The sequence below is a fragment of the Luteimonas sp. A649 genome, assembly GCF_054072735.1.
Genome location: NZ_JBSVRQ010000001.1, coordinates 1911563 through 1969233 on the forward strand (window position 1 = coordinate 1911563; position 57671 = coordinate 1969233).

Below are 57671 nucleotides of genomic sequence, written 5' to 3' on the forward strand. Positions count from 1 at the left end.
GCCCCCGGCTGCCATGAGGACACTTTCCTGCGCAGGCGGGAGAGGCGTCGCATGGCCCTGTTCCGGGCGTTGCTTCGATCAGACGGCTTGCACTTCTTCCGGTTCCGACGGCTCCACCTCGGGCAGCAGTTCGATCGCCGTTGGCGTGGTGCGCAGCATCAGGTGGAAGACCGATGGCGTGTCGTTGTCACGCGGGCGCAGCAGGCGGCGACCGCCGGCCACCAGTGCGGCGAGGAACAACGTCGCGGCGAAGAAGGCCGGCAGCGCCTCGGGGCCGTAACGCGTCATGGCCACGCCGGCCAGCGCCGGGCCGAACGCCGATCCGACGCCGTTGAGCAGCAGCAGGCTGCTACCCGCCGCCAGCGTCTTCTCCGGTGGCAGGTGGTCGAGCAGGTGGGCCATGCAGATCGGATAGATCGCGAACGCCAGGCCGCCGAAGCAGAACCACAGCGCATAGAGCGGCAGCCCGGACTGGCCGGCGGGCAGCATCATGGCCAAGCCGACGGCCGTGGCCAGCACGCAGACCACGACCAGCGCCGTGCGGCGGTCGGTGCCATCCGATAGCCGGCCGATGGGCCACTGCAGCGCCGCGCCGCCCAGGATGGTCGCGCTGACCAGCAGCGCCACGCCGTCCAGGCCCAGTCCGAGCCGGCTCGCGAACACCGCCCCCAGTCCCCAGAAACTGCCCACTGCCATGCCCGCCAGCAGCGCGCCCAGGGCGGCGGCCGGGGCCACGCGGAACAGCTGTTTCAGCTCCAGCCGGGGCATGGGAGGCAGTTCGGGCTGCACCATGCGGCTGGCGGTCACCGGCAGCGCCGCCAGGCAGACCAGGATGGCGACCAGGTTGAACAGCACGAAGCCCGCCGCCGGCCACAGCCCGATCAGCCACTGGCCCGCCGCCAGCGCAAGCAGGCTCACCGCCATGTAGACCGCGAACACCTGGCTGCGCTGCTCCGGCGGCGCCTGCACGTTGAGCCAGCTCTCGATCACCGTGTACAGGCCGACCAGCGCGATGCCGGTCCCCAGCCGCAGCAGCGCCCAGGCCCAGGGCGAGACCAGGATCGGGTGCAGGAGCACGGTGGCCGCGCACAGGGCGGCGTAAAAGGCGAAGGCGCGGATGTGGCCGATGCGCTGGATCAGCCCGGGCGCGGCATAGGTGCCGAAGAAGAAACCCGCGAAATAGGCCGACATCACCAGGCCGAGCGTCTGGTCGTCGTAGCCCTCGATCCGCCCGCGCACCGCCAGCAGCGTGCCGAGCAGGCCGCTGCCCATCAGCAACAGGGCCACGCCCGCGAGCAGGGCGGCCAGCGGACGGACGGTGGCGATCATGCTGCGGGGGTGCGGGGAAGGGGGTGGGGCGTGCGGCGTATCGATGCCCTCATTCTAAACCCTGCGACGGACCCGCTAAAATGCGGGGTTTCCGCGCCCCTGCGCGGCTTCTCCTGGAGTTTCCATGCGCACCCACTTCTGCGGCCTGATCGACGAGTCCCTGCTCGGCCAGACCGTCACCCTCTGCGGCTGGGCCGACGTCGCCCGCGACCTCGGCGGCCTGTGCTTCATCGACCTGCGCGACCACCACGGCATCGTCCAGGTGGTGGCCGAGCCGTCGGACGTGGAGGGCAATGCCGGCGTGGTCGCCACCGCCGCGAAGGTGGGTTACGAGGACTGCCTGCGCGTGACCGGCACCGTGCGCCGCCGTGAATCGGTGAACGCGAAGATCGCGACCGGCCAGGTGGAAGTGGTCGCGACCGCGATTGAAGTGCTGAACAAGGCCGAGCCACTGCCGTTCCACCACCACGAGAATCCGGGCGAGGACATCCGCCTGAAGCACCGCTACCTGGACCTGCGCAGCCCGGAGATGCAGCGCCGCATGCGCACGCGCACGAAGCTGGTCGCCGCGCTGCGCCGCTGGCTGGACGCGCGCGACTTCCAGGACATCGAGACGCCGATCCTCACCAAGGCCACACCCGAGGGCGCGCGCGACTTCCTGGTGCCCGCGCGCATGCACGCCGGCGAGTTCTACGCGCTGCCGCAGTCGCCGCAGCTGTTCAAGCAGATCCTGATGGTGGCCGGCTTCGACCGCTACTACCAGGTCGCGCGCTGCTTCCGCGACGAGGCCCTGCGCGCCGATCGCCAGCTCGAGTTCACCCAGCTCGACATCGAGTTCGCCTGGGTGGACGAGAAGATCGTGCAGGACACGGTCGAGCAGATGATGCGCGACGTGTTCGGCGAGGTGATGGACGTCGAGCTCGGCGCCTTCCCGCGCATGACCTGGGCCGCGGCCATGCGCCGCTACGGTTCCGACAAGCCCGACCTGCGCATCGCGCTGGAACTGGTGGACGTCGACGCCCTGGTGCGCGACTCGGAGTTCAAGGTGTTCACCGACGTCGCCGGCGTCGACGGCATGCGCGTGTGCGCGCTGCGGATCCCCGGCGGCGCGGCGCTGTCGCGCAAGCAGATCGACGAATACGCCGCGCACGCCGCCAAGTACGGCGCCAAGGGCCTGGCCTACGCCAAGCTCGGCGAGGACGGCGCGGTGAACTCGCCGGTGGCGAAGTTCTTCGACGAAGCGGCGTTCGCCGCGCTGCTGGCGCACGTGGGCGCCGGCAAGGGCGACATCGTGTTCTTCGGTGCCGGCGCCTACAACACGGTCAGCGACTTCATGGGCGCGGTGCGCCTGAAGGCCGGCAAGGATTTCAACCTGGTCGACGCCGGCTGGAAGCCGCTCTGGGTCACCGACTTCCCGATGTTCGAATGGGACGACGAAGCCCAGCGCTACGTGGCCCTGCACCATCCCTTCACCGCGCCCGCGGTGGACGACGTCGACGACCTGCGCGCCAATGCCCGCACCGCCACCAGCCGCGGCTACGACATGGTGCTCAACGGCAACGAGATCGGCGGCGGTTCCATCCGCATCCACCGCCCGGCGATGCAGTCGGCGGTGTTCGAGCTGCTCGGGATCGGGGCGGAAGAGCAGGAGGCCAAGTTCGGCTTCCTGCTGGACGCGCTTCGCTACGGCGCCCCGCCGCACGGCGGCATCGCGTTTGGCATCGACCGCATCGCGGCGCTGATGGCAGGCACCGAATCCATCCGCGACGTCATCGCCTTCCCCAAGACCACCACCGCCCAGTGCCCGATGACCGGCGCGCCCTCGCCGATCGACGACGCGCAGCTGGCGGAGCTGCATATCGCGGTGCGCCCGAAGGCTGTCTAGTCCACCACCACCTGCCAGTCACCACCACCTGTGGGAGCGGCTACAGCCGCGATCGCGCTGGCGGCGCATCCCGACATCGCGGCTGTAGCCGCTCCTACAATGGCCCGCCCGCTTCTCCCGCATCACCGATCGCAGCTGTAGCTGCTCCCACAGGCAGGTACCCCGCAGGACATGACGCGATGACTCCGACCATCCGCCGTGCGACGCCCGCCGATGCCGGCGTCCTGTCGCGCCTGGCCGCGAAGACCTTCACGGAAACCTTCGGCCATCTCTACCCGCCCGAGGACCTGCAGGCCTTCCTCGACGAGGCCTACGCCGAAGACCGGCAGCGCGTGATCCTCTCGCACCCGGACTACGCCGTCTGGCTGCTGGAGGCCGCCGGCGAAGCCGTCGGCCACGCCGCCGCCGGGCCCTGCGGCCTGCCGCATCCCGATGTCGTCGCGGGCGATGGCGAACTCAAGCGCCTGTACCTGCTGGCCTCGCACCAGTCCGGCGGCTGGGGCGGCCGCATGTTCGACACCGCCATCGCGTGGCTGCAACGCGACGGCCCGCGCACCCTCTGGATCGGCGTCTGGTCGGGGAACTTCGGCGCCCAGCGCTTCTACGCGCGCCGCGGCTTCGAAGCGGTCGGCGAATACATCTTCCCCGTCGGCCGCGCCCGCGATCTCGAGTTCATTCTCCGCCGCCCGGCTGCGACGCCATCTGCCGCAGTTCCTCCCGCCTGTGGGAGCGGCTACAGCCGCGATCCCGACTCCGACGCCACCCCCGATGCCACCCGTTGAGCCACCACCGGCCGAGCGCAAAACAGCGCTGCCGACAGCCCACGGGGCCCTCCTCGTCCACGGCCTCTGGATGCCGCCGCTCGCGATGCGCCGCTTCGCATCACGGCTGCGGGCCGCCGGATACGACACCGACATCGTCGGCTACCGCAGCATCGTCGGCAGCACGGACGCAGCGGTGCGCCAGGTGCGCGACCGGCTACGCGACGGTCCCCCGACCCACGTCATCGGCCACAGCCTCGGCGGCCTCCTGGCCCTGGAGGCCCTGCGCGCCGAGCCGACGCTGCCGGTCACGCGCGTGGTCTGCCTCGGCACGCCCCTGTGCGGCAGCGCCGTGGCAAATACCCTGTCGCGCCACGCCCTGCTCGCCCTCTACCTCGGCCGCAGCGCCGCCCTGCTGCGCGCGGGCTGCACCACGCCCCCAGGCCACGTCGACGTCGCCATGATCGCCGGCAACCGCCCGCGCGGCCTCGGGGCCCTGGTGGCTCGCTTCGCCGGTCCGCACGACGGCACCGTATCGGTCGACGAAACACACGTCCCCTGGCTGTCCGACCACCTCGTGATCGACGCATCGCACAGCGGACTGCTCGTCTCCGCCGACGCCGCCCGGCAGGCGATCGGCTTCCTCCAGTACGGCCGCTTCCCACGCTGACGGAGCGTGTTTCGCTTTGGCTTTTCCCGGCGGCCTGCGTGAAAGCGCAGCAAGGCGGGCTGGTGGGTACGCAGTGGGCATAAAGACCACCACGTGGTCAGCCCACGGAGTACCCACCAGCCCGCCGCCCCGCGCGCCTACGGCGTCATCAGCGTCCAGCCCTGTCGAACGGGTAAAATCGGGCAGTCGCAATCAACTCAGGTAGCCAGGCATGGGCAGGGGTCCCTCCATCGAGTCCCGCAAGAACGCCGAAGATTCGCGTCGCGGGAAGATCTTCACCAAGCTGATCCGCGAGATCTCGGTCGCCGCGCGCGCCGGCGGTGGAGATCCCGGGGGCAACCCCCGCCTGCGCAGCGGCATCGACAAGGCACTTTCCGCGAACATGACCAAGGACGTCATCGAACGCGCCATCAAGAAAGCGACCGGCGAACTCGAAGGCATCGATTACGAAGAGATCCGCTACGAAGGCTATGCCCCCGGCGGCGTCGCTGTGATCGTCGACTGCCTGACCGACAACAAGGTCCGCACCGTGGCCGACGTGCGCCACGCCTTCGGCAAGTTCGGCGGCAACCTCGGCACCGACGGCTCTGTGGCCTTCATGTTCCGCAAGCAGGGCATCCTGCGCTTCGGCGCCGGTGCCGACGAGGATGCAGTGACCAACGCCGCGATCGAAGCCGGCGCCGACGATGTGGTGGTCTATCCCGATGACGGTGCGATCGACGTGCTGACCACACCGGAGGACTTCGCTGCCGTGCGCGACGCCATGGCCGCCGCCGGCGCACCGGCCGAGCACGCCGAGGTCACCATGCGCGCCGACAACGACGTGGCGGTGGACGGCGAGACCGCGCAGCAGGTGGTGAAATTGCTGGCCTGGCTGGAAGACATCGACGACGTGCAGGCTGTTTACTCCAACGCCGAGCTCGGCGACGACGCTTACGCGTAAGCTGGGCGACGTGACCAGGATCCTCGGCATCGACCCGGGCTCGCAGCGCACCGGCGTCGGCATCATCGACGTCGACGCCACGGGCCGCACCACGCACGTGTACCACGCGCCGCTGGACCTGCTTGCGGGAGCCGCGGCCATGCCCGGCGACCTGCCGCAGCGCCTGCGCCGGCTGCTTGACGGCCTGCGCGCGGTGCTCGACGAACACCGCCCGGACGAGGTCGCGATCGAACAGGTGTTCATGTCCAAGAACGCCGACTCCGCGCTCAAGCTCGGCCAGGCCCGCGGCGCGGCGATCTGCGCCGTGGTCATGCACGACCTGCCGGTGCACGAATACGCCGCGCGCCAGGTGAAGCTGGCGCTGGTCGGCAGCGGCGGCGCGGACAAGGCCCAGGTGCAGCACATGGTCGGCGCCATGCTCGGACTCAAGGGCCGGCTGCAGGCCGACGCCGCCGACGCCCTGGCGATCGCCATCACCCACGCCCACGTCCGCGCCAGCGCGCTGCGCCTGGGTGTCAATTCAAGAATGGCCTGGAGCCGCAGATGATCGGTCGCCTGAGGGGCCTGCTCGCGCACAAGTCGCCGCCGTGGCTCGTGCTTGACGTCAACGGCGTCGGCTACGAGCTGGAGGCGCCGATGAGCACCTTCTACGAGCTGCCGGTGCTGGGCAGGGAAATCACGCTGTTCACGCACTACGCGCAGAAGGAGGATTCGGTCTCCCTCTACGGCTTCGCGAGCGAGGCCGAGCGCCGCCTGTTCCGCGACGTGCAGCGGGTGACCGGGATCGGCGCCAAGATCGCGCTGGCGATCCTGTCGGGCGCCAGCGTGCAGGAGTTCGCCAGCCTGGTGCAGGCCGGCGACGTCACCGCGCTCACACGGATCCCCGGCATCGGCAAGAAGACCGCCGAGCGCATCGTGGTCGAACTGCGTGACCGCGCCGAAGCGATCATGGGTGGCGCGACGGCGCTGCCGAGCGCCGGCGTGCCCGCCGATCCGCTGTCGGAGGCGACCGTCGCCTTGCAGCAGCTCGGCTACAAGCCGGCGGAGGCCCAGCGCATGGCGCGCACGGCGCACGCCGAGGGCGATGCCGCCGAAACCATCATCCGAAAGGCGCTACAGTCCGCGCTTCGCTGAGACGGCGCAGTACGGAAAACCGATGTCCGCAGGTCGATCCAAGCACGCAGACGCATCGCAGGGCGGGCGTGGCCGAAGCTATGGCCATGGTCACGACCCCAGCGGCGGTGGCGGACAGTCCGGCACGGGCCACGGCAGGATCGGCCTGGCCGGCCTGGTGGTCGGCGCGATCGGCGTGGTCTTCGGCGACATCGGCACCAGCCCGCTGTACACGCTGCGCGAGGCCTTCAACCCGCACTACGGCCTGACCGCCAACCACGACACCGTGCTCGGCATCCTGTCGCTCATTTTCTGGGCGCTGACGGTGGTGGTGACCTTCAAGTACGTCACCATCATCATGCGCGCCGACAACGAAGGCGAGGGCGGCATCATGGCGCTGATGGCCCTGGCCCAGCGCAGCCTGAAGCCGGGCTCGAAGTCGGTGTACCTGGTCGGCATCCTCGGGGTCTTCGGTGCCTCGCTGTTCTTCGGCGACGGCGTGATCACGCCGGCGATCTCCGTGCTGTCCGCGGTCGAGGGCCTGGAGGTGGTCGCGCCGGGGCTCGACGACTGGATCGTTCCGATCACCGTGGTGGTGCTGGGTGTGTTGTTCGCGACCCAGCGCTTCGGCACCGAGAAGGTCGGGCGCGTGTTCGGGCCGATCACCATCCTCTGGTTCGTATCGCTCGCCGCGCTCGGCGTGCTCAACATCCTGCACGAGCCCGAGGTGCTGAAGGCGATCAACCCGCTCTGGGCGGCGCGCTTCTTCGTCGAGCACAGTTGGGGCGGGGTGTTCATCCTGGGCGCCGTGGTGCTGGCCGTGACCGGCGGTGAAGCCATCTACACCGACATGGGCCACTTCGGCGCGCGGCCGATCCGGCTGGGCTGGTACTGGTTCGTGCTGCCGGCGCTGATGCTGAACTACCTGGGGCAGGGCGCGCTGGTGCTCGAGGACCCGGCCGCGATCCGCAACCCCTTCTTCATCGGCGTGCCCGAATGGGGACGCTGGCCGATGGTAGTGCTGGCCACCGCGGCCACGGTCATCGCATCGCAAGCGGTGATCACCGGCGGCTTCTCGGTCGCGCGCCAGGCCATGCAGCTGGGCTACATCCCGCGCATGCGCATCAAGCACACCTCCAGCGAGACCATCGGCCAGATCTACATTCCGGCCATCAACTGGTCGATGGCGGTGATCGTGATCGCGCTGGTGCTGAGCTTCCGCAGCTCGTCCTCGCTGGCGGCGGCCTACGGCATCTCGGTGTCGATGACGATGCTGATCGACACCCTGCTGCTCGCGATCGTGGCCCGCGCGCTGTGGCCGAAGGCGCGGCGCTGGGTGCTGCCATGCTGCGTTGGCTTCGTGCTGATCGACCTGGCGTTCGTGGTCGCCAACGGCGCGAAGGTGCTGCAGGGTGCATGGTTCCCGCTGGTGCTGGGCATCGTGCTGTTCACGATGCTGCGGACGTGGCGGCGCGGAAAGGAGCTGCTGCGCGAAGGCGTCCAGGCGGGCGGCCTGCGCCTGGACACCTTCATCTCGGGCCTGCTGCTGGCGCCGCCGGCACGGGTGCCGGGCACCGCGATCTTCATGACGAGCGACCCGGGCGTGGTGCCACACGCGCTCATGCACAACCTCAAGCACAACAAGGTGCTGCACGAGCGCAACCTGTTCCTGACCGCGGAAACGCTGTCGGTGCCCTATGCCCCGCGCGAACGGCGGCTGGAGCTGCACGGCATCGGCGACGGCTTCTACCGGGTGACGGTGCGCTTCGGCTTCATGGAAATCCCGGACGTGCCGCTCGCGCTGATGCGCGGCTGCGACGTCGAGGGACTCGACATCGACCCGATGGACACCACGTATTTCGTCAGCCGCGAGACCGTGGTCGCGAGCCGCCACGTGGGCATGCCGGTGTGGCGCGACAAGCTGTTCGCGGTCATGCACCGCAACGCGGCGCCCGCAAACGCCTATTTCCGCATCCCGGGCAATCGCCTGGTTGAACTCGGGGCGCAGGTGGAGATCTAGCAGGCGCGCAGCACGGCGCTGTAGATCTCGCCATCGGGCTCTTGCGAAGGGGTGGCAAGCCGTGGCCGTGGCCCCATGTCATTGGCAACGACCGTCACGAGAGCGCCCATGATTCCGTACTCCCTGCTCGATCTCGCCCCCGTCTGCGAAGGCGATACGCCGGCGCAGGCCTTCGCCAACAGCCTCGACCTGGCGCGCCATGCCGAGCAGCTGGGCTATCGGCGCTTCTGGCTGGCCGAGCACCACAACATGCCCGGGATCGCCAGCGCGGCGACCGCGGTGCTGATCGGCCACATCGCCGGCGGCACCTCGACGATCCGGGTCGGCGCCGGCGGGGTGATGCTGCCCAACCACGCGCCGCTGCAGGTGGCCGAGCAGTTCGGAACGCTGGCATCGCTGTATCCCGGCCGCATCGACCTCGGCCTGGGCCGCGCGCCGGGCACCGACCAGGCCACGGTGCGCGCGCTGCGCCGCTATTACGACGGTGCCGATGCGTTCCCGCACGACGTCGGCGAGCTGCTCGGCTATTTCGCCCCCGTGCGTCCCGGGCAGAAGGTGCAGGCGGTGCCGGGCCCGGGCCTGGACGTGCCGGTGTGGCTGCTGGGATCGAGCCAGTTCAGCGCGCGCCTGGCGGCGGCGATGGGCCTGCCCTTCGCCTTCGCCTCGCATTTCGCGCCGGCGATGATGGAGCAGGCGCTGGCGCTGTACCGGCACGAGTTCCGGCCGTCGGAACGCCTTGCCGCGCCCTACGCGATGCTTGCCCTCAACGTGGTGGGTGCGGGCACCGACGCCGAGGCGCGGCGCCTGTTCACGACCATGCAACAGAGCTTCCTGCGCCTGCGCCGCGGCGACATCGGCCTGGTGCCGCCGCCGGTGGACGACATCGATGCCCATTGCACTCCGGCGGAGCGTGCGCCGGTGGACGCGGCCCTGGCCTGCTCGGTGGTCGGCGACGAAGCGACGCTGCGCGCCGGCATCGCGGACTTCATCGCGCGCCACCGTCCCGACGAGCTGATCCTCACCGCCAACATCTTCGACCACGAGGCGCGGCTGGCCTCGTTCGCGATGGCGGCGCGCGCCTGCGCGGCACAGGCGGACTGACTTCTGCAGCGATCGACGGGCGCGTTCGCGCTTGGCCTCGACTCGCCCTCACGTTACGCTACGCACAAGCAAGCCAGCCCTGCAGAAGGGGAGTTGACATGGCCTTGGAACGAGGCGAGTCGAGCAAGCGACGGGAGCTGTACCTGTTCCTGTTCATCACCGTGGTGCTGTTCCCGTTGCTGTCGGTGATGATCGTCGGCGGCTACGGGTTTGGCGTGTGGATCTGGCAGATGTTCAACGGCCCGCCAACCGCATGAGGCCGGGGAACGTCTTGGCCCCCATCGAGAACCGCTGCCCCGACCGCGGCCGCAGGGCCCTGCTGCACGGCCGCCTGCGCGCGCGCCCGTTGCTGCGTCCGCCGTGGGCGCTTGCCGAGTCCCTGTTCGTCGACGCCTGTACCGGCTGCAATGCCTGCGTGGCCGCGTGCGCGGAGTCGGTGCTGGTGGCCGGCGAGGGCGGGCTGCCCGAGTTCGACCCGGCCCGTGGCGAATGCACCTTTTGCGGCGACTGCGCATCTGCCTGCCGCGAATCGGCGTTCGGCTCGGTGACCGATGTGCCCTGGCTGCTTCGGGCCCGCGTCGGCGACGCCTGCCTCGCCGCGCGCGGCATCGTCTGTTCCAGCTGCCGCGACGCCTGCGGCGAGTCGGCGATCAGCTTCCCGCACACGCGCGCGGTCCCGGTACCGCAGGTGGATACGGACCGTTGCACCGGCTGCGGCGCCTGCGTGCAGGGCTGTCCCACGACCGCAATCAGCCTGGCGCCGCTTGCCGTGGAGATGTCCGTTGAAACCTGATGCAGCCCCCGAATGGCACCTGGCCAGCCTGGTCGTACGCCACCATCCCGAAGCGCTTCCCGCGCTCGCCGAGGCCGTCGCCAGCGCCGACGGCCTTGAACTCGCCCTGCAGGACGACACGCGCAGCGTGCTGGTGCAGGAAAGCGACGGCACCGCCGGCCTGATGGCCAACATCGACCTGCTGCAGGCCCTGCCCGGCGTGGTCACCGTGAACCTTGTCTACCACCACGTCGAGCGGTCGTCGCCGCCCGGCGATGCCCTTGCATCCGATCCACAGGAGTCCGCCGGATGAGCACCACACGCCGCGAGTTCATCCGCACCAGCGCCATCGCCAGCGCCGCCGTCGCCGCCGGACTGCCGGTGCCCGGCGGAGCCGCCGTCGAGACGCTGGCCGAGGGCGACAAGGGTCTCAAATGGAGCAAGGCGCCCTGTCGGTACTGCGGCACCGGCTGCGGCATCAACGTCGCCGTGCGCAACGGCCGCGTGGTCGCAACCCACGGCGACGTCAAGGCCGAGGTCAACCGCGGCCTCAACTGCGTCAAGGGCTACTTCCTGTCGAAGGTGATGTACGGCGCCGACCGCCTGACCACGCCGCTGCTGCGCAAGACCAACGGCGTCTACGACAAGGAAGGCGACTTCACCCCGGTCAGCTGGGACGAGGCCTTCGACGTGATGGAGGAGAAGTTCCGCGCCGTGCTCAAGGCCAAGGGCGGCGAGGGCATCGGCATGTTCGGCTCCGGCCAGTGGACGGTGTGGGAAGGGTATGCGGCCAACAAGCTGATGAAGGCCGGTTTCCGCAGCAACCACATCGATCCCAACGCGCGGCACTGCATGGCGTCCGCGGTCACGGGCTTCATGCGCACCTTCGGCATGGACGAGCCGATGGGCTGCTACGACGACATCGAGGCCGCCGACGCCTTCGTGCTCTGGGGCTCGAACATGGCCGAGATGCACCCGATCCTGTGGACCCGGGTGACCGACCGCCGGCTGTCGAACCCGCACGTCAAGGTGGCGGTGCTGTCGACCTACGAGCACCGCAGCTTCGACCTCGCCGACATCCCGATGGTGTTCAAGCCCCAGACCGACCTGGTGCTCCTGAACTACATCGCCAACCACATCATCCAGTCGGGCAAGGTCAACAAGGATTTCGTCGACAAGCACACCACCTTCAAGCGCGGCAACGACGACATCGGCTACGGCCTGCGCCCGGAGCATCCGCTGCAGATGGCGGCGAAGAACGCCGACGACGCCAATGGCGGCACGGTGATCGACTTCGACGAATTCGCGCGATTCGTCGCGCCGTACACGCTGGACAAGGCCGTGGAGATGAGCGGCGTCGAGCGCGGCTGGCTGGAGAAGCTGGCCGAGCTGTACGCCGACCCGAAGGTCAAGGTGATGTCGTTCTGGACCATGGGCTTCAACCAGCACACGCGCGGCACGTGGGCCAACAACATGGTCTACAACATCCACCTGCTGACGGGGAAGATCGCGACGCCCGGCAACAGCCCGTTTTCGCTGACCGGACAGCCCTCGGCCTGCGGCACCGCGCGCGAGGTCGGCACCTTCAGCCACCGGCTGCCGGCGGACATGGTGGTGACCAATCCCGAACACCGCGCGATGGCCGAGGACATCTGGAAGATCCCGCGCGGGATCATCAAGGAAAAGATCGGCTACCACGCGGTCGAACAGAACCGCGCGCTGAAGGACGGCCTGCTCAACGCCTACTGGGTGCAGGTCAACAACAACATGCAGGCCGGCGCCAACATCCTGGAAGAAGGCTGGCCGGGCTACCGCAATCCCGACAACTTCATCGTCGTGTCCGACGCCTATCCGACGGTCACCTGCCAGGCGGCGGACCTGGTCCTGCCCACGGCGATGTGGGTGGAGAAGGAGGGTGCCTACGGCAACGCCGAACGCCGCACGCATTTCTGGCACCAGCTGGTGGATGCGCCCGGCGAGGCGCGGTCCGACCTGTGGCAGCTGATGGAGTTCTCCAAGCGCTTCACCACCGACGAGTGCTGGCCGGAGGACATCCTGGCCGCCAACCCGGAGTTCCGCGGCAAGTCGCTGTACGACGTGCTGTACCGCAACGGCAAGGTCGACGCGTTCGGCGTGGACGAGATCGAGGAAGGCTATGCCAACGACGAGGCCGAGGCCTTCGGCTTCTATGTGCAGAAGGGCCTGTTCGAGGAGTACGCCGAGTTCGGCCGCGGCCACGCCCATGACCTGGCGCCCTTCGATCGCTACCACCAGGAACGCGGCCTGCGCTGGCCCGTCGTGGACGGCAAGGAAACCCGCTGGCGTTACCGCGAGGGCGCCGATCCCTACGTGAAGCCCGGCACCGGCTTCGAGTTCTACGGCAACCCCGACGGCAAGGCGGTGATCTGGGCGCTGCCCTACGAACCGCCGGCGGAGTCGCCCGACGACGAATACGACATGTGGCTGGTCACCGGCCGCGTGCTCGAGCACTGGCATTCGGGTTCGATGACCATGCGCGTTCCGGAGCTGTACAAGGCGGTACCCTCGGCCGTCGTGTTCATGCATCCCGACGACGCGCGCGCTCGCGGGCTCAAGCGCGGCGATGAGGTGGAAGTGGCCTCGCGCCGCGGTGCGATGCGCACCCGGGTCGAGACCCGCGGCCGCAACCGCATGCCTCGCGGCCTGATCTTCGTGCCCTGGTTCGATGCCGCCCAGTTGATCAACAAGGTCACGCTGGACGCGACCGACCCGATCTCCAAGCAGACCGACTTCAAGAAATGCGCGGCCAAGGTCGTCGCGGTGGGAGCCTGACATGCGCCATCTGCTGAAGCCTGTCCTGTGCCTCATTGCCGGCCTGGTGTTGGCGCTGCCGCTTGCCGCTTGCGGCGACCGCGATGCCGGGCCCGAGATCAAGCCGCCGGCACCGCCGATCAGCGCCCGCGGCAATCCCGCGCAGGAGCTCGACGGGATGCGCCGCCACGTGCCGGTCGACGTCGAGATCACGCCGCTGCCGATGGCACGGGTGGAGAACTTCGACCGCACCCGCGGGCGCGCCTACCCGATGCAGCCGCCGACCATCCCGCATTCGATCGATGGCTACCAGGTCGACCTCAACTCCAACCGCTGCATGCTCTGCCATGCCCGCGGCACGGCAGCGCAGTTCCAGGCGCCGCCGGTCAGCGTCACCCACTACATGGACCGCGACGACCAGTTCCTGGCCGAGGTCTCGCCGCGGCGCTACTTCTGCGTGCAGTGCCACGTGGTGCAGACCGACGCGCAGCCGCTGGTCGCCAACGGCTTCATGGACATCGATGAAGTGCTGCGCTCGGAGCGCGCGCAATGAGGCTGGTCCGGTGCGCGCGCGACATGGTGGCGGGCTTCTGGGGACAGTTCAGCCGACCGGCAAAGCACCTGAGCCTGGGCTTCCTGACGCTCGGCGGCTTCATTGCCGGGATCGTGTTCTGGGGTGGTTTCAATACCGCGCTGGAAGCGACCAATACCGAGGTCTTCTGCGTCAGCTGCCACGAGATGGACAACAACGTCTTCGAGGAGCTGAAGAGCACCATCCACTACACGAACCGCTCCGGCGTGCGCGCGACCTGCCCGGACTGCCACGTGCCGCACGACTGGACCGACAAGATGGGCCGCAAGATGCAGGCCTCGAAGGAGGTCTGGGGCAAGATCTTCCGCACCATCGACACCCGCGAGAAGTTCCTCGACAAGCGCCTGGAGCTGGCCCAGCACGAATGGGCGCGACTGAAGGCCAACGACTCGCTGGAGTGCCGCAACTGCCACGACTACGACTCGATGGACCTGACCCGCCAGGCCAGCCGCGCGGCCTTCATCCATCGCAACTACCTGGCCACGGGCGAAGCGACCTGCATCGACTGCCACAAGGGCATCGCGCACAAGCTGCCCGACATGACAGGCGTGCCGCAGGGCGTGCAGGCCGCCCAGTCCCTGCCATCCCCCCACTGACCGCGACCACCTGTGGGAGCGGCTATAGCCGCGATGGGAGCGGCGGCGAAGGCGATCGCGGCTCTAGCCGCTCCCACAGGTGGCGGCATGCGAACATGGGCGCATGACTGAAGACCGCATCATCGGCCCCGGCGCCACCCGCGAAGACGCCGCCATCGAGGCCTCGATCCGGCCCCAGCGGCTGGACGATTACCTGGGCCAGCAGCCGGTGCGCGAGCAGCTGTCGATCTACATCGAGGCGGCCAAGCGCCGCGGCGAGGCGATGGACCACGTGCTCATCTTCGGCCCCCCGGGCCTGGGCAAGACCACGCTCTCCCACGTCATCGCCAACGAGCTCGGCGTCAACCTGCGCACGACCTCGGGCCCGGTGATCGAGAAGGCCGGCGACCTGGCGGCGCTGCTCACCAACCTGCAGCCGCACGACGTGCTCTTCATCGACGAGATCCACCGTCTTTCGCCGGTCGTGGAAGAGGTGCTGTACCCGGCGATGGAGGACTTCCAGATCGACATCATGATCGGCGAGGGCCCGGCCGCGCGCTCGATCAAGCTCGACCTGCCGCCGTTCACGCTGATCGGAGCCACCACCCGCGCGGGCCTGCTGACCGCGCCGCTACGCGACCGCTTCGGCATCGTCCAGCGGCTGGAGTTCTACAGCGCCGAAGAATTGACCCGGATCGTGCGGCGCTCGGCGCAGATCCTCGGCATCGACTGCGTACCCGAGGGCGCCGACGAGATCGCGCGCCGCGCCCGCGGCACCCCGCGCATCGCAAACCGCCTGCTGCGCCGGGTACGCGACTACGCCCAGGTGCGCGCGGAGGGCCGCATCGACAGCGACGTGGCCGCCGCGGCGATGCAGATGCTGAAGGTCGATCCGGAAGGCTTCGACGACCTCGACCGGCGCCTGCTCAACCTGATCATCGAGAACTTCGACGGCGGCCCGGTGGGCGTGGAGTCGCTGGCCGCGGCGCTGAGCGAGGAGCGCGGCACGCTCGAGGACGTGATCGAGCCCTACCTGATCCAGCAGGGTTTCCTGGTGCGCACCGCGCGCGGGCGCATGGCCACCAACAAGGCCTGGCGCCACTTGGGGCTGCAGCCGCGCGGATCCGCCGCGGACGCCCTGTTCTGAACACAACCACCCTGCATCCAGCCGCCTTGAGCACCTCGTAATGCCTTTGTTCAGCCTTCCGACCCGCGTCTACTGGGAAGATACCGACGCCGGTGGCGTGGTCTACCACGCCCGGTACGTGGCTTTTCTCGAACGCGCGCGCAGCGAATGGATGCGCAGCCTCGGCTACGGGCAGCAGGCCCTGATCGACGGGCTCGACCTGGTGTTCGCGGTTCGCGACATGCAGCTCGACTTCCGCCGGCCTGCACGCCTGGACGACGCGCTCGAGGTCACCGTGGCGCTGGCGCGCGTGCGTCGGGTCAGCCTGGAGTTCGTGCAGGAGGTCCTGCATGGCGGCGACGTGCTGGCCTCGGCGCGGGTCCGGGTGGCGGCGCTGGATACCCGCAGCTTCCGGCCGCGCGCGCTGCCCGACGTGCTGTACGGACAACTCAAATCCCTGGAATCGAACGTGGAGCAACATCGATGAGTGCAACGGCCATCCTGATGCAGGTGAGCAGCGTGGAACCCTTGCCCGAGGACGCGCCGGCGGACGCCGTCGCCCTGGCCGCCGATGCCGCGAACCAGGCCGCCGCGGCGCCGGTGACCGGCGGCGAACTCGACCTCCTGCACCTGGTCCTGCACGCATCGCTGCCGGTGCAGTTGGTGATGCTGTTGCTGTTGTTCGCCTCGATCGCCTCGTGGGTGATCATCTTCCGCAAGAAGCGCATGCTCGACCGTGCCGAGAAGGAAGCCGACCGCTTCGAGGAGCGTTTCTGGTCCGGCGCCGACCTCGGCAAGCTCTACGCCGCCGCGAGCGAGCGCAACCGCGACGTCGAAGGCCTGGAGTCGATCTTCGAGGCCGGCTTCCGCGAATACAGCCGCGGCCGCCAGCGTCGCGGCGGCGATGGCCGGGCCCAGCTCGAGGGCGCACAGCGCGGCATGCGCGTCGCCAGCTCGCGCGAACTTGACGGTCTGGAGCACAACCTCGAATTCCTCGCCAACGTCGGCTCGATCGCGCCCTACGTGGGCCTGCTGGGCACCGTGTGGGGAATCATGATCGCCTTCCAGGGCCTGGCGAACGTCAAGCAGGCCACCATCGCCAGCGTCGCTCCCGGTATTTCCGAAGCGCTGATCGCGACCGCCATGGGCCTGTTCGCGGCGATCCCGGCGGTGTGGGCCTACAACCGCTTCGCGACCAAGGTCGAGCGCGTGGCCGGCCGCTATGACGCCTTCTCCGAGGAGTTCTCCTCGATCCTGGAGCGCCAGTCCTCGGCCGGCGAGGACTGATCCATGGCCGTGCGTACCCGTCGCGGCAAGCGCCGCCAGCTGAAGAACGAGATCAACGTCGTGCCCTACATCGACGTGATGCTCGTGCTGCTGATCATCTTCATGGTGACCGCGCCGCTGATGAACCTCGGTACCGACATCAACCTCCCGGACTCCAACGCGCGTTCGCTGGAGGCCCCCGAGGATCCGCTGGTGATCAGCGTGTATGCCGATGGCGCCCTGGCGCTGATGATGGAGGGGGACAACCAGTCGGTGACGCCGGACGACCTGCTGGTCCGCCTGCGCGCGATCAACAACCAGAACCCGGGCGCGGCCGTGCTCATCAACGGCGATGGCGCCGCCAGCTACCAGCAGATCATGCGCGCGCTGGATGCGGTCAACGAAGCCGGCATCACGCGCGTCAGCCTGATCAGCAGGCCGGTCGAGGCGGGCCGCTAGATGCGCGACAGCCGCGCCGATACCGCGCAAGCCGTGGTGCTGGCCCTGCTGCTCCACATCGCGCTGATCGCGCTGATGTTCGTGGGCATGTGGTGGACGCGGAGCGCGACTCCGCCCTCGGCCGCCGGTTCGCCGATCAGCGCCGAGCTCGTGGACGCCAGCAGCCTGTCGGCGTCGATGCGGCGCAGCCTGAGCGAGCGTCCCGAGCCGTTGCCGCCCACGCCTGAACCTGCTCCCGAACCCGACCCCCAGCCCGAAGTGGTGGAAGAGGCGGCGCCCGAGCCGCAGCCGATCCCGGTGCCATTGCCGGAAGACGCGCCGATCGAGCCGCAGCCGACGCCCCAGGTGCAGGTGCCCGAGCCCGACGTGGTCGAGCAGGACGAAGCGCGTCGCGACGCCATCGCGCGCGAAACCGCCGAGCGGGAGCAGGAAGAGCGCCGCCGCCAGGAGCAGATCGACCTCACCGAGCGCAAGCGGCAGGAGGAGGCCGAGCAGAAGCGTCGCCAGACCGAACAGAAACTCGCCGACCTGCGCCGGGCGCAGGAGCAGGCGCGGCGCGAGGCGGAGGAAGCCGAGCGCCGCCTCGAAAGGATCGCGCAGAGCAGGGCAGAGGAGGCTTCCGACCAGGCCACCGGCGCGCCTCCGCCGCCGGGCAACGCCGGCACGGATGACGGCCTGTCCACCCGCTACGCGTCCGCGATCCAGGAAGCGATCCTGCGCAACTGGACCCGTCCCGACAACGTGCCGCTGGGGCAGCAGTGCCGGATGACGATCACCCAGGTGCGCGGGGGCACGGTGGTGAAGGTCGAGTTCTCGGCCTCATGCCCGTACGACGATCTTGGCCGCCGGTCGGTGGAAGCGGCGGTGCGCAAGGCCGAGCCGCTGCCCTATGCCGGCTTCGAAAGCGTGTTCAACCGCACCTTGAACCTGAATTTCAGGGCCGAGGACCGTTGACGCCCGCCCTCCGGGGGCCGCGTCGGGCGACCGGTCGCGGTTTGGGAAACCATTCATCCTTGTGAGCACCTTCACGGCCATCCTGTCACCCTTGCAGAGTCCACCCCCGGAGCCCGGTATGACCCGAATCCAACGCCGGTTGGCGACCACGCGCGCGTGGCTCATCGCCTGCCTTGCACTGCTTCTTCCGTTTGCCGCCAGCGCGCAGCAGGGCGGCCTCGAGATCGACATCGTCGGTGGCAATGCCCAGGCACTGCCGATCGCGGTGGTGCCCATGCCCTACCAGGGCAGCGGCGTGGCCCCGGAGACCGACGTGGCCCGCGTGGTGCGCGAGGACCTCGCGCGTTCCGGCCAGTTCCGTGGCCTGCCCGAGCAGGACATGGTCGAGCGGCCCACCCGCGGCGGCGAGGTCAACTACGCCACCTGGCGGATGCTGAAGCAGGAATTCCTCGTGGTCGGCCGCGTGGTCGACGCCGGGGGCGGTGCCTACCGCGTGGAGTACGAGCTGTTCGACGTTGCCAAGCAGGAGCGCATGCTCGGCGTCGCCATGACCGGTCGCGCCAACGCCATGCGCGACGTCGGCCACCAGATCGCCGACGCGATCTACGAAAAGATTCTGGGCGTGCGCGGCGCGTTCTGGACCCGCATCGCCTATGTCACCTCGACCGGCACCGGCGAGAACATCAACTACGCGCTGATGGTCGCCGACGCCGACGGCCACAACCCGCAGGTGGTGGTGCGTTCGACCGAGCCGCTGATGTCGCCCGACTGGAGCCCGGACGGCCGCAAGCTGGCCTACGTCTCCTTCGAGCACAACAGCAATTCCGCGATCTACATCCAGGACCTCGGCACCGGCGCCCGCGAGCGCGTGGCCAGCTTCCGCGGCATCAACAGTTCGCCGGCGTACTCGCCTGATGGCAGCAAGCTGGCGCTGACCCTGTCGCGCAGCGGCAGCCCCGAGATCTACGTGATGGACCTCGGCAGCAAGGCCCTGACCCAGCTGACCAGCCAGATCGGCATCGATACCGAGCCGGTGTGGAGCGCCGATGGCCGCAGCATCTACTTCACCTCCGATCGCGGCGGGCGGCCCCAGGTCTACCAGGTGCCGGCCACCGGCGGCAGCGCCACGCGGGTGACGTTCCAGGGGACGTACAACGCCAGTCCGACGGTGTCGTTCGACGACACGAAGATCGCCGTGGCACAAGGTTCAGGAAACGTATACCGTATTGCATTGCTGGACCGCAGCCTCGGGACACCGCGCTGGTCCACGTTGTCGCCGGGGTCGCTCGACGAGTCGCCGAGTTTCGCCCCGAACGCCAGCATGGTCCTGTACGCGGGCAGGGAGGGCACCAGGGGAGTCCTGTATGCCGTTTCCGCCGACGGGCGCGTCCGCCAGCGGCTGGTCCTTGCCGACGGCAACGTCCGCGAGCCGGCCTGGGGGCCCTATCGCGAACGATGACGCCGCGTGCACGGCCGATACAGCAATGTGAATTCACTGTGCCAAACCCTGCATAAGGATCGACGAGATGAATACCCCTGTTCGCGTACTGCTCACGGCTCTGCTCTGCACCGCCGCCCTTGCCTGCTCCAAGAAGGTCAAGGAAGAGGCACCGGTCGACACCACCCCGACCACCCCCACCACCACGCAGCCGGCCACCACCCCGGGCGCCTACGGCCCCGAGGACCTGGACAGCGACGCGTGCCTGCGCCAGCGCACGATCTACTTCGACTTCGACCAGGAGTCGGTGCGTCCGGAGTTCCAGGCCGCGATGGCCTGCCACGCCAAGTACCTGCGTGACCGTCCTTCGGCCCGCATCACCCTCGAAGGCCACGCCGACGAGCGCGGCAGCCGCGACTACAACCTGGGCCTCGGCGAGCGTCGCGGCAACGGCGTGTCGTCCGCGCTGCAGGCCAACGGTGGTTCGGCCGGCCAGCAGACGGTGACCAGCTACGGCGAAGAGCGCCCGACCTGCACCGCCTCGAGCGAGGATTGCTGGGCGCAGAACCGTCGCGTCGAGATCACCTACACCGCCCGCTGATCCGGCGATGTAAGCAGCACGTCGGCAGCTGGCGGGGAACCCCGCCAGCTGCCGATTGTCTTTCCAGTGTCCGAAAACCGATGCCCACGCCATGACCCGCAGCCATTTCCTGACCAGCCTCGTCTTCGCTACCGCCATCTCGGCCGCCCTGGTGGCGCCGCCGGCTGCTGCCCAGCGCGCCAGCCTGGGAGAGCGCGTGGCTGCGCTTGAAGCGCAGGCCTCGAACAACCAGGGCAACATCGACCTCCTCAACCAGATCACCGCGCTGCGCGAAGAGCTTCGCGCCCTGCGTGGCCAGGTCGAGGAGCTCCAGCAGCAGAACAGCACGCTGGAAACCACCATCCGCAACCAGTACCTCGACGCCGATGACCGCCTGAACAGGCTGGAAAGCGGCGGCGCGGTGGATCCCGGCGCCCAGGCGGCCGGCGCGGCCCCCGCGGCTGCGCCCGCAGGTGCAGCCCCGGCACCGACGCGTCCCGCGCCTGCCGAAAGCGCCCCGATCGTCTTCGGCGATGCGGGCCTGCTGGCCAACACCGCCGACGAGCGCGGCGCCTACGAAGCCGCCTTTGCCGCGCTTCGCGCCGGCCAGTACGCGGAAGCGGCCGGCCTCTTCAGCGAGTTCCTGCGCCTGTACCCCACGGGTTCCTACGCGCCCAACGCCACGTACTGGCTGGGCGAGAGCTACTACGTTACCCAGGATTACGCCGCCGCGCAGGCGCAGTTCCAGGCCATCCTCCAGCGCTGGCCCACCCACGACAAGGCGCCGGGCGCGCTGCTGAAGGTCGGCCTGTCGCAGTACGGGCAGCGCGACCTGGTCGCCGCCGAGGCCACGCTGGCCCGCGTCACCGAGCAGTACCCGGGCACCGACGCCGCCCGTACCGCCGACGACCGCCTGCGCTCGATCCAGCTCAACAGCCTGCGCTGAACCGGCGCCCGCGCAGCGGGCCGGCACGGGACGCGCGTTACAATAAACGCCATGGATACCCCCACCGTCGGGTCCGGCGCGGCGCCTGCCGCGGCCCCGGACCGGCTTCGCATCACCGAGATTTTCCTGTCGCTCCAGGGTGAGGCGCGCGACGCCGGCTGGCCGACGGTCTTCGTCCGCCTGACCGGATGCCCGCTGCGCTGCCGCTATTGCGACACGGCCTATGCCTTCCACGGCGGTGAGTGGCATGACGTCGATGCCGTCCTCGAGCAGGTGGCCGGCCACGGCGTACGCCATGTCTGCGTGACCGGCGGCGAGCCGCTGGCGCAGAAGCGCTGCATCGGCCTGCTGCGCCGGCTGTGCGACGCCGGCTACGCGGTATCGCTGGAGACGTCGGGCGCGCTGGACATCGGCGAGGTCGACCCCCGCGTCTCGCGCGTACTGGACATCAAGACACCGGGTTCCGGGGAGGACGCGCGGAACCTCTGGAGCAACATCGCGCTGCTGACGCCACACGACCAGGTGAAGTTCGTGATCTGCAGCCGGGTGGACTACGAGTGGGCGCGCGGCGTGGTAACCGAACATACGATCGCGGAGCGCTGCGACGTGCTGTTTTCGCCCAGCAAGTCCGAGATCGATGCGCGCGAGCTGGCCGACTGGATCGTGGCCGACCGGCTGCCGGTGCGCTTCCAGATGCAGCTGCACAAGATTCTCTGGAACGATGAACCGGGTCGCTGAGTGCCCGTTGACGCAATACACGCAGGAGCCAAACGCTTTGAAGAACGCAGTCGTCCTCGTCTCCGGCGGCATGGATTCCGCCGTCGTCCTGGCCATCGCGCGCGAGCAGGGGTTCTCCGTGCATGCGCTGAGCGTGGCCTACGGCCAGCGGCACACGTCCGAACTCGACGCGGCGGCGGTGCTCGCGGCGGAGGGGGGCGCGGCCGCGCACAAGGTGGTGGGCGTGGACCTGCGTGCAATCGGCGGATCGGCCCTGACCGCGGACATCGACGTGCCCGAGCCCGGCAGTGCCGGCGTGCCGGTGACCTACGTGCCGGCGCGCAACACCATCATGCTGTCGATCGCGCTGGGTTGGGCCGAGGTGCTGGGCGCGGCGGACATCTTCTGCGGCGTCAACGCGGTGGACTATTCCGGCTATCCGGACTGTCGTCCGGAGTTCATCGACGCTTTCGAGCGACTGGCCAACCTCGCGACCAAAGCCGGCGTGGACGGTGCGGGCATCCGCGTGCACGCGCCGCTGCAGCACATGTCGAAGGCGGACATTGTCCGCGAGGGCCTGCGCCTGGGCGTGGACTTCGCGCAGACGGTGTCGTGTTACAGCGCCGATGCCGAAGGCCGTGCCTGCCGGCATTGCGATGCCTGCGCGCTGCGCGCCGAAGGATTCTCGGCCGCCGGCGTGGCCGATCCCACGCGCTACGTCGACTGAGGATCGCGGCCGCCACCCTCCCCGGGCACGGGTGCCGGAGCGGAGCGGCTGGTGGTGCCGTCGCGGCGGTGGAGGCAGGCCGGCTCGTCCGTGGCTCGGCGCAGGCGGCGCAGCGGATCGATCTCCAGGCCGATGCGGAGCGAACGGCCGATGCGCGTTGCGGTCTCGAACACGTGGCGGGCCTGGGCCCGGGGCAGCACCTCGCGCGCGGTCGCGTCCCAGAGCACGAGCCAGCGCGCGAAGTGCTGGTCGTCCACGCCCAGCGGCCGGTGCGCCGCCATCGGATTGCCGCGATAGCTCCCGGCGCGCAGCAGCACCGAGCACCAGAAGCGCACCAGCGTGTCGAGGTGATCGTTCCAGTCCTCAACGGCCGCTTCGAAGACCGGGCCCAGCAGCCAGTCGGTGCGGGCGCGGGCGTAGAAGGCGTGGACCAGCCGGCTGATGCCGGCTTCATCGGGCAGGTGTGCCAGGTCGGCGGTCACCGAGGGCTGGGAGTCGGAAGGGGCCATGCGCCCAGTATCGGCCGGTGTCGCTGCATGCAGCCTTGATCCGGGTCACGCGCTGCGGCCGTGGGTCCGCCGTGACATAATTCGCGGTCTCGTGGGGCCGTTAGCTCAGTCGGTAGAGCATCGGACTTTTAATCCGCTGGTCGATGGTTCGAATCCATCACGGCCCACCAGTCCCGGCCGCGGGCAAGGCCTCGACGTTTTCCGCCATCTTTGCGCGCTCGGCGAAGCCGAGGATCAGCGCCACCACCGCCATGGCGTACATCGCCCACAGCCTGCGCCCGCCCACCATTGCCACGAACAGTCGCATCACCGGGATGGGCTGTTCGCAGGTGTGCGCCGAGAGGCCGTTGCCGGCCCCCCGTCGAAGCAGCAGGGCGTGCTGGTCCGGAGTGATGGTCAATCTACTCGAGGTCGACGAATGACGCACTGCGTCAATCCCGGACCGGAAATGTTAATATGAATGCGACTCGGCTGGCTTGCGCACCTTGATGCCAAGGTCCTCCAGCGGTTCGTGATTGTGAGTGGCTGCCGCAAAGTATGTGACGCTTGGCACGCTTCATGCATGCCAAATGGGGATTTTACGTACCTGGGGCTCTTGGAACTGGAGCGGGCGGGGTGGTCTGCGCGGGCTTGCCGGTCGATGTCGACCAGCCCGGCACCGCCCCCAGGGATGAGTGCGGCCAACGTGCCGGCAAATGAATGCAGGGGTGTACGGGTGAATCTGGATCGTTCAAAGAGTGTCGCGCTGGCGCACGTGTGGGCCATGGTGTTCGTGGGCATGCTGCTGGCCTTGCTGCTGCCTGGGGCCGCCCACGCGCAGGCCACCCAGTCCGATTGCCGGCTGGCCAACCCCAATTCGCTGGGTGAGCACGTCGCGGAGATCTGCTGGTTCCAGTTCGGCAGTGTCAATCAGGACCTCGCGGGAGGCACGCCGGGAACCAACAGGGATTACGACGTTGCCCTGCCGGATGGCTCGCGAATCACGTATACCGCACGGATAACGGGTGGTACGCACGCCAACCCCGGGCTGCGGGTCCTGCAGGCACCGGCCTGGACCGGCTCGCACTTCAGCGGCACGTCCGGCTATTACACGATCCTGACGCCGAACGCGGCGGCTTTGAACACGCCGGAGAACGGGCGCGGCAATGGCGTCGTGCTCACCCTGGAGGACGTGCGCCTGTTTGCGCCTGACGGGCGTGAGATCAGGGACCTGCCGTTCCAGATCATCATGGCCGACGCCGAGCGTCTGAACACCAACGAACACATGGATTTCGGCGTTGTGTCTGGCGGCCAACCATGGGTGTTGATGGAATGGCTCGGCGACAGCGCGAACAACAATGTGACGCGCACGACGCCACCGGCCAGCTCCGCCTGCTTGACGTCGTATGTCGACTGCGAGCGATTCACCGGCACAAGTAACGGCAATGCCAACACGGTCGTGCTGGCCGCGAATCGCGATCCGAACTCGCCTGCACCGTTCACGGTGATGGCGCAGATCCACTCGAATGCAGGACAGGGCTTCGCGATTGGCGTGCGCTGGGGCAGCGTGCGCCTGCGCAAGATGCTGCCGGAAGGCCGGATTGCGCCGCAGGACCAGTTCGCCTACCGGATCAGCAACGCGGTCGGTACCGAGGTCGCCACCGGCACCACGACCGGCGCCGCGACCACGTCGCCCTGGATCAGTGCCATGGCGATGCCGGGCAACCGGCTGATACTCGAAGAGGTGATGGCACCCGGCTCGAGCTCGGTGCTCGGCCAGTACAGTCGCTGGGTGACGTGTCAGGTCGTGGGTGGTCCCATCTTGATCGACCAGGCCTACAACCCCGCCAATCCGCCGCAGATCGTCATCGACTCGGGTCAGCCCGGCGAAAACATCGACTGCGAGATCACCAACCGCCCGGCGCAGTTCGATCTGACGGTCGGCAAGACCGTTTCGCAGGTCAATGGCCAGCCCGCGGCCTCCGGTGTCGCGGTCTCCCCTGGCGACGTCGTCACGTACCAGATCGAAGTCTCCAACATCAGCAACACCGAGACGGCGATCGTGCCGGTGGGCGCGGTGGTCGAAGGCATCCCGGCCAACACCGAGGTTGTCGCGGCAGGCAATGACTTCACCTGCTACCTCAACAGCTGCAGCAATACCGCAGAGCTGACCATCAATCCCGGCAGTTCGATGATGCTGGACTTCGTCGTCAGGGTGGATGACCCGCTGGCGGCCGGCGTCACCGAGATCGTGAACCAGGTAGCCGTCGACGGCGTGGACTGCGCGGCCGCGGGCAACAGCTGCAGCGAGATCCTGCCAATCGCGCCGTCGGTGACGGTCGAAAAGACCGCGGACCCGGCCAGCGGTGTCCCGGTCCTGCCGGGTGCCCAGGTGTCCTACACCTTGACCGTCACGGTTGCCAACGCGCCGACCACCAGCGCCGTGGTGCTGAGCGACACGCTGGGCGCCGGCCTGACCTTCGACAGCGTGGGCAGCCCGGGCGGCTTCAGCCACGACGGCACCAACGCGCCGATCCACGTGTTCACCCTGCCTGCGGGTGCGGCGGTCGGTTCGCACAGCCTGACCTATGTCGCGGCTGTCGATGCGGATGCCGGCAACACCGTCGGCAACAGCGTGACGGCCGAAGGTGGTGGTGGCCCCGATCCGGTCTGCGTTGACTGTACGACCGAACATCCGGTGCACCGGCCTTCGCTCGAGCTGACGAAGACGGGCACGCTCTCGGCCGACGAGAGCACGATCACCTATGTGTTCTCGGTAGAGAACACGGGCAACGTGGCGCTGACCAACGTGTCGGTGAGCGACCCGCTGCTGCCGTCGCTGGACTGCCCGGTGATCGCGACCCTGGCGCCGGGTTCGACGCAGACCCTGGCCTGCACGGACAACGTGTACACCGTGCAGCCGGGCGACGTGGACGCTGGCCAGGTGGACAACACCGCGACCGCGAGCGGCCAGCCGCCGACGCCTCCGGGCGGCCCGACGCCGGATCCGGTGACGGACGACGACTCCGAAACCACGCCGCTGGCGCAGGATGCCGGCCTGGAAGTGGCGAAGTCGGTGACCTCGGCGGGTCCGTATACGGAAGGCGACGTCATCACCTACCAGTTCGTGGTGACGAACACCGGCAACGTGACGCTGAGCGGCGTGTCGATCACCGACCCGCTGCCGGGTCTGAGCGCGATCGCTTACGCGTGGCCAGGTGCCGACGGTGTGCTGGACGCTGGTCAGAGCGTGACTGCGACCGCGACCTATGTCGTGACCGCGGCCGACGTGAATGCCGGCAACGTGCACAACAGCGCGATCGCAGGCGGTACGCCGCCGTCGACGCCGTCGAACCCGAACCCGCCGCCGGTCGACAGCCCGCCGGACGAGGAAGACACCCCGATCACGCAGGATCCGAGCCTGGAAGTCACGAAGTCGGTGACTTCGACGGGTCCGTACACCGAAGGCGACACGATCACCTACCAGTTCACCGTGGTGAACACCGGTGACGTGACGCTGGCCAATGTGTCGGTCACCGACCCGTTGCCGGGTCTGAGTGCGATCACTTACGCGTGGCCAGGTGCCGCCGGTGTGTTGGACGTTGGTCAGAGCGTGACCGCGACCGCGACCTATGTCGTGACTGCCGCGGACGTGAACGCAGGCAACGTGCACAACAGCGCGATCGCGGGCGGCACGCCGCCGTCGACGCCGAGTAACCCCAACCCGCCGCCGGTCGACAGCCCGCCGGACGAAGAGGACACCCCGATTACGCAGGAGCCGGGCCTGTCGCTGGTGAAGTCGGCAGCATCCGCCGGTCCATACACCGAAGGCGACACGATCAGCTACCAGTTCGTCGTGACGAACACCGGTGACGTGACGCTGACCGATGTATCGGTCACCGACCCGCTGCCGGGCCTGGGCGCGATCACTTACGCGTGGCCGGGCGTCGATGGTGTGCTGGACGCTGGCCAGAGCGTGACCGCGACCGCGACCTATGTCGTGACCGCGGCCGACGTCAACGCCGGCAACGTGCACAACAGCGCGACTGCCGATGGCACGCCGCCGTCGACGCCGTCGAACCCGACCCCGCCGCCGGTGACGACGCCGCCGAGCCCGGTCGATACGCCGATCGCGCAGGATCCGAGCCTGTCGCTGGTGAAGTCGGTGACGTCTGCCGGTCCGTACAGCGAAGGCGACACGATCAGCTATCAGTTCGTCGTGACGAACACCGGCGACGTGACGCTGAGCAACGTCTCGGTCACCGACCCGCTGCCGGGCCTGAGTGCGATCAGCTATGCCTGGCCTGGCGTCGAAGGCGTCCTGTTGGTGGGCGAGACCGTCACCGCGACCGCGACCTACACGGTCACCGCGGCCGACGTGAACGCCGGCAACGTGCATAACAGCGCGATCGCGGGTGGTACGCCGCCGTCGACGCCGTCGAACCCGAACCCGCCGCCGGTCGACAGCCCGCCGGATGAGGAAGACACCCCGATCACGCAGGATCCGAGCCTGGAAGTCGCGAAGTCGGTGACTTCGACGGGTCCGTACACCGAAGGCGACACGATCACCTATCAGTTCGTCGTGACGAACTCCGGTGACGTGACGCTGGCCAATGTGTCGGTTACCGACCCGTTGCCGGGTCTGAGCGCGATCACTTACGCGTGGCCAGGTGCCGCCGGTGTGTTGGACGCTGGTCAGAGCGTGACCGCGACGGCGACCTATGTCGTGACTGCCGCGGACGTGAACGCCGGCAATGTCCACAACAGCGCGATCGCGGGCGGCACGCCGCCGTCGACGCCGAGCAACCCCAACCCGCCGCCGGTCGACAGCCCGCCGGACGAAGAGGACACCCCGATTGCCCAGGAGCCGGGCCTCGAACTCATCAAGTCGGTGACGTCTGCCGGTCCGTACACCGAAGGCGACACGATCACCTATCAGTTCGTCGTGACGAACACCGGTGACGTGACGCTGGCCAATGTGTCGGTCACCGACCCGCTGCCGGGTCTGAGCGCGATCGCTTACGCGTGGCCGGGTGCCGCCGGTGTGCTGGACGCTGGTCAGAGCGTGACTGCGACCGCGACCTATGTCGTGACCGCGGCCGACGTGAATGCCGGCAACGTGCACAACAGCGCGATCGCAGGCGGTACGCCGCCGTCGACGCCGTCGAACCCGAACCCGCCGCCGGTCGACAGCCCGCCGGACGAGGAAGACACCCCGATCACGCAGGATCCGAGCCTGGAAGTCGCGAAGTCGGTGACTTCGACGGGCCCGTACACCGAAGGCGACACGATCACCTATCAGTTCGTCGTGACGAACACCGGCGACGTGACGCTGGCCAACGTGTCGGTCACCGACCCGCTGCCGGGTCTGAGCGCGATCACTTACGCGTGGCCGGGTGCCGCCGGTGTGTTGGACGCTGGTCAGAGCGTGACGGCGACGGCGACCTATGTCGTGACCGCGGCGGACGTGAATGCCGGCAACGTGCACAACAGCGCGATCGCGGGCGGCACGCCGCCGGCGACGCCGTCGAACCCGAACCCGCCGCCGGTCGACAGCCCTCCGGACGAAGAGGACACCCCGATTGCCCAGGAGCCGGGCCTCGAATTCTCCAAGTCGGTGACTTCAACGGGTCCGTACACCGAAGGCGACACGATCACCTACCAGTTCGTGGTGACGAATACGGGTGACGTGACGCTGACCGGCGTGTCGGTCACCGATCCGCTGCCGGGCCTGAGCGCGATCACTTACGCGTGGCCGGGTGCCGATGGTGTGCTGGACGCTGGTCAGAGCGTGACTGCGACGGCGACTTACACGGTCACGGCTGCGGATGTAAATGCTGGCAACGTGCACAACAGCGCGATCGCGGGCGGCACGCCGCCGTCGACGCCGTCGAACCCGAACCCGCCGCCGATCGACAGTCCTCCGGATGAGGAGGACACCCCGATCACGCAGGATCCGAGCCTGGAGTTGACGAAGTCCGTCACCTCGACGGGCCCGTACACCGAAGGCGACACGATCAGCTACCAGTTCCTGGTGGTGAACACCGGTGACGTGACGCTGACCAACGTGTCCGTGACCGACGCGTTGGTGGGCCTGAGCGCGATCAGCTATGCCTGGCCGGGCGCCGAAGGCGTCCTGCTGGTGGGCGATAGCGTCACCGCGACAGCCACCTACGTCGTGACCGCCGCCGACGTGAACGCCGGCAACGTGCACAACAGCGCGACGGCTGATGGCACCCCCCCGTCGACCCCGACGAATCCGACCCCGCCGCCGGTGACGACACCGCCGAGCCCGGTCGATACGCCGATCGCGCAGGACCCGAGCCTGTCGCTGGTGAAGTCCGTGACCTCGACGGGTCCGTACACCGAAGGCGACGTCATCAGCTACCAGTTCGTGGTGGAGAACACCGGCGACGTGACGCTGACCAACGTGTCGGTCACCGACCCGCTGCCTGGCCTGAGCGCGATTGCTTACGCCTGGCCTGGTGCCGATGGTGTGTTGCTGGTGGGTCAAAGCGTGACTGCGACGGCGACCTACGCGGTCACCGCCGCCGACGTCAACGCCGGCACCGTGCACAACAGCGCGACTGCTGATGGCACGCCGCCGTCCACGCCGACGAACCCGACCCCGCCGCCGGTGACGACACCGCCGAGCCCGGTCGATACGCCGATCGCACAGGATCCGAGCCTGTCGCTGGTGAAGTCGGTGACGTCCGCCGGTCCGTACACGGAAGGCGACGTCATCAGCTATCAGTTCGTGGTTGAGAACACCGGTGACGTGACGCTGAGCAACGTGTCGGTCACAGACCCGCTGCCTGGCCTGAGTGCCCTGGCGTATGCCTGGCCAGGTGCCGATGGTGTGTTGCTGGTGGGCGAGAGCGTGACCGCGACCGCGACCTACACGGTCACCGCGGCTGACGTCAACGCCGGCACCGTACACAACAGTGCAACTGCTGATGGCACGCCGCCGTCCACGCCGACGAACCCGACCCCGCCGCCGGTGACGACACCGCCGAGCCCGGTCGATACGCCGATCGCGCAGGACCCGAGCTTGTCCTTGGTGAAGTCGGTGACGTCTGCCGGTCCGTACACCGAAGGCGACGTGATCAGCTACCAGTTCCTGGTGGAGAACACCGGTGACGTGACGCTGACAAATGTGTCGATCACGGATCCACTGCCGGGCCTAAGCGCCATCAGCTACGCCTGGCCTGGTGCCGATGGTGTGTTGCTGGTCGGTCAGAGCGTCACCGCGGCGGCCACCTACACGGTCACCGCCGCCGACGTGAACGCCGGCACGGTGCACAACAGCGCGACTGCTGAAGGCACGCCGCCGTCGACGCCGACGAATCCGACCCCGCCGCCGGTGACGACACCGCCCAGCCCGGTCGATACGCCAATTGCGCAGGACCCGAGCCTGTCGCTGGTGAAGTCGGTGACGTCTGCCGGTCCGTACACCGAAGGCGACGTCATCAGCTACCAGTTCCTGGTTGAAAACACAGGCGACGTGACGCTGACCAATGTGTCGATCACGGATCCGCTGCCGGGCCTGAGCGCGATCAGCTATGCCTGGCCGGGTGCCGATGGTGTGTTGCTGGTGGGCGAGAGCGTCACCGCGACCGCGACCTATACGGTCACCGCAGCCGACGTGAACGCCGGCAACGTGCACAACAGCGCGACTGCTGAAGGCACGCCGCCGTCGACGCCGTCGAACCCGACCCCTCCGCCGGTGACAACGCCGCCGAGCCCGGTCGATACGCCGATTGCCCAGGATCCGAGCCTGACACTGGTGAAATCCGTCACCTCGACGGGTCCGTACACCGAAGGCGACACGATCAGCTACCAGTTCCTGGTGACGAACACCGGTGACGTGACGCTGACCAACGTGTCGGTGACCGACGAACTCGTGGGCCTGAGCGCCATCAGCTATGCCTGGCCTGGTGCCGATGGCGTGTTGCTGGTGGGTGAGAGCGTGACCGCGAGCGCGACCTATGTCGTGACCGCCGCCGACGTCAACGCCGGCAACGTGCACAACATCGCGACTGCCGATGGCACGCCGCCGTCGACGCCGACGAATCCGACCCCGCCGCCGGTGACGACACCGCCGAGCCCGGTCGATACGCCAATCGCCCAGGACCCGAGCCTGACGCTGCTGAAGTCGGTGACGTCTGCCGGCCCGTATAGCGAAGGCGACGTGATCAGCTACCAGTTCCTGGTAGCCAACACCGGCGACGTGACGCTGACGAGCGTGTCGGTGACCGACGAGCTGCCTGGCCTGAGCGCTCTGGCGTATGCCTGGCCTGGCGCCGAGGGCGTGCTGTTGGTGGGCGAGAGCGTGACCGCGGCCGCGACCTACGTCGTGACCCAGGCGGACGTGAACGCCGGCTCCGTGCACAACACGGCGACCGCAGCGGGTACGCCGCCTGGTCGTCCGGGCGAGCCCGGTACGCCGATCGTCTCGCCGCCTGGCGAGGCCGTGGTGGAGATCGAGAGCGGAACCGACCTGTCGATCGAGAAGGTCGTGGACAACGCGACCCCCATCATCGGGACCAACGTGGTCTTCACCCTCACGGTGCGCAATGCCGGTCCGGCCGATGCCACCGGCGTGGTCGCCACCGACGCGCTGCCCAGCGGCTACAGCTTCGTGTCCAGTGCCGGTGACGGTGCCTACGACGCGGGCACGGGGCTGTGGACCATCGGCGACCTGGCCAATGGCGGCATCGCGACCCTGTCGATCACCGTGACCGTGAACGCCACGGGCGACTACCGCAACACGGCCAGCGTGGACGGCAACGAGACCGACCCGAATCCGGACAACAACATCGACGAGGAAACGCCGACGCCGATGCCGCGCATCGTGGCGATCGACGATCCGATGGGCACCGTGGACGCGGGCGAGACCACCCGCCCGGTACTTGGCAACGACACCGTGGGTCCCGACCCGGCGACGGTGCCGGAGGTCGTGCTGACTCCAGGTGAGCCCTCGCATCCGGGCCTGTCCATGAATCCGGACGGCTCCATCACCATCGCCGTGGATACGCCTACGGGGACCTATACCTACCCGTACACGATCTGCGACGCGGCCAATCCGACCAACTGCGATACCGCGATCGCGACCATCGATGTGGTGGGCAATCCGACGCAGCTGCGCGTGGTGAAGAGTGTCGCGGCCCGCACGGTCAACATCGGTGACCTGGTGCGCTACACGGTGACCGTGGAGAACATCGGCCTGGTGGACCTGGTCGACGGTGTGCTGGTCGATACGCCGCCGGCGGGCTTCAGCTACGTGGAAGGTTCGATGTCGGTGCGTGATGCCGATGGCGCCTTCACCCTGGCGCCCGGCCATCATCCGCTGCGGATCGGTGGCCTGGACATCGCCGCAGGTGGGGACGCCACCATCGTCTACCTGCTGCGGGTGGGTGCGGGCGTGCGCCTTGGCGTCCACGCCAACGAGGCGGTGGCCGTGGACGAAAACGGCAACCCGATCTCCAACGTGGCGACCGCGGAAGTGGTGCTTGACGGCGATCCGCTGCTCGACGACAGCCTGGTCTTCGGCACGGTCTTCGACGACCGCGACGGTGACGGCTGGCAGGATCGCGCCGACCTGGGCGGCGTGGCGGTCAGCGGTGGTTTCGCGCCGGGTGCCTACGTGGCCAACTCGACCACGATCGACAGCGGCAACGGCCCGCGCCCGCTGGCCGACGCCAGCTCGCCGCTGCTGCACGGCATCCAGGTGGGGGCCATCGCGGCCCGTGCGTCGGAAGCAGATCCGGCGCCGACGACGGTGATCCGCCAGCGCCTGAGCGCGCTGGAGTTCAACGATGGCTTCGTGCTGACCAGCGACCAGGGTGTGACGGTGCGCATGGCGGCGGACGGCCAGACCAGCGTCGAGCACAGCGGTGAAGCCGCCCGCGGCCTGAACGCCGCGGCGCCGACGGTCGAGCGCCGCGTGTCCTCGGTCGAGGGCGGTTACGAAGTGGCCTACGTCATCTCCAACCAGGGGATCGACGAGCGCGGTATCCCGGGCGTGCGCATCGCCTCGGTGGAAGGCCTGCTGATCGAAGCCGATCAGTACGGTCGTTACCACCTGGCCGACGTGCATGGCGGTGACTGGGGCCGTGGCCGCAACTTCATCCTGAAGGTCGACCCGGCGACGCTGCCGGCGGGGACCGGATTCACCACGGCCAATCCGCTGGTGCGCCGCGTCACGCCGGGCATTCCGGTGCGCTTCGACTTCGGCGTGAAGCTGCCGGTGCGGGTCCTGCCGGACGGTCGCGAGCAGGTCTCGCTGGAGCTGGGCGAGGTGCTCTTCGCCCCCGGCAGCGCCGAGGTGCGCGAAGCCTACCTGCCGATGATCGCGCAGGTGGCCGAGCGGATCGAGGCCCATGGCGGTGGCGAGGTGGTGATCAGCGCCGATGGCGACAGCGAGGCCCTGGCCTTCGCCCGCGCCGGTGCGGTGCGCGATGCGCTGCAGCCGCTGGTGTCGGCCGACGCGCAGCAGGGGCTGGAGGTCGTGCTGCGCACCCGCGTGGACGATCCGCATGCGCCCCTGGTCGCGGGTGCGACCGCCAGCGGGGCGATGCTCGGGACCGTGTTGTTCGACACCGACAAGTCGGCGATCCGGCCGGAGTTCAGCGGCCTGCTCGACGCGGTGGCCGCGCGGCTGGAGGCGATGGGTGGCGGCGTGGTGGTGGTCGTCGGCCACACCGACGTCCGCGGCCCGCATGCCTACAACGCGGCGCTTGGCCTGCGCCGGGCGACCTCGGTCTACGAGGCCTTGCGCATGCGCCTGCGGCCCGAGGTCCGCGAGCGGGTGAGAGTGGAATCCAGCGGTGATCCGGCTGCCCCGGCCGGGACGGATGCACGATGAACACGAGCCGGAAAATGAAGATGAAACTGCTTGACCGTGCCCTGCTGGGTCTCCTGGCGGGCCTGTCGCCAGTGGCCATGGCGCAGGACGCGGCGCCGGTCACCGCCCCGGCGGAAGCCGTGGACGCGGCGCCGACGGTGTTCGACTGCGATGCCGCCGGCTGCGCCGGCGACGAGGGCCTGCTGTTCCGCCTGCGCACGCGCAGCTACGACGAACCGGTGACCCATGGGACCGACGGGAACTCGGGCTCGGCTGCGCTGCAGCCCGACCGCCGCGTGTCCTTGGCCCTGGAAGGGCCGGGGCGCGCCGACATCGCCGGCAACTTCTCGATCCGCCTGCCCGGCGGCGGCGTGATCTGGGCCACGGAAGACCCGAACCTCGGCCAGCCGGAGCTGTCGGTCTCTGCTCCGACGATGGTGGCCTTCGCCGACGGTCGCATCCAGAAGCCGGTGCGCTTCTTCGCCCGTGGCAATTACACCGCCTTCATCGAGCGCTACGAGGTCATGGTGTTCCGCGGCAACGACGCCGACCTGGTCGCGCCGGTGGCGCGATTCGCGCTGCCGGTGACGGCGGTCGCGCAGGACGAGTGGGACGGCGAGCTGCCGTCGGCCATCCAGTTCCGCGCGGGCGACGAACTGGTCTACGTGCTTCGCGCCTATGACGCGCAGGGCCGCTTCGACGAGACCCATCCGCGCCGGCTGCAGCTGGTGACCCCGGCCGAGGCCGAGCGCGGCCTGCAGCAGGTGCGCAGCAGCGCCGAGCGCAGCCTCGGCACCAGCCTGGGCACCGAGCAGGCGCAGGACCAGATGCTGGTCGAGGATGTGTTTGCCGGCAACGGCCTGCGCCAGCAGAACATCCCGGTCTACGGTTCGCGCGTGCGCATCCAGGGCCGCAACGTGCCCGAAGGCCAGACGCTGTCGATCAACGGCGAAAGCTATCCGGTGGACATGGAGCGCAAGTTCGTCGCCGAGTACCTGATGCCGATTGGCCAGCACCGGTTCGACATCGCGGTGTCCGAAGGCGGCGCCGGTGCCGGTGCCGGTGCCGCGGCGTCGAGCTATCCGCTCGATGTCGAGGTCAGCGGCCGCTACTTCTTCGGCGTCGCGCTCGCCGACATCACCGTGTACGAGAACCGGGCCAGCGGGCCCGGGCGCGACCTGGCCCTGGCCGGCCGCGACGACGACATCCTCAGCGACGGCCGCCTGGCGTTCTACCTCAAGGGCAAGACGGCCGGCAGGTACCTGGTGACGGCGCAGGCCGACACCCAGAACCGCCCGCTCGGCGACATCTTCGACGGCTTCACCACCGCCGACCCGCAGGACATCTTCCGCCGCCTGGATCCGGACCTGTACTACCCGACCTATGGCGACGACTCCACGACGTACCGTGACGTCGACACCATGGGCCGGTTCTACGTGCGCGTGGACTGGGACAAGAACGAGGCCCTGTGGGGCAACTTCCACACCGGTATCACCGGCACCGAGTACGCGCAGTACTCGCGCGCCCTGTACGGCGCCGGGCTGAAGTGGCGCTCCATGGACAACAACGCCTGGGGCGATGCGAAGACGCAGCTGCGCGCGTTCGGCTCCGAGGCGCAGACCGCTCCGGGACACAGCGAGTTCACCGGTACCGGTGGCAGCCTGTACTACCTGCGTCATACCGACGTGCTGCCCGGCTCGGACCGGGTGGTGCTGGAAGTGCGTGACCGCACCACCGGTCGCGTCGAGCAGCGCATCGAGCTGCTGCGCGGTGCCGACTACGAGATCGACGAACTGCAGGGCCGGCTCCTGCTGACCCGTCCGCTGGCGCAGATCAGCCGCCAGAACATGCCCACCATCACCCGCGACGCGCCGCTGGACGGCTACGAGCAGCGGCTGCTGGTGGACTACGAATGGGTCCCGCAAAGCTTCGACCCGGACGACATCACCGCCGGCATCCGCGGCAAGCACTGGTTCGGCGACCACGTCGGCGTCGGCCTGACCTGGGTCGACGAGAACCGCGCCGGCGAGGACTACAGCCTGATGGCCGCCGACCTCACCCTGCAGGCCGGCCGTGGCACCTACCTGAAGCTCGAGCACAGCCGGACCGAGGCCAGCAGTGCGCCGGTGTTCTTCTCCGACAACGGCGGCATGAGCTTCGTGCAGACCAACCCGACCGGCCCGCGCGAAGGCGATGCGACCGCGGTCGAGGCGCGTGCCAACTTCATGGAGCTGGGCTGGACCCGGCTCGACTGGAGCGCAGGCGCCTGGTGGCGGCAGGTGGACGCCGGCTACTCGATCTCGCGCTTCGACACCGGTATGGACATCGAGGAACACGGCGCCGAAGTGCTGGGCCAGTTCTCCCCGGACCTGAGCGTGTTCGCCCGCTACAGCAATGCCGAACGCGGTGGCGACGTGCTGCGCCAGGCACAGGCCAGCCTGGAATGGCGCCCGGGCGAGTACAACGCCCTGACGGCCGAGGTGCGCCGCATCGAGGAGCGCCGGCAGGCGCAGGCAACGGCGGCGGGCATGCTGGGTGCGGTGAAGTACACCCATCGCTTCGGCACCGCGCTGGACCTGTACGGCATCGCTCAGGTGACCCTGGACGACGACGGCGGCCAGTACGAGGACAACGATGCGCTGACCCTGGGTGGCCGCTACAACTTCGCCAACCTGTCCACGGTCGGCGCCGAGGCCACCACCGGCGACCGTGGCGAAGGCGCCAGCGTCGAGGCGGAGTACCGGGTGTCGCCGCTGCAGAGCTTCTACGGCAGCTATACCTATTCCACCGACCGCAGCGACTACGACCCGCTGTTCAATCCCGCCGCGCGCAACGGCTGGACGCTGGGGCAGCGCTGGAGGATCTCCAACCAGACCAACATGTTCAACGAGAGCCAGTTCCTCAAGTCGCGCGGCGAGTCCGGCCTGGCCCACACCTTCGGCATGGATTTCTATCCGGTCAAGGGCTGGAACCTCGGCTTCACCCTCACCGACGGCGAACTGACCAACAGCGAGGGCGGCAACATCGACCGACGCGCGGTCAGCGTCTTCGGCGGCCACACCTCGCAGCGCACCGACTGGCAGAGCAAGCTGGAATGGCGCGAGGACACCGGCGTGGAGCAGCGCACGCAGTGGGTGAGTACCAACCGCCTGGCGCACCGGATCAACGAGAGCTGGCGGATCGCGGCGCGCTTCAACTACGCCGATACCGACGACGCCATCAACCCGGCCGCCGGCGCGAAGTTCATCGAAGGCAACTTCGGCTTCGCCTACCGGCCGTGGAACGAGAGCCGCTGGGGCCTGTTCGGTCGCTATTCCTACCTGTACGACCTGGCCACGCTGGGCCAGTTGGGCGGCGCCGACCACGACCAGAGGACGCAGGTCCTGTCGCTGGAGGGCGTGTACCGCCTCGGGCACCGCTGGGAAGCGGCGGCCAAGCTGGCGCGTCGCGAAGGCGAGGTGCGCTACGGGCGCGGCACGGGTGACTGGTTCGATTCGGCGACCACCTTCGCGGCCGGCCAGCTGCGCTACGAGCTGACCCACAAGTGGCACGGCCTGGCCGAGTACCGCTGGCTCGACGTGGACGACGGCGGCACCCGCCAGGGCTGGATGCTGGGCGTGGACCGCGACATCGGCCAGAACTTCCGCATCGGTGCCGGCTACAACTTCACCGACTTCAGCGACGACCTGACCGACTTCGATTACGATCACCGCGGCTGGTACATCAACTTCGTGGGCAGCTACTGAGCCCATTCGCGGCCGGTTCCGATCGGAACATGCGAGCCCGCCTGCATGCGAGTGCAGGCGGGTTTTTTAATGGTTCATCTCCCAAGTCCGGGGACACGGTTCGACGAGGAGTGCCTGCTTCTTTCGTTACGCCTCGCCGTGATCTGGAGGGCCCCGCCGCGGCCGGGAGGCCTTCGCGGCTCATGTCCCCCGGCATCCGCCTGGCGGCGGATGCCTCCTCCTTTACTTCCCCGCGAAGGCCTCCCGGCCACGACGGGGCTCGGGTTCCGCTGCAGATGTGCGAGATCCCGGGCTTTGCTTCCGGGTCACCGCGTACTGCTGCGCACCGGGTGCCAAGGCCCTTGAGAGCGAAGTCAAGGAGGAGGCGATGGCCGCAGGTCAGCGCCGGGGGACATGAGCGCTCAAGGGCCTTGCCACCCGGCACCCGCGCTGTATCAATGGCGCGCCATTCCCTCAGTTGGGAGAAGAGCCTTCTTCATGTGCGGCGGGCGGCGGAGGTGCTGTTCAGGCGGCGCGGACTGTTTCCAGCACCAGGCCGCCGTAGCGTTCGAGCTTCCCGGCGCCGATGCCGCCGACGCCGGACAGCTCCTCTTCGGTCTCGGGCCTGAGCGCGGCGATCTCGCGCAGGGTGGCGTCGTGGAAGATCACGTACGGCGGCACGCTCTGCTCGCGCGCCAACCGGGTGCGCAGTTCGCGCAGGGCTTCGAACAGCGGCTGCGCCTCGGCCGGCAGGTCCGGGGGCAGGGCGGCGCGGCCGTCGCGCGTGCGCTCCTTCCCGCGCGCCCGCGCCCGCGGCGCTTCCTTGCGCAGCAGCACCTCGCGTTGCCCCTGCAGCACCTCGCGGCTGTCCGCGGTCAGGCGCAGGCCGCCGTAGCCTTCGCTGTCGACGTCCAGCAGCCCGGCGGCCACCAGCTGCCGGAACACGCCGCGCCAGCTGCGCGCGTCGAGTTCGGTGCCGATGCCGTAGGTGCTGATCCCGTCGTGTCCGAACTGGCGGATGCGTTCCGATTCCGAACCGCGCAGCACGTCGATCAGGTGCGCCGCGCCGAAACGCTGCCCAGTGCGATAGACGCAGGACAGCGCCTTCTGCGCGGCCACCGTCGCGTCCCAGGTTTCCGGCGGCTGCAGGCAGTTGTCGCAGTTGCCGCAGGGCTCGCCGGCACCCTTGGCGGCGTAGTCCTCGCCGAAGCAGGCCAGCAGCACCTGGCGCCGGCAGCGGGTGGATTCGCAGTAGCCGACCAGGGCGTCGAGCTTGCGGTGCTCCAGGCGCTTGCGTTCGTCGCCGGATTCGGACTGGTCGATCATCTGCCGCAGCATGACCACGTCACCCAGGCCCTGGCACATCCAGGCCTCGGCGGGGTCGCCGTCGCGGCCGGCGCGGCCGGTTTCCTGGTAGTAGCCCTCGATCGACTTGGGCAGGTCCATATGCGCCACGAAGCGCACGTCGGGTTTGTCGATGCCCATGCCGAAGGCGATCGTCGCCACCACCACCACGCCGTCCTCGAGCAGGAAGCGGCGCTGGTTGGCGGCGCGCACCGAGGCGTCCAGGCCGGCGTGGTAGGGCAGGGCGTCGACGCCGGCCTCCTGCAGCATGGCGGCGGTCTTCTCGACCTTGTTGCGCGACAGGCAGTAGACGATGCCGGCCTCGCCGCGATGGCCTTCGATGAAGTCCAGCAGCTGGCGGCGGCCGTTGTCCTTGTTGACGACGGTGTAGCGGATGTTCGGGCGGTCGAAGGAGCTGGTGAAGCGCCGGGCGCCTTCGAGCTGCAGGCGCTCTGCGATCTCGCGCTGGGTCGGCGGATCGGCGGTGGCGGTGAGCGCGATCCGCGGCACCTGCGGCCAGCGCTCGTGCAGCACGGTGAGCTCGCGGTATTCGCGGCGGAAGTCGTGGCCCCATTGCGATACGCAGTGCGCCTCGTCGATCGCGAACAGGGCGATGCGGCTGGCGTCGAGCAGGGACATGAAGCGCGGCGTGAGCAGGCGCTCCGGGGCGACGTAGAGCAGGTCGAGGCTGCCTTCGCGCAGCTCGCGCTCGATGGCCGCGGCCTCGGCGCCGTCGAGCGTGGAGTTGAGGAAGGCCGCGCGGACGCCCAGCTGGCGCAGCGATTCCACCTGGTCCTGCATCAGCGCGATCAGCGGCGAGACCACCACTGCCGTGCCTTCGCGCAGCAGCGCCGGCACCTGGTAGCACAGCGACTTGCCGCCGCCGGTGGGCATCAGCACCAGGGCGTCGCCGCCGCCGGCGACGTGTTCGATGATGGCGGCCTGTTCGCCGCGGAAGGTCTCGTGGCCGAAGACCTCGTGCAGGATGCGGTGTGCGGCGTCACTCATGCGACAAGGATACCGGGGCGGCGTCTCAGGGCCCGGAACGCGAACGCCCGACGCGGGGTCGGGCGTTGCGCGCCGCGGATGCCGGGGAATCCCGGCCCCGGGGCGATTACTGGAGCAGGGAACGCAGCATCCAGGCGTTCTTCTCGTGGACCTGCAGGCGCTGGGTCAGCAGGTCGACGGTGGGGTCGTCGCCGGCATCATCGGCGTGGGACAGCGCCCGGCGGGCGGTGCGGCACACGGCCTCGTTGCCGCCGACCAGCTGGGCCACCATGGCGCGCCAGTCCGGTGCCTCGGTCAGGCCCGGCTCTTCGGCGATCGTCGACAGCTTGATGAACTCGGCGTAGGAGCCCGGCGCGTTGTAGCCCAGCGCGCGGATGCGCTCGGCGATGTCGTCGAGTGCGTTCCACTGCTCGGTGTACTGGTCCATGAACATCGCGTGCAGCGAGTTGAACATCGGCCCGGTCACGTTCCAGTGGAAGTTGTGGGTCTTCAGGTACAGGGTGAAGCTGTCGGACAGGAACTGGGCGAGATCCTGCGAAATCGTCTTGCGATCCTTGTCCGCGATCCCGATATCCACGCCGGGTGCCACCGAACCCGAGGCGGGCGAAGCAACGGGCGAGGCCTTGCGCGAGCTGCGCTTGGCATTCGTGGTCTTGTCCTTGGTACTTGTCTTGGTCTTCGCCATCACTGTGTCCTTTCTTGTCAGCGCGCGACAATGGCGCGATAGGGGCGGGATTGAAGCGGCCCGGAACTGTGAATCGCATGAGTGAAATGGAGTCTAGCCCTCGTGATGCAAGCCCGGCGTCAAGACGCCCGGGGCGCGGGGACATCGGTAAAGCGATGAGCCGCGACCGCGGCCGGCTGCTCGGCCTGTGGCGGCGCCGGGAGCAGGCGCGGGACGACGATGCGCCCCGCAAGGCGTTCGAGGACGCGCTGGCGCGCTCGGTGGCGCAGCGCGAAGCCCGGGCCGCGAGCCTGCCGCATGCCGAGGTCGATCCCTCGCTGCCGATCGCGACCGAGGCCGAGCGCATCGTCGAACTCCTGCGCGCGCACCAGGTGGTGGTGGTCGCCGGCGAGACCGGCTCCGGCAAGACCACCCAGCTCCCCAAGCTCTGCCTGGCCGCGGGCCGCGGCGCGGCGGGCCTGATCGGTTGCACCCAGCCGCGCCGCATCGCCGCGCGCGCCGTGGCGCGGCGCGTGGCCGAGGAACTCCAGGTGCCGCTGGGCGGCGCCGTGGGCTACCAGGTGCGCTTCACCGAAAACGTCGGCGAGCAGACCGCGATCAAGTTCATGACCGACGGCATCCTGCTGGCCGAGATCCAGTCCGACCGCTGGCTGTCGCGCTACGACACCCTGATCATCGACGAGGCGCACGAGCGCAGCCTCAACATCGACTTCCTGCTCGGCTACCTGAAGCAGCTGCTGGCGCGGCGGCCCGACCTGAAGCTGGTGGTGACATCGGCCACGATCGACACCGCGCGCTTCTCCGCGCACTTCAACGATGCGCCGGTAGTCAACGTGGAAGGCCGCGGCTACCCGGTCGAGATGCGTTACCGCGCGCTCGACGGCAGTGCGGGCGGCGATGGCCCGGGCGAGGATGGCGCGATGTCGACCACCGACGGCATCGTGGCCGCCTGCGACGAGATCATCCTGCGCGGCGGCAACGGGATGGGCGGCGACGTGCTGGTGTTCCTTCCCGGCGAACGCGAGATCCGCGACGCGCATCGCGCGCTCGAGGGCCGCAAGTACCGCCATACCGAGGTGCTGCCGCTGTATGCGCGCCTGTCCGTGCGTGACCAGGACCGGGTGTTCAACCCCGGCTCGCAGCGGCGCATCGTGCTCGCGACCAACGTCGCAGAAACCTCGCTGACGGTGCCGCGCATCCACTACGTGGTGGATCCCGGGCTGGCGCGGGTCAAGCGTTACAGCCCGCGTCAGAAGCTCGACCGCCTGCATATCGAGCCCATCAGCCAGGCCAGCGCCAACCAGCGGGCCGGCCGCTGCGGCCGCATCGCCCCGGGAACCTGCTATCGGTTGTACGACGAAGCCGATTTCGCCGCGCGCCCGGAATTCACCGATCCCGAGATCCGCCGCGCCGCGCTGGCGGGCGTGATCCTGCGCATGCTGGCGCTGGGTCTTGGTGCGATCGAGGAATTCCCTTTCCTCGAGCCGCCCGACGCGCGCGCGATCGCCGACGGCTGGCAGCAGCTGGCCGAACTGGGCGCGGTGGATGCGGCGCGCAAGCTCACCGCGCACGGCCAGGCGATGGCGAAGCTGCCGGTGGACGTGAAGCTCGCGCGCATGCTGGTGGCCGCGAACGAGCATCGCTGCCTGCGCGAGATGCTGGTGATCGCGAGCTTCCTCGGCATCCAGGATCCGCGCGAGCGCCCCGCTGACCAGCGCGGCGCGGCCGACGCCGCACATGCCGCGTTCCGGGACCCGAAGTCGGAGTTCGTGGCCATCCTGCGCCTGTGGGAGGCCTATCGCGTCGCGCACCAGGACTTGACCCAGTCGCAGTTGCGCAAGTGGTGCGACCGCAACTTCCTGGGCTTCCTGCGCATGCGCGAATGGCGCGAGCTGCATCGCCAGCTGAAGCTGCAGTGCGAAGGGCTGGGATGGAGTGAAGAGGATCGGGCCGGCGATGTGCTCTTCGCTGCGGGCAGTGAAGACGATGCGTCGGGGCAGGCGGCCGCGGCTGCTCAAGTCCAGGATGGCGCCCGACCGCCCCGCCAGCGCCAGCGCCGGCGTCAAGGCCAAGACCAGGGCCAAGACCAGGGCCACAGCCAGCGGCACGGTGTCTCCGCCAGCCCGGGGAAGGATGCGGCTGCCGAAGCGCGCGATCTCTACCAGAGCGTCCACCGCGCGCTGCTGGCAGGGCTACCGACCCAGGTCGGCCATGTGCTCCCCGAACGCGACAAACGCCGCCAGGCCAGCTACGAAGGCCCGCGCGGCCGCCGCTTCCAGCTCTTCCCCGGGTCGACGCTGGGCTCGCGTCCGCCGCCGTGGCTGCTCACCGCGACCCTGCTCGACACCGAGAAAGTGTGGGCGCTGACCAATGGCGCGATCGAGCCGGAGTGGGTCGAAGCCGAACTGCCGCACCTGCTCTCGCGGCGCCACTTCGATCCGCGCTGGTCGCGGAAGCAGGGGCGCGTGGTCGGCAGCGAACAGGTTGGCCTGTTCGGCCTGGTGCTCGCGGCGGCGCGGCCGTTCCACTACGGCGCGCACTATCCGGAGGAGGCGCGCGAACTGTTCCTGCGCGACGGCCTGGTGGCGGGCGAGATCAACCTGCGCGCCGACTTCGTCGCCCGCAATCGCCGCACGCTGGAGTCGGCCGAAGAGGAAGAGGCCAAGCAGCGCCGCACCGGCCTGGTGGTGGACGAGGACTGGATGCTGCGCTGGTATCGCGACCGCGTTCCCAGCGAGCTGATCAGCGCCCAGGCGCTGGATGCCTGGTACGCGAAGCTGCCCAAGGAGCAGCGGCGCCAGCTGCAGTGGACCCGCGACGACCTGCTGGTCGCCGACGGCAGCGATGCGGAGCGCTTCCCCGCGTACTACCCGCTGGGGGATGCGCGCCTGGCCGTGCACTACCGCTTCGAGCCCGGCGCGCCCGACGACGGCATGACCGTGGTCGTGCCGCTGCACCTGCTCAACGCCATGGACGGGCCGCGGCTGGGCTGGCTGGCCCCGGGCTTCGTGCAGGAGAAAGCCACCGCCTTGCTGCGCAGCCTGCCGAAGGCCCTGCGCCGCAACTTCGTGCCGGCGCCCGACTTCGCGCGTGCTTTTGCCGATGCCCATGGCGATGCCGACGCCGCCACCGACAGCATCAGTGGTGCGCTGGCCCGCTTCCTCAAGCGCCTGACGGGCGTGGAGATCGCACCCACCGATTTCGACGACACAGCGCTGGAGCCCCACCTGCGCGCCAACCTGCGCCTGCTCGATGCCGACGGCCGCCGCGTGCTGGCCGAATCGCGCGACCTGGACGATCTCCGCGCGCATTTCGGTTCGCGCGCCGCCGATGCTTTCGCGGCGCACGCGTCCGCCGGCCTCGCGCGCGAGGCGCTGACCGAGTTCCCGGACACGCCGATTCCCGTTTCAGTGCCCGGCGCCGGCGGTGTGCCGGCCTTCCCCGCGCTGCACGACGACGGCGACAGCGTCTCGCTGGACGTGCACGCCGACCGCACGGAGGCCGAGCGCCAGCACCCCCGCGGGGTGCGCCGGCTGCTCGCGCTGGGGGTTGCCGAGCGCATTCGGCAGGCACGCAAGCAGCTGCCGATACAGCCGAAGACGGCCCTGCTGTATGCCGCGATCGAGTCCACCGCGCCGCGGGGCGCCGGTGGCAGCCGTCCAGCCGACACGCTGCGCGAAGACCTGGTGGACGGCGCCTTCGCGGCGCTCACCGCCGAAGGCCTGGGCGCGATCCGCGATCCCGCGGCGTTTGCCTCGTGCGCCGACGCAGTGGGCAAGGGCCTGTTTCCGGAGGCCATGCGCCGCCTGAAGCAGGCGGAAGCGATCCTGTCCCTGGTGGCCGACGCGCGGGCTGCCCTGGATGGCAAGCTGATGGGCTGGGCGCGCGGCAACCTGGATGACATGCAGGCGCAGCTGGCTGCACTCGCCCCGGCCGGCTTCCTGCGCGACGTGCCGGCCAGCGTGCTGGCCGAGTACCCGCGCTACCTGAAGGCGCTGGTGACGCGGGCATCGCGCGCGCTGAACGACCCGTCGCGCGACCAGCAGCGCATGCTCGAGCTCATGCCTTTCGCCGACGCGCTGGCGCGCGCGACGGCCCAGGGTTGCGCGGGCGAACCCGGCTGGCAGGCCCTGCGTTGGGACCTGGAGGAACTGCGCGTGCAGGTGTTCGCGCAGGAACTCGGCGCGAAGGGCGGGGTGTCGCCGAAGAAGCTGGCGACGCGGCTGGCTGCGCTTACTTGATCCGCTCGACCTTGGCGCGCGTGTTGTAGCCCTCGATCGCCATGTACCACGCGTTGCCGATCAGACCCGGGGTGATCCGGACTTCGGGGCTGTCGCGGCGGGCGCCCGACAGCGTCGCGGCATCGGTCTGGCGCCAGACCTGGCCATTGTCGAGCGTGTACTCGCGGCCCCGCGAGAAGCCGCGGAACTCGCCGACGATGTGCCCGACCACCGGTTCGGTGGAACCGAAGGAGAAGAAGCCGCGGTTCTCGTCCTCGACTTCCTTCTTCGCCGTGGCCGCAGCCTTTTCGGACTCGGTGTCGATCGTGCGATTGAGCCAGGCGTTGAGCCGTTCAAGCTCGTCCGCGCTCAGCTTGTCCAGGCCCGTGGCCTTGAACTCCTCGGGTGTCATCTGCGTCTGGATCGCCTGCTGGGCCGCGGCCGGCGCGGCGACGAAGAGCAGGGCGGCAAGGAGGATGCTGCGTACCGGCATGGCGTCTGTTCCCGGGGGCGAGGTCGGGCTAGTGTAGACCGTCCTGCCTTCCGCACAGCACCCGTCGCCGTGGTCGACACAGTGGATATCGAGGCCTTGCTGGCGCTGCCTGCGCTGCGGACGCTGCCGCGTCCGGTGTCCGGGCTGCTGCGCGATGCCGCCGCGTGCGGACCCGCGCCCTGCGTCGATCCGCGCGCGGTGCTGGAGGACACGCTTGCCGCCCTGGCCCTGCTCGATGCCGATGGCGACGTCATGGCCGCGGCCATCCTGCACGCAGTACCGGACTGGGCCGCAGGCGACGCCGCTTCGAAGCAGGTGGCCTGCCCGGCGCTGCCGGCCCTGCTGGAAGGCCAGGCCGCCGCCAACCAGGTCTGGGCGCTGCACGCCGAGCAGGGCGCCCGCCGCGGCCACGAGGGCCTGCGCCGGTTGCTGCTGGCGATCGTGCGCGACCTGCGCGTGGTGCCGATCCTGCTCGCCCGGCAGCTGGCGCGGATGCGCGCCGCAGCAGCGCTGCCCGAACCCGAGCGCCTGGCGCTGGCCCGGCTGACCCGTGACATCCACGCGCCGCTGGCGAACCGCCTGGGCATCTGGCAGCTGAAGTGGGAGCTCGAGGACCTCGCGTTCCGCCACCTCGAGCCCGAGACCTATCGCCGCATCGCCAAGCTGCTCGACGACACGCGCGCCGGCCGCGAGCGCTACATCGCCGATGTCACCGGGGCACTGGACGATGCCTTGGCCGCGGCCGGCGTCACCGGCGACATCGCCGGGCGTCCGAAGCACATCTACAGCATCTGGAAGAAGATGCAGAAGAAGGGCGTGCCGATCGGTGAGCTCTATGACCTGCGCGCGGTGCGCGTGCTGGTCGACGACGTGCAGGCCTGTTACGCAGCGCTGGGCACGGTGCACGCGCTGTGGACGCCGGTGCCGGGCGAGTTTGACGACTACATCGCGCGCCCCAAGAACAACGACTACCGTTCGCTGCACACCGCCGTGGTCGGCCCCGGCGGCAAGACGCTCGAGGTGCAGATCCGCACGCGTGAAATGCACGAACAGGCCGAGCGCGGCGTGGCCGCGCACTGGCGCTACAAGGAGAGCGGGGGCTCGCAGCGCTCGGCCGCCGGCGAGGCCGCGGTCAACCGCAAGATCGAATGGATGCGCAACCTGCTCGACGCGACCGCCGACTCCGGCGATGGCGTGCTGGCCGGCGCGTTCGACACCGAGCTGGTCGAAGACCGCATCTACGCGCTGACACCGAAGGGCGAGGTCATCGACCTGCCGCGCGGCGCGACGCCGCTGGACTTCGCCTACCGCGTGCACACCGAGGTAGGCCACCGCTGCCGCGGCGCCAAGGTCGATGGCCGCATCGTGCCGCTCGACCACGTGCTGCGCAGCGGCGACCGCGTCGAGATCATGACCGGCAAGGTCGCGGAGCCGCGACGCGACTGGCTGATGCTCACCAACGGCTATCTCGCCAGCGCGCGTTCGCGGGAGAAGGTGCGGTCGTGGTTCCACAAGCTGGACCGCGCGCGCAACCTGCAGGATGGCCGCGAACTGCTGGAGCGCGAGCTCAAGCGCGTGGGCCTGGGGCAGGCCGACCTGGCGCCGGTGCTGCGCCGCTTCAACGTCGACAGCGTCGATGAGCTGCATGTCCATGTCGCGCTGGGCGACGTCGGACCCCACCAGGTGGCGCGCGCCCTGTCCGAGCACGAGCGGGCCCAGCGCGAGTCGGAAGTGCCCGACGACGACGGCGTCATCGCGCTGCGCGCCCCGAAGCGCGTGCGCCGCAGCGGCGGGCAGGACTTCACCGTCGTCGGCGTCGACAACTTGCTGGTGCAGATCGCGCGCTGCTGCCATCCGCTGCCGGGCGAGGCCGTCCGCGGCTACCTGACGCGCTCGCGCGGCGTGAGCGTGCATCGTGCCGACTGTGCGGCCTTCGCACGCCTGGCGGAGAAGGAATCGCAGCGCGTGCTGCCGGTGGAGTGGGGTGCATCGGGCGGTGGGCACGAGGCCGCAGTGACCCTGGACGCGGTCGACCGCAAGCACCTGCTCAAGGACGTGACCAACCTGATCGCGCAGGAAGAAGCGCACGTGCTGTCCATCGACGGTGGCGCGTCGCGCGGCGCGGGGCGCGTGCAGCTGCGGCTGTCGCTGCGCGTGGCGGACTTCGGCCAGCTCTCGCGGCTGCTGGGCCGGCTGGAAGCGCTGCCCGGAGTCGAGCGTGCGCGCCGGGCCTGAGCCCGGCAGCGTGCCCGCCGCCAACATGTTCATGCGCCGCCGTTTAAGCTCGGCCGCGTGAATCCACGCAGGCAGGCCGATCCGTTTCCCGATCCCCCCGGCGCCGACGCCATCGCGCGCTGGCTCGCCGGCATGCCCGAACGCCTGGGCATGCGGCGCCACTGGCGCTGGTGGCTGATCGGTTTGATGCTGCTGGTGGTGGCGCTGGCGATGCTGCGCGCGCCCATCGGCGCCTGGCTGTGGCCGCAGACGCGCGCGCAGGCGCTGAACGACGAAGCGGAGCGTGCCTTGGCCCGCGGCATGCTGAGCGCCGAGGACGGACGCGGTGCACGCGAGCTGTTCGAAGCCGCACTGGCCATGGATCCCGACCGCGGCGAAGCGCGCCAGGGCCTGGCCCGGGTGGCGCTGGCCGCGCTGGGCCAGGCACGGATGGCATTGGCCGAGGATCGCTTTGCCGACGCCCATCGCCACTTGGCGCTGGCGCGCGCGCTGTCGGTTCCGCGCGCCGAGGCCGACGCACTGGCGGATGCCCTGCGCATGCGCGAGGCCGGCGCAGCGGGCATCGACGGCATGTTCGCCCGCGCCGAACTCGCGCATGCGCAGGGGCGGCTCGACGACGGCACCGCCAGCGCGCTGCCGCTCTACGCGCGCGTACTGGCACTGGAGCCGGCGCATGCGGGCGCGCTGCGCGGTCGTGAAGATGCGCTGGGCGAGCTGCTGGCGCAGGCCCGCGAGGCGCTGCGTGCCGGCGATGTCGAACACGCGGTGCGCCTGGTCGCCACCGTGCGCGACTACGACCCCGCGCACATGGACATGACCGACACCGTGGCAAGGCTGACCGAGGAGTCCGGCCTGGACAGCGACGGGGTGGCCAGGCTGCTTGCGGGCGAGGTCGCGGTGCGTCCGGGTGTCGGCGGCGGTCCCGACGCGGATGCCGGCGTCCTGGCGATGTCCGCAGGCGCGCGTGCGCAGCGGGTGTCCGTGCTGCTGGCGGAGGCCGAGGTCGCGCGCACCGACGGAAAGATATTTGCACCCGCGGGCGAAAACGCCGTGGAGAAGGTCGCTGCGGCACGCGCCCTGGATCCCGCATCGCCGGCCGTGGCGGCGGCGGTGGGCCGGTTGCTGCCGGCCGCGAACGAGTGCCATGCGCTTGCGCTGCGCGGCAACCGCCTGCGCAGCGCCGCGTCCTGTCTCGATGCCCGGGCCGCGCTCGGCGACGACGCCGGTGAACTCTCGGCTGCACGCCGGCAGCTCGCCGAACGCTGGCTGGCCGTCGGCGACGAGCGCCTGGGCGCCGGCGAGATCGGCAATGCGCGCAGCGCCCTCGCGGCGGCGCGCGTGGCGGATCCGGCTGTTCCCGGGCTCGCCGACTTCGAGCTGCGCGTGCGCGCGGCCGCCGCCGCGCTCAGGCCGGAATGAGCGCGCGCGTCAGTCGATGAACACCCGGCGCACGACGCCGCGCGCCGCATCCGCCGAAAAATGCAGGGCGATGTTGTCCAGGCCGTTCGCAGCCAGGCGTTCCCATAGTTCGCGATCGCCATAGGCGCGGACCACGGCATCCGCGAAGGCGACGGCGTCGTCGGCCACCAGCACGTCGTGGCCGTCGATCAGGTGCATGCCCTCGGCTGCGCAGCTGGTGGCCACCACCGGCTGGCCGTGGGCCATGCTCAGGTTGACCTTGCCCTTGACCCCGGCGCCGTAGCGCAGCGGCGCCAGTGCGAGCCGGCAGCCGTCCATGTACGAAGTGATGTCGGGCACGTAGCCGTGCACGGTGATGCCGGGCACGCCTGACAGCGCAGCGACCTCCGGCGGCACGTCGGCGCCGATGCAGTGGAAGCCGACGTCGGGCAGCCGCGCGCGCACCAGCGGCATCACCTCGCCCCCGAACCAGCGCACGGCATCGACATTGGGCGGGTGGCGGAAACCGCCGACGAAGACCAGGTCGCGGCGCTGGTCGAAGGGCAGGCCCGGGCCGGCCACGCTGTGCAGGTTGGACAGGACCTCGACCCGGGCGTCGGGCGCATCGGCGGCCAGCACCTCGCGCTCGACCGCGCTGACCACGAGGGTCGTGTCGGCAGCGGCGATCACCGCCAGCTCCTGGCGTCGCGTGCGCGCGGCCGCCTGCGCGAGCGTGCGGTCGGCGGTGACGTCGGCGGTGCGCGTTTCGCGCAGGTAGTGGAGGTCGATGGTGTCGAAGACCACACGCGCCTGCGGCGCATGGCGTCGCAGCAGGGGCAGGAACTCGCTGGCCACGTAGTGGCGGCAGACCATCACCACGTCGAAGCGCGGCCCGTGTTCGGCCAGCCACGCCGGTGCGCGCGCGGCGTGCGGCGCGCTCCAGGCTTCGACGCCGGACTGGCGCAGGGCATCGGTATAGCGACCGTCGTAATGGCGGTTGGCGGGCAGGAACACCACGTGCGCGCCTTCCTCGCGCAGCAGGCGCATCAGGTTGACCAGGCGCAGGGAGCCCGAGTCGCGGTCGGGCTGCGGCGTCAGGGCATCGATCACCAGCACCTGGCGCTGGTGGCGGTGCAGGCTCGCCGGGGAGGGCTCGTGCGGCGGCTGGAGCCTGGACAGGGCCTCGCGGCGATGGGCGAGGAACACCTCGCGATTGCGCACCTGGTGCGCCTTCACGCCGCTGCCAAGGTCGGTGCCGGCGCTGGTGCCTTCGTCGTGGACCACCCGCGCGGCCGGCTGGTAGAGCACGCGGCGGCCCGCCGCGCGCACCGCGAAGGCGAGGTCGGTGTCCTCGTAATAGGCCGGCGCATAGCGCCGGTCGAAGCCGCCGAGGTCGAGGAACAGCTGCCGCGGGATCGCGATCGCGGCGCCGCTGGCGTAGTCGGCGTCGCGCAGGTACGCGTAGCGCGGGTCGGAGGGATCACCGAAGCGCCCGTAGTTCCAGGCGTTGCCGTCGTTGAACACCACGCCCCCGGCTTCCTGCAGGCGGCCGTCCGGATACAGCAGCTGCGCGCCCGCCAGGCCCGCATCCGGATGGGTGTCGAAGGTGTCCAACAGCGCGTCCAGCCAACCCGGCTGCGGCACGGTGTCGTTGTTGAGCAGCACCAGGTAGCGGCCGCGGGCCAGGGCGGCGCCGTCGTTGCAGGCGGCGATGAAGCCGCCGTTGGCGGCGCGGCGGTGGTAGCGCAGACCTTCGACCCGTGGCAGCAGCTCCGGGGTCTCGTCGCCGGAGCCGTCATCGACCACCAGTACTTCGAACGGCGCCCGTGGAGGATGCGCGGCCAGCGCCCGCAGGCAGGCCAGGGTGTGCGCGAACTGGCCGTACACCGGGATCACGATGCTGGCGACGGGCGTGTCGCTGGTGGCCAGGGCGAAGGGCGCGAAGGGCGCCGCTGCCGGCAGGTACAGGCCTTCCCGCAGCGCCCGCCGGGGCGGCAGCACCTGCTCGCGCAGGCGCGTCCAGCTGGCGCGCAGCCCGCGGGTGCGCAGGCTCAGCAGCCCGCGGTGGAGGAGGCCGGCGGCACGTGCGATGAGGAAGCGCGCGTCGGCGATCGTAAGGGACATCCAGCGACAACTCCGGCTGAAGGGGGGCGTGCGCGGCCGGGGAGGGGCTGCCGGCGCTGGGCTAGACTCGGCACGGATCGCCGCATTCTCGCATTCCGCGCCGCAGCCCGGCGTCCTCCCACCACGCCGCCGAGCCCGCATGGCACGCATCGATTACGACGAAGACGACCACGACGATGATGGCAGCCCGCGCCGCGACTGGCGACGTACGCTGCTGACCTGGTGCCTGGCAGCGGCAGGGCTGGGGCTCGGGTTCCTGGTCCCGTACATGCTGTACCTGAACCACCAGGTCAACGAGCGCTTTGGCCAGCTGCAGTGGCAGCAGCCCACGCGGGTCTACGCGCGGCCGCTGGCGCTCGCACCCGGGACGGCGATGGACGCCGCCACGCTGAAGCTTGAACTTGCCGCCGCCGGCTATCGCGAGGGCGACGGCCAGCGGCCGGGCACCTGGGCCGGGAAGGACGGCACCTGGACCATCGCCAGCCGTGGTTTCACCGACGTCGCGGGCGCGGTGGCGCCCAGCCGCGTCGAAGTGCGCATCGCGAAGGGCACCGTCGCCCGGGTCCGCGACCTGGTTGGCGACCGCAACGCCGAGCTCGTGCGCCTGGACCCCGCGCGCATCGCCACCCTATATGGCCGGCAGCAGGAGGAGCGCCGCCTGGTGCGCGTGGCGGAGGTGCCGCAGCAGCTCACCGACGCCCTGCAGGCGGTCGAGGACCGCGATTTCGCCCACCACCACGGCATCGACGTGCGCGGCATCGTGCGCGCGGCGTGGATCAACCTCAAGGCCGGCGAGGCGCGCCAGGGCGCGAGCACCCTGACCCAGCAGCTGGCGCGCAGCGGCCTGCTCGGCATCGGCCGCGAGCAGACCTGGAGCCGCAAGTTCAACGAGATCCTGTACGCGCTGATCATCGAGGCGCGCCACGACAAGGGCGAGATCCTCGAGGCCTACCTCAACCAGGTCTACCTGGGCCAGCGCGGCAACCAGGCCATCCGCGGCGTGGCCGCAGGCTCCGAATACTGGTTCGGACGCAGGCTCGACGACCTGGGCACCGAGCACGTGGCGCTGATGGTCGGCATCATCCGCGGCCCGTCCTACTACGACCCGCGCCGGCATCCCGAGCGCGCGAAGACCCGCCGCGATTTCGTGCTCGGCGAGATGCTCGAAACGGGGCTGATCGACCAGGCCGAACACGACCGCGCCGTCGCTGCGTCGCTGGGCGTGACCACGGCGCCGGGCAGCATCGCCGCCAACCGTTTCCCGGCCTACGTCGACCTGGTCCGCCGCCACCTGGCCAGCGACTATCCCGCCGACAAGCTGCAGGGCGCGGGGCTGGCGGTGATGACCAGCATGTCGCCGTCTGCGCAGGCCTACGCCGAAGACGCGGTCACCGGCACGCTGGAGGCGCTGGCGAGCAAGAACAGGCCGTCGCTGGAAGCCGGCCTGGTGGTCACCGACGTGCACAGCGGTGAAGTAGTGGCGGTGGTCGGCAGCCGCGACGTCGACATGCCCGGCTTCAACCGCGCGGTCGAGGCCCAGCGGCCGGTGGGTTCGCTGCTCAAGCCCTTCGTCTACCTGCTGGCGCTGGCGCTGCCTGACCGCTGGTCGCTGGCCACCCTGGTGGACGACTCCCCGGTCGCGGTCACGCTGCAGAACGGCAAGCGCTGGACCCCCGGCAACTCCGACGGCAAGAGCCACGGCAACGTGCGCCTGATCGACGCCCTGGCGCGTTCGTACAACCAGGCCACGGTGCGCGTGGGCATGGCCGTGCGTCCCGAGCGCCTGGCGTTCCTGATCCGCCAGCTGGCGGGCATCGAAGCGGTCGCGAACCCGTCCCTGATCCTGGGTTCGGTGGACCAGAGCCCGTATGCGATGGCGCAGCTGTACCAGTTCCTCGCATCCGACGGCGAGATCCAGCCGCTGTACACCGTGCGCGGCGTGCTCGATGGCGACGGCAAGCTGCTCACCCGCTACGACAAGGCGCCGGCCCAGCCCGACGACCGCGACCGCACCGCCGCGCGCCTGGTGACCCTGGCGCTGCAGCAGGCCGTGAGTTCCGGTACCGGGCGGCAGCTCGTCAACGACGGCCTGGGCCGGTTGGCCGCGGCCGGCAAGACCGGCACCAGCAACGACGGCCGCGACAGCTGGTTCGCCGGTTGGACCGGTGACCACCTGGCCGTGGTCTGGGTCGGCAACGACCAGAACGAGCAGACCGGCCTGTACGGTGCCACCGGCGCGATGCGGGTCTGGTCGGGCATGTTCAAGCGCCTGCCCAGCGCGCCCTTGAAGGTCGCGGGCCGGGGCCTGGAGTGGAGTTGGGTGGTCCAGGGCCACAGCACCGACGCCGATTGCGAGGGCGCGCGTCGCTTCCCCTTCAATGCCGACTTCGTGCCGCCCTGGCAGCCCTGCGTGCGCGAACTGCCGCCCGAAGAACAGTCGGGTGGCTGGCGCGAGTGGTTCGGCTTCGGCCGTGATCCCGCCACTACGCCGCAGCCTCCAGAATCCGAGTCCGAGTCCGAGACGCGCAGATGATCCACGATCCCCCACGACCCCTTCTTCGCACGCGTGGCGTGTTGGCCGCGGCGGTGCTGCTGGGCCTGGCCGCCTGCGCGTCCGCGCCCGAGGCGCCGGCAGTGCAGCCGCTGACCGACGCCACCCCCGCGCAGATGGTGGAGTACGTCCACGCGGCCGCCGGTGATGGTGCGGGCGAACTCAACGTGCAGCCGCTCCGGAACGCCGAAGTCGAAGACCTGCGCCAGCAGGCCGACCGCCTGCTGCAGACCGGCCACCCCGCTGACGCCGCCGCCGCGCTCGACCACGCGATCACGCTGGTGCCCGACGATCCCGCGCTGCTCCAGGAGCGCGCCGAGGTCGCGCTGCTGATGTCCGACTTCACGCGCGCGGACGAGCTCGCGGCCCGGGCGCAGGCCCTGGGCTCGGGCGTGGGCCCGCTGTGCCGCCGCCACTGGGCCATTCGCGAGCAGGTCCGCCTGGTGCAGGGCGACGCCGCCGGTGCGGCCGCCGCGAAGGACGCGATGGCCGAATGCAGGGTGGCGCCAGCCCAGCGCTGGTGAGCTGCACGGAGCGCGCTGGGAGAATCCCGACAGTGCTGCCTGTCCGCGGACGAGTCCGCAGGCAGCGGTTTGCGGCGATCATGGCGTCCTGATGAACCTTTCCCGACCCAGTGATCCCGCCCTCGATGACGCGGCCGGCGCCGACGCGCCGTGCGAGCCCGCGCTCGCCCGTGAGAGCCGTGACGCCCTGTCCGCCGATGGTCCGCTGGCCGCGGTGCTGCCGGGTTTCCGTCCGCGGCAGGCGCAGCAGGACTTTTCGGCCGCGGTGGCTGCGGCCTTCAACGACCGCGGCGTGCTGCTGGCCGAAGCCGGTACCGGCACCGGCAAGACCTTCGCCTACCTGGTCCCGGCGCTGCTGTCGGGGCGCAAGACCATCGTCTCCACCGGCACGCGCGCGCTGCAGGACCAGCTCTACCACCGCGACCTGCCGCGGGTGCGCGATGCGCTGGGCACCGGCCTGCGGACTTCGCTGCTGAAAGGGCGCGCCAACTACCTCTGCCGCCACCGGCTGGAGCGTGCGCGCGGCGAGAACCGCTTCCAGACGCCGGCCCAGGCCGAGCACTTCCAGCGCATCGTGGCCTGGAGCGGACGCACCCGCATGGGCGACCTGGCGGAGCTTGAATCGCTGCCCGAGGATTCGCCGCTGCTGCCCCTGGTCACGTCGACCGCCGACAACTGCCTGGGCAGCGAGTGTCCCTTCTGGGGCGAGTGCTTCGTGGTGCAGGCACGACAGCGCGCCCAGGAGGCCGACGTGGTGGTGGTCAACCATCACCTTCTGCTCGCCGATCTCGCGCTCAAGCAGGAAGGCTTCGGCGAGATCCTGCCCGGCGCGGAGGCCTTCGTCGTCGACGAGGCCCACCAGCTGCCCGAGCTCGCCGCGCAGTTCTTCGGCGAGGGCCTGTCGGCGCGGCCGCTGGTCGAACTCGCGCGCGATGCGATCTCGGAATCGCACGGCGTCAACGGCGCGCTGGCCGCGCTGCAGGAGCCGGCGCGCGCGCTGGAGCAATCCACGCGCCTGCTGCGCGCTGCCATGGAGGTGCTGGCCGCGCGCGGTACGCGCCCGCAGCTGCTGGCCGTGCCTGAGGTGGTCGAGTCGTTGGACGGCCTCGACGTCGCGCTGCTCGCGCTTGCGGATGCGCTGGTGCCGCTGGCCGATGCCGCCCCGGGGCTTGAGGCCTGCCTGCTGCGCGCACGCGACCATCGCGGGCGCCTGGGGCGCTGGCGTGACCTGGACGGTCCCGCCGACACCGGCGCGGCGGAGGGTGCGGACGCGGCTGCGGACGTCGGCACGGCCGCCGCCAAAGGCAGGGCGCCACCACCCGTCAGCGACGATGACGTCCGCTGGTACGAGCTCTCTCCACGCGGCTTCCGCCTGCAGCGCACGCCGCTGGATGTGTCTGGACCGCTGCGCGAACACCGCGAGCGTTCGCGCGCGGCCTGGGTGTTTACGTCCGCGACGCTTGCGGTCGAAGGCCGCTTCGACCACCTCTCCACGCGCCTGGGCCTGGATGCGCCGCGCACCCTGATCGTGCCCAGTCCCTTCGACTGGGCGAGCCAGGCGCTGGCCTACCTGCCGCCGGACCTTCCCGAGCCGTCTTCGCGCGATTACACCGCGGCGATCGTCGCCGCCGTGCGCCCGGTGCTCGAAGCCTCGGGCGGCCGCGCCTTCCTGCTGTTCGCCTCGCACCGCGCGCTGCGCGAGGCCGCCGAGGTCCTGCGCGGCGGGCCGTGGCCGCTGTTCGTGCAGGGCGAAGCGCCGCGGCACGTGCTGCTGCAGCGCTTCCGCGAGTCCGGCAACGGTGTCCTGCTCGGCGCCGCCAGCTTCCGCGAGGGCGTCGACGTCGCCGGCGGTGCGCTGAGCGTGGTGGTGATCGACAAGCTGCCTTTCGCCTCGCCCGACGATCCGGTATTCGAGGCTCGGCTGGAAGCAATCCGCCGCGCCGGCGGCAATCCCTTCCGCGATGAGCAGGTGCCGCAGGCGGTGATCGCGCTCAAGCAGGGCGTGGGTCGGCTGATCCGCACCGAGACCGACCGCGGCGTGCTGGTGCTCTGTGATCCACGGCTGCTTGGGAAGGGCTACGGCCGGCGCTTCCTCGATTCGCTGCCGCCGTTCCCGCGCACGCGCGACGTTGCCGACGCGGTGGAGTTCTTCGCCGCCGAGTGAGCGGGCGTGGCGACGGGCCGCGGGGTTACCCTGTCGCACCCTCCTGCCGTACTCCCCGCATGCGCCTGCTCGCCATCGAAACCTCCACCGAAGCCTGTTCCGTCGCCGTGCTGGTGGGCGATGCGGTGATCGAGCGCTTCGAGCTGGCGCCGCGCCGGCACGCGGAGCTGGTGCTGCCATGGGCGGAGGCACTGCTGGCCGAGGCCGGGCTGCGGCGCGCCGACCTCGACGCGATTGCGGTCGGGCGCGGACCGGGTGCGTTCACCGGCGTGCGCCTGGGCATCTCCATCGCCCAGGGCATCGCGCTGGCGCTCGAGCTGCCGCTGCTTCCGGTGTCAACGCTGGCGGTGCTGGCCCTGGGCGGAGTGCGCGACGCAACCGCAGGTGGGACGGGAGGCGTTGCTGGCAATGGCGCCGCAGGCACGCAGTGCGTGCTCGCCGCGATCGACGCGCGCATGGGCCAGGTCTATGCCGGGGCCTTCGTGCGCGAAGGCGATGGCCTGCGCGCCCTGGATCGGGAAATCGTGGCGGCACCCGAAGCCATCGAACTTCCGCCCGGCGACGCGTGGCATGGCGTGGGCACCGGCTTTGCCGCCGCGGATGGCGCGCTGGTCCAGCGCCTCGGCAATCGACTGGCATCAGTCGATGCCCAGGCCCTTCCGCACGCCGCCGACCTCGCGCGCCTGGCTGCGCTCGCGTATGCCGCAGGCGACGCGATCGCACCGGAGCGGGTGGAGCCCGCGTATCTCCGCGACAACGTCGCGCTCACCCTCGCCGAGCAGGTCGCTGCGCGCGAACGCCGCGGCTGAGGCTGCCGCCGCGGCCGGGCTCAGTCGTCGACGAGCTCGCCGCCCGGCAGGAAGTTCCAGGTGCGGGTGACGTGGAGCACGTCGATTTCCTCGTCGGTCCGCGGCAGCGGCGGGTAGGGTTCGGCGAGGCTTGCGATGCGCAGCGCGGCGGCGTCGAGCAGGCGGATGCCGCTGGACTGGATCACCTCCGCGCGCTCGACCGAGCCGTCGCGGCGGATCGCCACGCTGATCACGAGCGTGCCCGACAGCTGCCGGCGGCGGGCCTCGTCGGGGTAATTGAGGTTGCCCACGCG

General features: G+C 69.9%; 41 protein-coding genes and 1 tRNA gene (1 of these 42 cut by a window edge). 34 read left to right on the forward strand and 8 right to left on the reverse strand.

Translation table 11 applies throughout. The annotated features are described in order from the left end of the window. Positions 1 to 78: 78 nt before the first annotated feature. Positions 79 to 1329 (reverse strand): MFS transporter, encoded by a 1251-nt coding sequence (locus tag ACW5E8_RS08855; RefSeq protein WP_456965078.1) that lies wholly within the window; start codon positions 1327 to 1329, stop codon positions 79 to 81. 124 nt (positions 1330 to 1453) lie between these two features. Here ACW5E8_RS08855 and aspS point away from each other — a divergent pair, with 124 nt between their 5' ends. The 24 genes from aspS to queC all read left to right on the forward strand — a co-directional run bounded on the left by aspS (position 1454) and on the right by queC (position 22764). Continuing rightward, on the forward strand, positions 1454 to 3214 hold the full coding sequence (gene aspS / locus ACW5E8_RS08860) for an aspartate--tRNA ligase (protein ID WP_456965079.1): 1761 nt from the start codon (positions 1454 to 1456) through the stop codon (positions 3212 to 3214). A 179-nt stretch (positions 3215 to 3393) separates the two neighbouring features. Continuing rightward, a complete protein-coding gene (locus ACW5E8_RS08865) occupies positions 3394 to 3996 on the forward strand; it encodes an N-acetyltransferase family protein (protein WP_456965080.1) in 603 nt (200 codons plus the stop codon). An 85-nt stretch (positions 3997 to 4081) separates the two neighbouring features. Further along, on the forward strand, positions 4082 to 4645 hold the full coding sequence (locus ACW5E8_RS08870) for an alpha/beta fold hydrolase (protein ID WP_456965081.1): 564 nt from the start codon (positions 4082 to 4084) through the stop codon (positions 4643 to 4645). Between the two features lie 211 nt (positions 4646 to 4856). Then, positions 4857 to 5588 carry a YebC/PmpR family DNA-binding transcriptional regulator gene (locus ACW5E8_RS08875; RefSeq protein ID WP_456965082.1) on the forward strand — a complete coding sequence of 244 codons (732 nt, stop codon included), beginning with the start codon at positions 4857 to 4859 and terminating at the stop codon, positions 5586 to 5588. A 10-nt stretch (positions 5589 to 5598) separates the two neighbouring features. Beyond that, on the forward strand, positions 5599 to 6135 hold the full coding sequence (gene ruvC, locus ACW5E8_RS08880; RefSeq protein WP_456965083.1) for a crossover junction endodeoxyribonuclease RuvC: 537 nt from the start codon (positions 5599 to 5601) through the stop codon (positions 6133 to 6135). After that, positions 6132 to 6722, forward strand: a complete 591-nt coding sequence (gene ruvA / locus ACW5E8_RS08885) for a Holliday junction branch migration protein RuvA (protein ID WP_456965084.1) — start codon at positions 6132 to 6134, stop codon at positions 6720 to 6722. Before ruvC ends, ruvA begins: the two co-directional genes overlap by 4 nt. A 22-nt stretch (positions 6723 to 6744) precedes the next feature. Continuing rightward, positions 6745 to 8721 carry a potassium transporter Kup gene (locus ACW5E8_RS08890; RefSeq protein WP_456965085.1) on the forward strand — a complete coding sequence of 659 codons (1977 nt, stop codon included), beginning with the start codon at positions 6745 to 6747 and terminating at the stop codon, positions 8719 to 8721. A gap of 108 nt (positions 8722 to 8829) precedes the next feature. Beyond that, on the forward strand, positions 8830 to 9822 hold the full coding sequence (locus tag ACW5E8_RS08895; protein ID WP_456965086.1) for an LLM class flavin-dependent oxidoreductase: 993 nt from the start codon (positions 8830 to 8832) through the stop codon (positions 9820 to 9822). A gap of 98 nt (positions 9823 to 9920) precedes the next feature. After that, entirely contained in the window at positions 9921 to 10079 is a 159-nt protein-coding gene (gene napE / locus ACW5E8_RS08900; RefSeq protein ID WP_456965087.1) for a periplasmic nitrate reductase, NapE protein, read from the forward strand. A 14-nt stretch (positions 10080 to 10093) separates the two neighbouring features. Beyond that, a complete protein-coding gene (gene napF, locus ACW5E8_RS08905; RefSeq protein ID WP_456965088.1) occupies positions 10094 to 10615 on the forward strand; it encodes a ferredoxin-type protein NapF in 522 nt (173 codons plus the stop codon). After that, positions 10605 to 10907, forward strand: coding sequence for a chaperone NapD (locus ACW5E8_RS08910; protein WP_456965089.1), 303 nt, complete (start codon positions 10605 to 10607; stop codon positions 10905 to 10907). The genes napF and ACW5E8_RS08910 overlap by 11 nt, the downstream gene beginning before the upstream one ends. Beyond that, entirely contained in the window at positions 10904 to 13405 is a 2502-nt protein-coding gene (gene napA / locus ACW5E8_RS08915; RefSeq protein ID WP_456965090.1) for a periplasmic nitrate reductase subunit alpha, read from the forward strand. Before ACW5E8_RS08910 ends, napA begins: the two co-directional genes overlap by 4 nt. 1 nt (position 13406) lies before the next feature. Then, positions 13407 to 13937, forward strand: coding sequence for a nitrate reductase cytochrome c-type subunit (locus tag ACW5E8_RS08920; RefSeq protein ID WP_456965091.1), 531 nt, complete (start codon positions 13407 to 13409; stop codon positions 13935 to 13937). Further along, positions 13934 to 14572, forward strand: coding sequence for a cytochrome c3 family protein (locus ACW5E8_RS08925; RefSeq protein WP_456965092.1), 639 nt, complete (start codon positions 13934 to 13936; stop codon positions 14570 to 14572). The genes ACW5E8_RS08920 and ACW5E8_RS08925 overlap by 4 nt, the downstream gene beginning before the upstream one ends. Positions 14573 to 14675: 103 nt before the next feature. Beyond that, positions 14676 to 15698: a Holliday junction branch migration DNA helicase RuvB gene (gene ruvB, locus ACW5E8_RS08930; protein ID WP_456965094.1), complete on the forward strand. Its 1023-nt coding sequence runs from the start codon at positions 14676 to 14678 to the stop codon at positions 15696 to 15698. A 40-nt stretch (positions 15699 to 15738) separates the two neighbouring features. Further along, complete coding sequence (gene ybgC, locus ACW5E8_RS08935; RefSeq protein WP_456965095.1) at positions 15739 to 16164, forward strand: tol-pal system-associated acyl-CoA thioesterase; 426 nt, start codon at positions 15739 to 15741, stop codon at positions 16162 to 16164. Continuing rightward, a complete protein-coding gene (tolQ, locus tag ACW5E8_RS08940; protein ID WP_456965096.1) occupies positions 16161 to 16964 on the forward strand; it encodes a protein TolQ in 804 nt (267 codons plus the stop codon). The genes ybgC and tolQ overlap by 4 nt, the downstream gene beginning before the upstream one ends. A gap of 3 nt (positions 16965 to 16967) precedes the next feature. Next, the gene (gene tolR, locus ACW5E8_RS08945) at positions 16968 to 17402 is read left to right on the forward strand and encodes a protein TolR (protein WP_456965097.1); all 435 of its coding nucleotides are present in this window, start codon (positions 16968 to 16970) and stop codon (positions 17400 to 17402) included. Beyond that, complete coding sequence (locus tag ACW5E8_RS08950; RefSeq protein WP_456965098.1) at positions 17403 to 18356, forward strand: TonB C-terminal domain-containing protein; 954 nt, start codon at positions 17403 to 17405, stop codon at positions 18354 to 18356. Between the two features lie 118 nt (positions 18357 to 18474). Next, on the forward strand, positions 18475 to 19815 hold the full coding sequence (gene tolB / locus ACW5E8_RS08955; protein ID WP_456965099.1) for a Tol-Pal system beta propeller repeat protein TolB: 1341 nt from the start codon (positions 18475 to 18477) through the stop codon (positions 19813 to 19815). A gap of 67 nt (positions 19816 to 19882) precedes the next feature. Then, positions 19883 to 20395, forward strand: coding sequence for a peptidoglycan-associated lipoprotein Pal (gene pal, locus ACW5E8_RS08960; RefSeq protein WP_456965100.1), 513 nt, complete (start codon positions 19883 to 19885; stop codon positions 20393 to 20395). A 91-nt stretch (positions 20396 to 20486) separates the two neighbouring features. Beyond that, a complete protein-coding gene (gene ybgF / locus ACW5E8_RS08965; protein WP_456965101.1) occupies positions 20487 to 21320 on the forward strand; it encodes a tol-pal system protein YbgF in 834 nt (277 codons plus the stop codon). Positions 21321 to 21371: 51 nt separating this feature from the next. Next, a complete protein-coding gene (gene queE, locus ACW5E8_RS08970) occupies positions 21372 to 22058 on the forward strand; it encodes a 7-carboxy-7-deazaguanine synthase QueE (RefSeq protein WP_456965102.1) in 687 nt (228 codons plus the stop codon). A 37-nt stretch (positions 22059 to 22095) separates the two neighbouring features. Further along, the gene (gene queC, locus ACW5E8_RS08975) at positions 22096 to 22764 is read left to right on the forward strand and encodes a 7-cyano-7-deazaguanine synthase QueC (RefSeq protein WP_456965104.1); all 669 of its coding nucleotides are present in this window, start codon (positions 22096 to 22098) and stop codon (positions 22762 to 22764) included. Here queC and ACW5E8_RS08980 read toward each other — a convergent pair. Continuing rightward, positions 22752 to 23273 (reverse strand): group III truncated hemoglobin, encoded by a 522-nt coding sequence (locus ACW5E8_RS08980; protein WP_456965105.1) that lies wholly within the window; start codon positions 23271 to 23273, stop codon positions 22752 to 22754. The genes queC and ACW5E8_RS08980 overlap by 13 nt on opposite strands. A 94-nt stretch (positions 23274 to 23367) precedes the next feature. Between ACW5E8_RS08980 and ACW5E8_RS08985 the strand changes: the two genes are divergently transcribed. Continuing rightward, positions 23368 to 23443, forward strand: a tRNA-Lys gene (locus tag ACW5E8_RS08985). Here ACW5E8_RS08985 and ACW5E8_RS08990 read toward each other — a convergent pair. Next, positions 23431 to 23673, reverse strand: coding sequence for a hypothetical protein (locus ACW5E8_RS08990; protein WP_456965106.1), 243 nt, complete (start codon positions 23671 to 23673; stop codon positions 23431 to 23433). The two genes, ACW5E8_RS08985 and ACW5E8_RS08990, sit on opposite strands and share 13 nt — an antisense overlap. 315 nt (positions 23674 to 23988) lie before the next feature. Here ACW5E8_RS08990 and ACW5E8_RS08995 point away from each other — a divergent pair, with 315 nt between their 5' ends. Next, positions 23989 to 34119: a DUF7507 domain-containing protein gene (locus tag ACW5E8_RS08995; RefSeq protein WP_456965107.1), complete on the forward strand. Its 10131-nt coding sequence runs from the start codon at positions 23989 to 23991 to the stop codon at positions 34117 to 34119. A 20-nt stretch (positions 34120 to 34139) separates the two neighbouring features. Further along, the gene (locus ACW5E8_RS09000) at positions 34140 to 37844 is read left to right on the forward strand and encodes a hypothetical protein (RefSeq protein WP_456965108.1); all 3705 of its coding nucleotides are present in this window, start codon (positions 34140 to 34142) and stop codon (positions 37842 to 37844) included. 504 nt (positions 37845 to 38348) lie between these two features. On the opposite strand, the gene recQ is transcribed toward ACW5E8_RS09000, so the two are convergent. Next, complete coding sequence (gene recQ, locus ACW5E8_RS09005; RefSeq protein ID WP_456965109.1) at positions 38349 to 40175, reverse strand: DNA helicase RecQ; 1827 nt, start codon at positions 40173 to 40175, stop codon at positions 38349 to 38351. Between the two features lie 106 nt (positions 40176 to 40281). Next, a complete protein-coding gene (locus ACW5E8_RS09010) occupies positions 40282 to 40860 on the reverse strand; it encodes a Dps family protein (RefSeq protein ID WP_456965110.1) in 579 nt (192 codons plus the stop codon). 77 nt (positions 40861 to 40937) lie between these two features. Between ACW5E8_RS09010 and hrpA the strand changes: the two genes are divergently transcribed. Beyond that, the gene (gene hrpA, locus ACW5E8_RS09015; RefSeq protein WP_456965111.1) at positions 40938 to 45101 is read left to right on the forward strand and encodes an ATP-dependent RNA helicase HrpA; all 4164 of its coding nucleotides are present in this window, start codon (positions 40938 to 40940) and stop codon (positions 45099 to 45101) included. Here the strand turns inward: hrpA and ACW5E8_RS09020 are convergent. Continuing rightward, positions 45094 to 45573, reverse strand: coding sequence for a hypothetical protein (locus ACW5E8_RS09020; protein ID WP_456965112.1), 480 nt, complete (start codon positions 45571 to 45573; stop codon positions 45094 to 45096). The two genes, hrpA and ACW5E8_RS09020, sit on opposite strands and share 8 nt — an antisense overlap. Positions 45574 to 45642: 69 nt before the next feature. On the opposite strand from ACW5E8_RS09020, the gene ACW5E8_RS09025 reads away from it, so the two are divergent. Together ACW5E8_RS09025 and ACW5E8_RS09030 are read left to right on the forward strand one after the other, a co-directional pair. Beyond that, positions 45643 to 47808, forward strand: a complete 2166-nt coding sequence (locus tag ACW5E8_RS09025) for a RelA/SpoT family protein (RefSeq protein WP_456965113.1) — start codon at positions 45643 to 45645, stop codon at positions 47806 to 47808. Between the two features lie 57 nt (positions 47809 to 47865). Next, entirely contained in the window at positions 47866 to 49227 is a 1362-nt protein-coding gene (locus tag ACW5E8_RS09030) for a hypothetical protein (RefSeq protein ID WP_456965114.1), read from the forward strand. Positions 49228 to 49236: 9 nt separating this feature from the next. Here ACW5E8_RS09030 and ACW5E8_RS09035 read toward each other — a convergent pair whose 3' ends face one another. Further along, a complete protein-coding gene (locus ACW5E8_RS09035) occupies positions 49237 to 51330 on the reverse strand; it encodes a glycosyltransferase (RefSeq protein ID WP_456965115.1) in 2094 nt (697 codons plus the stop codon). A gap of 139 nt (positions 51331 to 51469) precedes the next feature. Between ACW5E8_RS09035 and mrcB the strand changes: the two genes are divergently transcribed. From mrcB to tsaB, 4 genes are all read left to right on the forward strand, one after another. Next, positions 51470 to 53863, forward strand: coding sequence for a penicillin-binding protein 1B (gene mrcB / locus ACW5E8_RS09040; RefSeq protein WP_456965116.1), 2394 nt, complete (start codon positions 51470 to 51472; stop codon positions 53861 to 53863). Further along, entirely contained in the window at positions 53860 to 54405 is a 546-nt protein-coding gene (locus tag ACW5E8_RS09045; RefSeq protein WP_456965117.1) for a hypothetical protein, read from the forward strand. Before mrcB ends, ACW5E8_RS09045 begins: the two co-directional genes overlap by 4 nt. Positions 54406 to 54496: 91 nt before the next feature. Beyond that, positions 54497 to 56569: an ATP-dependent DNA helicase gene (locus tag ACW5E8_RS09050; protein WP_456965118.1), complete on the forward strand. Its 2073-nt coding sequence runs from the start codon at positions 54497 to 54499 to the stop codon at positions 56567 to 56569. Between the two features lie 59 nt (positions 56570 to 56628). After that, on the forward strand, positions 56629 to 57378 hold the full coding sequence (gene tsaB / locus ACW5E8_RS09055) for a tRNA (adenosine(37)-N6)-threonylcarbamoyltransferase complex dimerization subunit type 1 TsaB (RefSeq protein ID WP_456965119.1): 750 nt from the start codon (positions 56629 to 56631) through the stop codon (positions 57376 to 57378). Between the two features lie 20 nt (positions 57379 to 57398). Here the strand turns inward: tsaB and ACW5E8_RS09060 are convergent, their stop codons facing one another. Next, on the reverse strand, positions 57399 to 57671 hold the end of the coding sequence (locus ACW5E8_RS09060; protein WP_456965120.1) for an energy transducer TonB. It continues 591 nt past the right edge of the window; 273 of the gene's 864 nt are visible here — the last part of the coding sequence; its start codon lies off the right edge, out of view — the gene reads right to left on this strand; its stop codon occupies positions 57399 to 57401.

Coding starts and splice junctions, on each gene's coding strand:
- ACW5E8_RS09045 (WP_456965117.1), top strand. CDS start 53,860: ATGATCCACGATCCCCCACGACCCCTTCTTCGCACGCGTGGCGTGTTG.
- ACW5E8_RS08925 (WP_456965092.1), top strand. CDS start 13,934: ATGAGGCTGGTCCGGTGCGCGCGCGACATGGTGGCGGGCTTCTGGGGA.
- tsaB (WP_456965119.1), top strand. CDS start 56,629: ATGCGCCTGCTCGCCATCGAAACCTCCACCGAAGCCTGTTCCGTCGCC.
- aspS (WP_456965079.1), top strand. CDS start 1,454: ATGCGCACCCACTTCTGCGGCCTGATCGACGAGTCCCTGCTCGGCCAG.
- recQ (WP_456965109.1), bottom strand. CDS start 40,175: ATGAGTGACGCCGCACACCGCATCCTGCACGAGGTCTTCGGCCACGAG.
- ACW5E8_RS08950 (WP_456965098.1), top strand. CDS start 17,403: ATGCGCGACAGCCGCGCCGATACCGCGCAAGCCGTGGTGCTGGCCCTG.
- ACW5E8_RS08865 (WP_456965080.1), top strand. CDS start 3,394: ATGACTCCGACCATCCGCCGTGCGACGCCCGCCGATGCCGGCGTCCTG.
- ACW5E8_RS08980 (WP_456965105.1), bottom strand. CDS start 23,273: ATGGCCCCTTCCGACTCCCAGCCCTCGGTGACCGCCGACCTGGCACAC.
- tolB (WP_456965099.1), top strand. CDS start 18,475: ATGACCCGAATCCAACGCCGGTTGGCGACCACGCGCGCGTGGCTCATC.
- queE (WP_456965102.1), top strand. CDS start 21,372: ATGGATACCCCCACCGTCGGGTCCGGCGCGGCGCCTGCCGCGGCCCCG.
- ruvA (WP_456965084.1), top strand. CDS start 6,132: ATGATCGGTCGCCTGAGGGGCCTGCTCGCGCACAAGTCGCCGCCGTGG.
- ACW5E8_RS09035 (WP_456965115.1), bottom strand. CDS start 51,330: ATGTCCCTTACGATCGCCGACGCGCGCTTCCTCATCGCACGTGCCGCC.
- napA (WP_456965090.1), top strand. CDS start 10,904: ATGAGCACCACACGCCGCGAGTTCATCCGCACCAGCGCCATCGCCAGC.
- ybgC (WP_456965095.1), top strand. CDS start 15,739: ATGCCTTTGTTCAGCCTTCCGACCCGCGTCTACTGGGAAGATACCGAC.
- ACW5E8_RS09000 (WP_456965108.1), top strand. CDS start 34,140: ATGAAACTGCTTGACCGTGCCCTGCTGGGTCTCCTGGCGGGCCTGTCG.
- napE (WP_456965087.1), top strand. CDS start 9,921: ATGGCCTTGGAACGAGGCGAGTCGAGCAAGCGACGGGAGCTGTACCTG.
- ybgF (WP_456965101.1), top strand. CDS start 20,487: ATGACCCGCAGCCATTTCCTGACCAGCCTCGTCTTCGCTACCGCCATC.
- ACW5E8_RS08855 (WP_456965078.1), bottom strand. CDS start 1,329: ATGATCGCCACCGTCCGTCCGCTGGCCGCCCTGCTCGCGGGCGTGGCC.
- ACW5E8_RS08895 (WP_456965086.1), top strand. CDS start 8,830: ATGATTCCGTACTCCCTGCTCGATCTCGCCCCCGTCTGCGAAGGCGAT.
- mrcB (WP_456965116.1), top strand. CDS start 51,470: ATGGCACGCATCGATTACGACGAAGACGACCACGACGATGATGGCAGC.
- ACW5E8_RS08870 (WP_456965081.1), top strand. CDS start 4,082: ATGCGCCGCTTCGCATCACGGCTGCGGGCCGCCGGATACGACACCGAC.
- ACW5E8_RS09020 (WP_456965112.1), bottom strand. CDS start 45,573: ATGCCGGTACGCAGCATCCTCCTTGCCGCCCTGCTCTTCGTCGCCGCG.
- ruvB (WP_456965094.1), top strand. CDS start 14,676: ATGACTGAAGACCGCATCATCGGCCCCGGCGCCACCCGCGAAGACGCC.
- hrpA (WP_456965111.1), top strand. CDS start 40,938: ATGAGTGAAATGGAGTCTAGCCCTCGTGATGCAAGCCCGGCGTCAAGA.
- tolQ (WP_456965096.1), top strand. CDS start 16,161: ATGAGTGCAACGGCCATCCTGATGCAGGTGAGCAGCGTGGAACCCTTG.
- pal (WP_456965100.1), top strand. CDS start 19,883: ATGAATACCCCTGTTCGCGTACTGCTCACGGCTCTGCTCTGCACCGCC.
- ACW5E8_RS09050 (WP_456965118.1), top strand. CDS start 54,497: ATGAACCTTTCCCGACCCAGTGATCCCGCCCTCGATGACGCGGCCGGC.
- ACW5E8_RS09010 (WP_456965110.1), bottom strand. CDS start 40,860: ATGGCGAAGACCAAGACAAGTACCAAGGACAAGACCACGAATGCCAAG.
- ACW5E8_RS08890 (WP_456965085.1), top strand. CDS start 6,745: ATGTCCGCAGGTCGATCCAAGCACGCAGACGCATCGCAGGGCGGGCGT.
- ACW5E8_RS08875 (WP_456965082.1), top strand. CDS start 4,857: ATGGGCAGGGGTCCCTCCATCGAGTCCCGCAAGAACGCCGAAGATTCG.
- tolR (WP_456965097.1), top strand. CDS start 16,968: ATGGCCGTGCGTACCCGTCGCGGCAAGCGCCGCCAGCTGAAGAACGAG.
- ACW5E8_RS08920 (WP_456965091.1), top strand. CDS start 13,407: ATGCGCCATCTGCTGAAGCCTGTCCTGTGCCTCATTGCCGGCCTGGTG.